The following is a 57,671-nucleotide window of genomic DNA, read 5'->3' as shown; positions in this document are numbered from 1 at the left end:
CTGCGGGATGTCAAACATCTTGCTCATGGCCTTCCTAAACCATTCTTGTTGCACAACTAGGTATTGGTTCCTATATATATTCGGTCGATATATAAATTTCGTCAACATCGCTAACGCAGCCATTTTGGGTGCAAAAAACAAGTCCTGCAACTTCCAGCGATAACTAAACAAAGCATTGTGGCAATACACGGCTCTGTGTTCTGCGATTACATTCGGCGTCGTGTCATGTAGGGAGAACCAAAGGTAAACCGGACCAATGGTTTTGGATATCTGTTTCAACGAAACATATTCATACCATAATCTATTTATCCACCGCTTTTTAGGCCACTGTGTTTCTATATATTCGAGATATGGAAAATCTGCCAGTTCTTTTTTATAGACTATAGCAATTACTCTATATTCCTCTCTTCGATCGGCTACCCACCGTGACAGAGCAGAGAGACAGTCCCTTAATATAGTCAATGGACCAGCCTCTACAATGTTTACCGCGGAAACCACTATCGTCTTCATATAGCCAAGAGATTAAACAACTCCAACCATTGCTGCATTACTTTCTCTTGCGAAAATTTTTCTGACATTTTCTTTGCATTCAATCCCATTTCAGTTCGCAAGTTCTCGCTTTCGATCAGCTCTGTAATTCGTATCACCATCGTCTCACGATCGCCTTCTTCCACCAAAAAACCATTACGATCATTCTGAATAAGATCGCTCGGACCGCATTTACAAGCATAAGCCACCATGGGAAGGCCGCAAGCCTGCGCCTCCAATAATGTCATCGGCAGGCCTTCATATCGGGAGGTCATCACTAAAAAACCGCTTTGACAATATTCCTTTTCGATATCCTTCACAGGCGGACATAAGCGCACCACATTTTCTAGTCCGAGCTGACGAATCTGTGACAAAAGTTGATCTTCCATTGGCCCATGTCCGAAAATATCCAGTTTCCAGTCGGGCTGCTTTTTATATACTTCCCTCCATATTGTAATGAGCTCATCGAAACCTTTCTGATAATCATAGCGTCCGACGGCGATAGCACGTTTCATTGTTACATCTACTTGGCAGCGAGGCACAAAGCTGTTTGCATTAGGAATAACCGTTATGTTGGGGAGGTCACCCCAGTAGCCTCGGTCTTCTTCAGTCAATACTACGAAGCGATCATATTGTTTTGCTAACCGTAGATCTTGCCTACTATGCATAAAATCTACAACTCTCCATATACCCTTCCGACTGTATTGCAAACGCTTAAAACGAGAAAAATGAATTTCCAGCACTTTCTTACTCCCATCTTGAATACGATGAAGAAGTGAAACGTCATGGTCGAACATCGACACCACGACATCTGCTTTCAAATCTTTTAACAGCTCGGTCAATCGCTTTTTATGCAGTCTTTGTTTTATGGAATAGGAGATTATTTTCTTCCATACACCTTGGTCGTTGCTTTCGGTATAGTCAATACCCAAATCGTACAACGAAATAGCAGTATTCAGTGAAAAATAAGGTTTTCGTTGTTGTTGATCAGTGGTAATAATAGAAACTTCGTAACCTTGCGCAACCAGATAATTTGCCTTGTTTGCTAATACCCGCTCCATACCGCCGGAGTTAAACGTGCCTAGTATGCAGTAGACTATCTTCATACCACACTCCCTTCATCTTTATCCAAAAAATAAAAGAGGGAATATATCAAAAAAAGGTCGGTCGATACTTTTAACCAAATAATAAAGCCTAGCGCCAATAACAATATAAAGAAAAGTTTATGGCATGGAAATTTTCTAATGCCCATCCAAGCATTGTAAACAAAAAATAAAGAGAACGTGATTAATCCTAGTAAACCTGAATAAAAAATGAACCGACAATACCCGATATCCGTTCCGACGACATACCAATTATCGAAAGTAGCTTTGCCTATCAACCAAGTTCTATAATCATGAACGTCAGGCCATATCCACATTACGGTGTTCAACCGCTCTGTCGAACTAGTGGTCCATTTTCCTTTTTCCACCCAGTTAAAGAATCCTTCGAAACCAAAGCGCAGTAACCCTCGTATATTTTCATCTGTTCTATAAAAATACATTGCTACAACGACAAGAATGAAAGTAACTCCCAGTATTGTAGCCCAAGATTTGACATTCTTAAACGAAACCTCCTGATTTAACACATCAAAACTTAACAATAAATACAGCAGAGCAAAGAGTACACCAACCGTGGTTGTTCGTGAAATCATATTGCCTATTACGGCTATTGCTACGAACGCAATCCAATATAAAGCAATAATTGATATGCTCTCGTATTTCTCTTTAGACCTATGTAGAACAGTCACCAAACCAATAAGTACTATTGAAAAACGAGTTCCTGCCACATCCAAAGCTGCTCCGATTCCATACAACCGGTCTACTTTATTCAAAAATTCCACATCTGCTACGGTATCTTGAGAAATATAGGTATCAATAAAATTTTTTAACGATACGATATTGTCGATAGCCAACGCCAAAGAACACTGTACTATAGAAACAGCTATTAGATAATTTATTAAAAGATCAAAATTAAGATAACCATGTACCTTTCTCAAAATAGAACACACCGTATAAGCCCCGAGAAGCCATGTCGCAAAAGAAATCAAGTAATTTGCATATGTGTAATCATTCGTCTTGTTGACATCAACTGAGATATACCCAATAAGACTAAATACCAATGCCAACAAAATGGCCGGAATCAATTCTACAGATAACCAAATTCCACGTTGATAAATACTGTTAAATGCTAAAATCGGAACGCCTAATCCGGCTAATATAATCTTGGTATTCAATCCTTTGGGAAGAAATGTAAATTCAAAAGGAAAGAAATAACAACTTACAATTATCATCAGAAAAAAATAAGATACCCAAGCATTAATACCCGAGACAGTCCTATCTTCATAACGTGGCCTACTATCGATAGATAACTCCATATACAAATCTGACTATCAAAAAATTATACAATTTCACAAACCAATCCTGTCTATAATACGCGGCATATTGAATAAGTTTGATACGAAAAGAAAAATCCGGGTTTATGGAGATATAATCATTTGCTTCAGGGAACCAATCTCGCCACAAAACATACGAGTTATTGTCCATTGAGATCAAAAGACGGAGTTTGATATTTAGTTTAAAGAAATTCACTTCTTGCCAATATTCTTGATTCCCAAAACAAGTCTTTAAATAAGCGACAAGGTTGTCAGTATTAAAACGCACATCATCCAGTTGTTTTTGGGACATTTGTTTGGTGAAAGCATTCGGATTTGTTTGTGTATAATGGTAATATGCACGTGGTATATAAGCAATCTTTTGTGTGTGACAAAAAAGTTTTATCATTGTCATATCCTCTCCCATACAATGCTCTGACGGAAAGAAAATATTATTATCCATGTACAAATGCCTTTTTACAAGCTTATTCCAAACATTAAACTTCATACTTCCACTTAACATACTTCGTATACAAGCATCAGAACCGTTACATTCTGGTTGCTTCATGTAACGTTCATTTCGATTAAAAGAGAGAAAGAAATCTGTGTATACAATATCTGCCTCATTTGTTTCCAATTCTGTCACCATATCGGCAATCATCATCGGGTCCAACCAATCATCACTGTCACAATGGAATATATAATGGCCTTTTGCTATAGCAAGCCCGGAGTTTCTCGCTGCCGGTAAGCCTTTATTTTTCTCGTGACCTATATATTTCAATTGATCTTTTCTTGCCGGAAACGCTACGGCAAGATTTCTAATAATATGCATACTGTCGTCAGGCGACGCATCATCCACAATTATATATTCTATATATGGATATGTCTGTTCCAATAATGAGCGGACGCATTTCTCCACATGTTTTTCTACATTGTAAACGGGTACGATAATAGAAACTAATTTATTCATTTCTATTTTTTTATACCACGAGTTTTAAAATAACGGACGAGTAGTTTCACACGTTGCCAAAGTGATAATCGGTCATATTCTTCCAGCTTATCATAGAAAAAGTTAAAATAGAATTTCGAATCATAATAAATCGATTTTCTATGATATTCCCACCAGATATCAAAATTAGGACACCAACTCTTCCAAGGCTTAGGTCCATTATAATGTATTATACCTTGTTGTTGCATATCATGTAATTCTTCTAAATTATATACTGATTGCTTAGTTTTATGTATAGCGAGTTTGAACAGCTCAATTGTTCCGCAAAATATAGGAGACAATATTTTAACCTTTCCTTTACAAACTAAATTTATAACATCCATATCTTGATGCACATGGTTATTTTTTGCTTCTTCTTTAAATCTAAAAACTACTTTATCCTCTCTAAGTAAAGCTGAATTAAGTATCAAATTACCCGAGAGAATATAGTTTCTTGGATCAAGCCCGAGACCAACCCGCCGTTCGGTCACCTTTTTATTGAAAAGTCCCGGAGACAGAACTCCGGCCATATAGTAATCTGACATATCTGTTTTTTCGTATATATCAGAGAGATCATGTCTAAAAATAACATCCACGTCATGGTACATGATCTTATCGTATTCTGGAATAAGATCAGGAATCAATAGCCGATAATAAGCAGGTATTGTAATTCCTCTGATTTCAAAAGCATCACGAAATTGATTGCCCACACTTCTGTAGGTAATTTTTGTGTTCTTGTATCGCTCATAAAGACGTTCTAAAAATCCTGATGCAGGATAGATAGCCTGATCATCGTGTAGAATAAAAATATCATAGAACGTATTAGAATCGGCATTTTCCAATAACGAAGTTATACTTACCCCGGCAGGTATGAGCAAATTATCATCAAAGCAAAAAACAACCGGTATCTTTTTCATAATAGACTATTCAACCTTTTTTTCTTATTCAGTTCTTGGTAAACTTCCTCTACACTCTTTCGTTCTTCCAAATTGAGATATGCTACATTATGATGCGACCCTCTCTGATTTTTAGGCGGCAACTGCATATAGTCGCCGTACACCTGTGTTAATAATTGATCATATCCTACTGGTAAACGAACCTCAATTCCTTCAAAAGACATCATTACAACACCATCAAACCACGATTTAGGCCAAAAAGCTTTAATACCAAACTGGCTTCCATAGCTTCCTACATATTCTGCTTTGCTATATTCGTGACGGGTCATGATATAGTGGAGCTGCTCGTTGACTTTTTTATACTTCCTCTTTTTGCCAAAAGCACAGGAAATTTCATTTATAGCCGTTCGCAACTGAAATTTAGACAAGCGTTTAAATAACCAAGCAAAGTTTGCTTTGGCGGACTTGGGCAAAATCATCAATTTATTAGCGATACGTCTAAAAAGCAACCAATCTGCAGCACGTTTCTCCCTTTCATTGGATGCCCCATCCAAGGGGAATATGTCTACAAAAGCACCGAGTACACAAGGAACATGTTTAAATTCCAACAACGTTGTATTTTTGTCGCACATTTTGGCGAACGGCAAGTAGTATGAGGGGGGGCGACCTGGTATGATTAACTCGTACTCCTTCTGCTCGAGTTGCGGAAACAACGATAGAAACTTCTCATAATCCGGTCTGGGCATCAGTACATCAATATCATCGTCCCAAGGGATCAATCCTTGGTGACGCACGACGCCAATAGCTGTACCTCCATGACAGAAGTATTGTAGATCATGCTCTTCACAAATTTTAATGAATGCACGAAAAACACCTACAATTTTTTGTTTATACATAAGCCTCCTTCATATACTCCTTTAACTCCATTAAGAGTTGATCGCCGAAGTTCGACGTCGACAGTACATTTGCCGGTTTTGGCCAGTGTTCATCTCGAAAATGTTGATCTTTAAATGTCACCTCCCTTTCATACCGCGGTATAACATGAAAATGAACCTGTTTATCTACCATCATAAGTAACAAATAGTTGACTTTGTCCGGCGAAAAAGTTTTGGCATAAACTTCTTTTATAGCTTTGAACGCCAGACCTAGTTCTTGCGACTCGCTATTTGTCAAATCCCCTATATCATGACATGCTCTATCTAACGATAATACTAAAGAACCAATAGTAACCTGCACTGGACGTAAGCTAATAATCCATGAACCTATCGTTTTTATGGTTAGGTTGACGATATCAAATTTTTGTTTAAAATCTTCCATTATTATCTCGTAATTTTTTGTAATACTTCTCTCAAACGGGTTGATGAGGTTCCTTTTGTATACGGAAAGTAGATAATCTCTACGCCTACTTTGGCAAATTCTTTTTCATACCTATCCCACTTATCCGTTCCTTTCCAATCACTTCCTACAAACATTCTATTAAATCGCAACTCTTTCCAAGCCTCCATTTTATCCATATTAGTTTGGGGAACGACTTGGTCAACATATTTTATTGATTCCACAATACCCTTTCTTTCATCATAAGGAATTACTGCTTTTACATTTTTATATTCCACCAATTCATCAATCGTAACCCCAACGACTAAATAGTCACAATGTTCCTTGGCCTTCTTCAAAATATTCAGATGTCCGATATGAAATAAATCAAAAACGCCGGTGGTATACCCTATTATTTTACTCATTATATTTAAGTTTTACTCGTTTGATATCGTTTTTTAATATTAATCCATAACCTTAGGGGACCCTTTATTTTATAAATAGCAAGAAAACCGACTATTTTATGTCTCATCCCCAGGTAACTCTTATAGAGTAACCTGTTGGATTCTGGAAAAATATTAGCCCATTTCTCAAAATGAATTAAGTCTGTCGTATATAACAACTTACGTTTGCTCCTAAACATAAAATTTTGGAGGTCGCTATCAGGTATCCAACTGACATTTTTCTCCCGGAGAAAACATACGATATCCCGAGTATTATTTATTTCTTCATATACTCTGCGGGGGGTCATATCTCTAGTGATTGCCCCTATATTGAACTGCATATAATGATAAAGTAGTTCTTCTAGATGAATGATGTTATTACAATAAAACAATACCTTGATAAGTACATTCCTATCTTCACCTAGATTATTCTCATCTAAAAAACGGATCTGATTTTCCAAAAATATTTCTCTCCTGATGAGCTTGTTCCAAAGCATGCCCTGCATTTCTCCTTTTATCAGAGACAATAAATAGACCTTGGAATCTTCCGCTACCTGCTGTTGATTTTCGTAACTCGAATCCGTGAAAGTCATCCTGAAATTACACCAAACTAAATCAGCTTGCTTTGATTCAGCACTGTTGTACATCTTTTCAAACATATCCGGCTCAATCCAGTCATCGGCATCTACCCAACCTATATATTTTCCTGTGGCATTGTCCAACCCTGTATTTCTGGTCGTCGCGACCCCTCTGTTTTCTTTGTGTTGTATAATTTTTACATGCCCTTTTCGAGCAGGATAATCCTCTAAAATCCGTTTCAGGATAGATATACTATCATCCAGACTACAATCGTCAACAAATATATACTCGATATCAGCTAAGGTTTGGTCAAACAGACTCTGTACACAAGAAGCTATATATGTCTCGGCACTATAGATAGGTATGATAATGGAAACTTTCTTTTTCATAATTATCTATACTGTTTTTCCCAAAATAATTTTATTGAACAAATAATGTATCACGATCTTTTCATCCTTTCCTAAAGCCAGTAAATAGCCGAAGCAACAAACGGAAAATATAGAAGCTGTTGTCATTATGCCCAGTCTTAACCAGCCCGAATCCATATTCTCATTAATCAAAAAAGGGACAATCAAACAGAAAGGAACTGTTATAATAATTTTGAAAATCACCTTATGGAAATATTCTGAAAGATGAAATTTAACTGCTTTTCTCACTATCAACACCCTAGCCACTTGCGCGACTATACTGAATAATAAATGGATTATTAATGTCGATTCCGCCGGATACCCGTTCTTTAATAAAACATAACTTGCCGGAAGAATCATCAAGAGTATGGTCCCTTCCCACAATTGAAACCGCTTGATGTCTCCGTAAGAATGGATAGCTACGATTAACGAATAACTTAACGAGGATACTAAACTTATTAATAGCGATAATTGGACAAACACAACGGTATGCGGAGGAATCTGTTTTAACCATTTTAACAGGACAAAATGAGTGTCAAAATAAATAGGTATACACACTATAAAAAGTAAGAAGAAAGTGATCTTGGTACTAGAATAAATCAGTCTGTGCATTCTCTCCAGATCATTTGCAGCATAACTCTTTATAATCTGCGGATTCATCGCTCGCTGGAAATTATAGGAGAAATTATTCACAGCATTTTGCACTTGCGTAGCAATCCCTCTGGCGGCATTCACAGCAGGACCAAAAAATAAATTAAGCAATATACTAACCCCTTGTGTGTATCCAACTACTGCTAAGTTTCCGTTCAATACCCATCCCGAAAAAACAATCATCCGTTTAAATAGCCTGCTGTCCCAGATAAGCCTCCTTACTCTAGCCTCTTCAAATAATTTCGTACATATAAAGAAATAAACCAAAAATGTAACAACAGAAACTGCGCAGGTCAAAATCCCATAAAGCTGGAGTTTGTCCATCGGAAACAGAGGCAGTAAAAAGACAATCCCCAATCGCAAAACGACTTCTAAAATGGATATGTAAGCAAAAATATTCATCTTCTCGTGCGCATTAATAATGGCTACATAGGGCACTGTAATAATGCCAATCGCAGAAGCCAATACGGAAGAATGAAAAACCCACAGGGCTGTATCCAGTCTATCCGTGGGAATAACCAATTTATTATATACCAACCATAAACCGATGGTCTCTGTCAAGACAAGAATTACAGCCGCAATAAGTATATGAATCGTAATACTCAGATTGAAAGTCTTCGTCAAAACGAATTTATTCGATTTGCCAAGCTCAAAAGTCAGAAACCGTTGTGTGGCACCTGCCATAGAACTATTGATAAATGCCAACATACCGATTACGCCTCCCACAATGTTATAAATCCCAAAATCATCTATACCCAGTATATTAAGAACGACTCTTGAACAATAGAGACCAACACCCAACGTAAAGAGCATTCTAAAATATAATGCGATCGTATTCTTCGCCATAAAACCTGCTCTCTCTCCCATACCGTATCAAAAGATTGTTTTAAGGATATTTACTTTATCACCATATTTGATAACAAGATCTCCCAAAAACAAGGTAGCTAGCAGTGAAAATAAAAACCCTCCCATTTGTATATGCAGATCTTTGGGAACAAAAGATATATATAGAAAGTAGAAGTACATATGTGTAAAAAACATAACTATACTGATTTTTCTGAAAAATGAGCTGATAGCTTTATTATCTGATGTGATATTACAACCGATAAAAAATATTGCTATGGCAGCCCCGATTACCATAAGATCAGATAGCAATGGAATACTCAACGTGCCTATATATAATGTTATTGCAAGTGCTAAAATTGCCCACCAAAATCTGGACTTCAATGTTCTTTGATAAATAAATAAACCGAGAGCAATAAAAACGAATCCAGAAAAAATCCGAGTGGTACCAAATACCTTCTTTAAAGTATCTAGATAACTAACCCCTAAGAAATTGACATTGACAAAATTCAACACATAAATCAGTATCGTAATAATCAACAAAATTTCATAACGCCATTTAAACCGATTGGAAATCCACAATAATAAACCAAAATAGACCAATGATAACATATACCATAAGGGCCACGAGAAATAATTCTCTCCTTTGAAAAGTATGTTCCTCAAGGTTATTGCAGCGCCTTTTAGGCTTAATTCCCCATCTAAAGACAACCCATAAAGGGTCAAAGGCATATAAATCAATGTCCAGATAAGATAGAGTTTAACTAATTTCTTGATAAAGCCGGTAATCACTGTTTCGTTAAGCTGATAATCATCGCTTAGTTTATGTGCCAAGAGATATCCCGACGTAAAAAAAAAGAATGGAACGGCAATCTTTAAAAATGAATCATACATTTTGAAAATAAATCCTGTACCGTCGGTTCCAGCAGGATGTGTATGAATCGCTACAACACAAATCGCCATCAAGAACTTAAAAAGATCCAGCCCGAAATAAGTAACTGTCCGTGGTTTCTTCACTTGTAATATGTTTATTGATCCCAAAACAGTACTAATTTTTATGTCCAAATTCCTCTTCCAACATATTCCTCAGCCCCTGCTCCATGGTATACGGTGGAACAAACCCCGACGCCATCGCCTTACTCGATGAAAACTGTGTCACTGCACAAAACTTCTTCACCCGAACCGAGCTGATGTTTAGCTTTTTGCGTGTGATAAATGCCAACACATCAAACCCATACCCCCCAAACATACCCAGCCAATAGGGAATCCGAATTGTCGGGATTTTTTTCTTTAAAATCTGGCCGGTATGACGGACCAAGTCGTTGGTGGTGAAGTCCGGCTTATCGACATAATTATACACCTCATAACCATTTTTTTTCTGTTCAATCAAAAACCAGATAAATGCTACGATATTACCGATGTAAGACATGGACTTCTTATTATTCCCCTTTCCTATCATCAAAAACTTGCCACTAGCAATCTGTTTCAATAAATTATATACATTGCCACGGTTTCCTTCGCCGAAAATGACTGTAGGACGTATAATATTGATATTCCAATCAGGATGGTTACGATGCCACACATCTAGTACCTGTTCTGCCTGCCACTTACTCTTCCCATAGTCATTAAAAGCATCTATAGCGGCATCCTCACCGGGATTGTCTTTATCTAATCCATACACGGCCACCGAACTGGTAAAAACCAATCGCTTGATATCGTTAACTTCCATCGCTTTCAACGTATTCCGCATGCCCTCCACATTGATATCATAATATAGCGACACAGGACTTACGTCATCACGATGTTCCGCTGCCAACAGCACCACCACATCACCGCCTTTGGAATGATGCACTAGCGTTTGCCAATCCATCACATTTCCTATGCGTGTCAATTCTGGATATTTCTCGCTGTTATTTTTATCGATATTCAATACTTCTAGACCAGAAACTTCCAACAGCCTATCTATTAAATGCGTACCTACAAAGCCTGAACCACCGATCAGTATAATTTTCATCTATATAATTGTTCTTTAATGGTATTGAAGCTTGTCTGCGTCACGCAGACAGGCTTCATATATTCTTTTACAAATGCCGAGAAGCAAATTGCATTTGCCCTAGCGCATGGTCAGCGTTCTTATGTTTATTGCACATAGGCATCCCCTCCCTGTAGCGCAACCCCTTCCTTAAGCTTCATTTTGCTTTCCGTTCTGTAAACTTGTGTAAGCGATGTCGATTGGGAAGTCACCATTGCCTGCTTTTGTATATATCTTTTCTCCATCCTTTCAAATACTCCATGCATCCCTAACCACAACGCCACATCGCAGAGAATCACAATATTATTACTGATCATTTCCACCATCAGGATATTAAAAGCACTAAAAAACAACACCAAGCCTAATATGGATAGCATGGCTGTTCGATGGGACATGCCCATCCGCAGGAATTTGTGGTGCAAATGGTTACGATCTGGTTTGAAGACAGGCTTTCCTTTTCGCCAACGTATAAACATCACACGTGCCACGTCCATAACAGGAATAATCAGTGTAGAAAATGCAACCACAATCGCACCTTCGGAAAAAGGCTTTACATATGGATTATTCATCGCGAAACTAATGGCCAGAAAAGCCATCGAATACCCTAGCGTCATACTGCCGGTATCACCCATAAAAATTCGACGACGACGACGAGTAGCACCAAATACATTATAGTAGAAAAAAGGGATTAACACACCTACGGTAATAAATGCAAACAACGTATGCCACCACGCACCGTAATACATAAACAAAGCCCCCAATACCATACATCCCATCGCCACGACACCGGAACAAAGTCCATCCAATCCGTCAATAAGGTTAATGGCATTGATAATCAAAACAACAATAAACATCGTCAATGGCATCCCTACCCAGGCGGGAAGCGAAACGAGGAGACCTAAACCATACAGATCATTGATCCATAGCCCGGAAAGAGGAAAAAAACTCGCCGCACAAATTTGTACGACAAATTTCCATTTGTAGCTCACTCCTATCAAATCGTCAACAACGCCCACCATAAACAGCATCCCCAAACCACACAATAGCATCATAAAACTTGGAAGAAATACCCAAGATTGGACGTTCATTTCGATATGCGCTATTTTGACCGCAAAAACCAACGCAACAACAAACAGAAAACATTGTATAGGTACAAAAATAACGCCCCCTAAACGAGGAATAATACATTTATTATGTACCTTACGGTCGTTGACAGGGTCGAAAAGACGCTTTTTGTATGTCACTAACATAATGACGGGAATCATGCCCCTGCTCAACAGCAGGGCAACGACAAAACAACCAACAACAAGTAAGATTTCCATTCTCAAATAACCATCTACACTATCGAAATTTGATTGGGGCGTACCCATTCAAGATGAATACGTCCCGACCTTTATTATTTACCGATAACAATCACCGCACGGCTCAAACGTGGATCGTCATAATACATATTCTCGACACCGCCCTCATGCTCCGTACGCAATTGTGATGGATCGACACCAAATTCTTCTACCAAGACTTTCTTGATCGCTTCTGCGCGGTTACGACTCAACAGTTCATTACGAGCCGGCGTACCGGTTCCTTTATCCGCATAGCCCGTGATGGTATAAACCACGTCTTTGTTAGCTTTTTTTATGGTCTCCGCAAAAAATCCAAGGTTTACACGTGCTTCATTGCGTACTTCCCAAGTGTCAATCGTAAATGTCAGCAGAATTGGCGCAGCCAATATTCTGTCTTTAAACTGAACATCTGTGATCACATCTCCTTTGGCATTTGCCAACTGGCGTTTCAACGCTTCGTTATCTGCAGCTAATTTTGCAACGCGATCACGCAGTTCGTTCAGGAGAGTTTCATCATAGTTGGTTTCAACAACTATCGTCGATGGTTTGTCCCAACCACGCTTGTTGAACTTATAAGCCAAGCCCAACAATGCGCTTGCCTGGCCATCCTGTTTACGATTCCCAACCTCGCCATCAAAACGATCATTGAACATCACTCCTCGAAGGTCCAACGTTAAATCCAATGCATTCGCTAAACGGAACGTATTATAGATACCAATATTAGCGCTTACTTCACCCTGTTTAGGTTCGTCGTTAGTCACCATCCAACCCAAGCCCACATACGGACTGATGTTGTAAAAACGTTCTTTGTAACCTCCGAAAATATTCGTGAGGTTAAAGAGCGCATCTCCATAAATATGAAAAGCGTTAAATTCCTGATGTTCTAACCAGTAGTCATCCCACGGCTTGCCGTCGTAACGCTCGCCAGTAGAATGCACACCGGATGTCATCCATGGTGCGTTTTGGGTCAGTCCTTTGATTTTTCCGAAACTACCTCCGGCACGAACACCCAACCCCGGGCTAAACCACTTACCTAAATAAGCGGAATAATGAGCCGCCAAACGTTCGTTGAACTTAGCTTGCTTGTCGTGATCGCCAAAAAATATCGACGCACCGGCACCAGCACCAAAAATCCAATTGTCACCAAAGCGATTGGTGATGGCTTGATAACGGTCGGTTGAAACCGTTACGGTGGTATCATGCTTTACCGGTACCGATTGTGCTTGTATAGCACCGGTGCCACCTAAAGCGAACAGTGATATTATTATAAAATTCTTCATCTATCGTTAATTTCTGATTGTCTTATTTTAGTGAAGTCCCCCCAAAAGGGGGACTTTTATTAAGTGTTATTACGTTCCTATCTTGCTATGCCTCGGCGCAGACACGGGAGAGCGCTAAAGAGGTTTAATTACAAGCGGCAATTCGTTTTCCGGTCACTTGACCATTGATATAAGTAGGTCCGCTAACTGTTTGCGTTATTGTTACTTTGTTGTTGGTGGTGCCACTGGTCAACCAAGTCACAGTATTAAAAGATGTGCTATTAAATAACTCCATCGGATATTGAGTCAAATCACTATTGCTCTTACGACCCGTTATACTCACGACACCCGACGCTGACACACTAACTCGAAGAACAGGATTGTCTGCTGTACCATTCGTAATATCCCATACATTAGGAATGGTACCATCTCCGTGGTAACCTCCTCCACCGGCAAACCGGACATTACGACCATTAGCCCCTGTACCCTGAAACTGGATCTCCTTTGTTGCTATCTTCCGATTTGCCGTGTTTTGATCGTCAGCTGGATCATTAATGGCCATATTGAACGAATTATCCAAACTTGTAATATTCATGACGACACCTGCATTCGCAGTCGGTGCAAATTCGTATACGCGTCCAATCGTTTCACCATTGTTAGGAGTTGCCCAACTCATGGTATATACTAAGGGGATACCTCCAGAACATTGGTTCTGAGGAATACTATAATTAAACCAAGTAAACAATATTAAAAAACGAATTCTACATCCCGCTTGGGTATTTGAAAGCGTAAAAGTCTCAGGGCTTACATTAAACATACAATTCCCCTTATCCAGCTCCAATACTAGATTGTATTTCACCCCGGGCTCAATCTTTACATTTGGTACAACAAATGATTCGCTCCTGCCCAGACCCGCTATCTCAATATACTCTACCTCTAGGCTAGTAGTGGTTAAGTCACGAGCCAATACAGTTGGTAAACTACTTACCTCTGTTAACCCTGTTGAAATCGCGGGAAAAGAAACTGCTTTATCTTGGGCGGATCCAGTGTAAGTTACCGTCCCATCGGATAGCTTTAACGAGCCTCCAGTATGTGTCGCGTTCTTCAAAGTAAAATTACCCACGCCTGTTATAGAATTCAGACCGATCCCCTGACCATCAAGAACCGTCGTGATTTCGCTCAGTTTGTTTGCCAGAACAACTTCTAAATCATTGGCACCGTAGCCTAGAGCTATAGTCTCTACAAAATGCATAAACTTTTCATTACCGATAGTCACCATAGCACTTGATAGCGTACTATTCGCCGCAAGCGCAGGAAGAGCCGCGGTACCCGCTGAATAGGCCACAAATGTATAGTTCGTTGTTGTACCTGTCGCGTCCAAGGTGAATTCGTCAAACGAAGAGGAGTTTGCGTCTACCGTTTTTTCTAACCGCTTTACTTCATTACCAGTCGCATTGTATACCAGTAAACGATATTGGGTACCTATGGGCAAAGTGCTTTTTACTTCTTGAGCAGCAGCTTTGAGGCCGCCGCCTGCGGACTGTTTCAAAGCAACAGGTGCAGTTTGTTGCTCCGGTACCAATTTTGCAACAATGTTTAATCCATTGCTGAGCGGTATAATCTGGGTCTGTGTTTCTAATTTACCGTCGGTATTTTTTGTAGCTACAGAAGTAGAAGCTTTTGATTTTAAAGCTCCACTGTTTCCTGTAGCCACCGTAAAACCACTACTTAGACTGACGCGCATTTTTATACCGTCATAGATAGGCTCAACTCCTGTCTCATTTTTACAGGAAATAGCCACAAAAAGTGTCAATAACAGACACCATATTGTATTATATCTTATTGAGTTCGTTTTCATTTTTTTCAGTTTGGCCTTTAAAAAGTTTTGTAAATAGATAAGGGAATTAATTAAAGAAATCTAGGTCGATCTCACGTCGATCATCTTCTTCTACCATCCAGCTCTCTTCTACTACATTGTTATTCTCATTGACGGTTATGGATCCCGCTGCAATGTTATTTTCCAATTCCACGAAAGTCAATCCTACTTTAGGTACGATATACGTGAGTTTCTCGGATTTCCCCGGTTCACCGCCGTTCCACGCTTCTCCCGTTTCAAGCGACAGCATACTGTTTTGCTCTTCCATTTGTTTTGTTAATTTAAATTTGACTAGTAGTAATTGATAATTCTCTGTTTATCGATTATTAGTTCGACAAAGTTAGTGCAACTAACAGGGGCAAAAAAGATATTGTACAACCAGAACAGCGAAAATAAGGATGAAGTAATTATACATTTTACCTAAAATGGACAATATCAAAAACACACATAATCAACTAAAAAACAACACAATAGACCCAAAAAATAGCGTATACAATCAAAAATACAATAACGCACTTTATATAGATTTAATTACCTTTATCAACACCTATGTAGTATATTATAAAGCACCTGTGACGTATTCATTTTCTCGTAAATCAAAAGGAATGATCGCACTTTTGGAAAAGTAATTTTGTTTTACACTATAGTTCCCCATACCATACATCAATCTCGGCAAACAAAAAGCTGTGAAAAAAAATATCATGATTAAAAAAATCTATCTTTATATTTTTTGCTCATTTATACTTATCATGATTTCGCGTGGCCAGGATATAGAAACCTATAATGCATTATACACGAAAACATACCTAGAAACTTCCCAAACAGATTTTCCCACGGCATTACATATTGCAGATTCTTTATATACAATATCCAAAACACCGCTACTCGAAGCGCAGAGTTTGATGTTGACAGCTTCCTTGTACCAACAAGTTGGGGAAACTACAAAGGCAATCGAATACGGTCTCAAAGCAGAGAATATCATCAAGAGCACTAATCACCTAGATTGGAAAACACGTATTTACGCGTTTTTAGCGACGCAATACAGAATAGCACAACTATTGACACCAGCCAGAGAATACATAGAGAAGGCAATGAACATCGCTGAAAAGATATCAGACCCACAGTTGGCAAATGCAGCCAAGGGATTGATTATGCAAGAAAAAGCCTATTATAAAATGGAGCAGAAACAGTATAAAGAAGCTATAACCTATATACAACGATCTAAAAAATATCTTGAAGACACAAAACAAATTCAGTTTTTTGCAATCATGGAAAACGAGCAGTTATTAGGGCTCGTCAATTATCTTCTGGGTGATGAAGAAAATGCATTAAAGCATTATGAAATAGCACTGAATTTGACCACGAACATTCCGAAAAACCACATTACAGCATTAATTCATAACGGTTTCGCCAATATCTACCTTAACCGAAACGATCTTTCGAAAGCAGCGAAACATTTAAATATGGCGCAAGGTATAGCCGATCTTTCACACTATCTACATTTGAAAAAGGAGGTGAACGAAACAGCGTATCGCTATTACAGCAGCATCAACGATATAAGTAAAATACGAGCCATCAAGAAAGCACAAGATTCTATTATCACGACCATTTACAGACAATCAGCCGATTTTCTGAATAGTTCCTACACCACATTAGGACGTGAAAAAGATGATATGTTTCAAAAATCAAAAGATAAATTAATTTTTATCTTCATAGGCATTCTGATTGTACTCCCCATGACGCGCTACTTTTTTTTGTCTCCATCAAATCAAAAGTTAAGTTCGCCGCACATACAACAAGCGAAAACCGACGATGTAATAAATAAAGATAATACGCAAGCTATACCGAACGAACGCAACCTCTCCTCTTCCGATAAGGATCCGGAAAGCGAATCCTGTTCATCGCCACTCATGTTGGAGCAAACGCTAAACAAGATTTTGAACCGATTGGAAGAATTTGAAAACAAACAACTCTATATTAAAAGAGATGTGTCACTATCCTATCTGGCGACCTATTGTGACACTAATGCAAAATACCTTTCCGTTGTCATCAATTCGCATAAGAAAAAAGATTTCTTCAACTATATCAACGAGCTCCGGATTAACTACATTATTGAAAAACTAAGGAATAATTCCTATTACCGTAGGTTAAAAGTAGCTGCCCTCGCACGTGAAGCAGGTTTTTCTTCACAAAGTAAATTTGCCCTAAACTTTAAAAAGGTCACTACCGTATCTCCATCAGAATTCATTAAGTCTCTGGCGAACGAATGATGGTTCAAAATTGTGCTATCCACATATAAAGATCTTCTTTCCGAGGTATATTAAACGATTTGCGTAATCGGCTCTTCTTGGTTTGGACCGTACGTATCGCCAAATGGTTATAATTGGCAATTTCTTTAGTGGTAAATCCCAGTTTTAAAAGCGCACAAAATTTAAACTCTTCTTGTGTCATCCCTGTATTTTGCCTATATAAATTTGCATAAAAGTCAGGAAAAACTTGTTGAAACGCTACGATGAATGCTGGGTCATCTGTTTGAGCTAGTTTCACAATATCCTCAACAGACAAGGATATTGTAGCACTCTTCGATTTAACATTCAACTGAAATGGTTGGATATCTGCATGTAGAACTTGACGATATAATTTCTGCAATTCCGTGTTTTTCAACATAATAAAATAACCATTAACGACTAATAGCAAAACTGATTGCATAAGAGTAGCCTGTGGATTTTCGTGAAAACACACTTGGCTCCTCCATAAACTACTGAACATCTCTAAATCAAACAAATGCACGACATAGAACAATACAAAAATCCATAGAAAAACAAATATATTGTAGTGTCTATGTCTTTCGTTAAAGATAAACAATGCGGCAAATAAAATTGAAAAATAATAGGGTGCAATGCCATTATGGAAACCCGCTGTAGAACAAAAATAAAATACGACCAATGTAACCATTATCAAAGCAGAGGTAGCCATTTTAACATTCAAATGCAGTTTCGTAAACCATGACAATAGAAACAATAAACACCCTACAGTAAACAAAACAACGAAATTAATAGGCCGTCCAAATGATAAGTTTCTAATAGCGTCAATAATAAAAATTAAGGATATCAACAAAGCATATTGGTTTATAAGTCGTAAGCTAACAATCCGCAATTTATCCATACCTTCTTCAATATGCCTATTAGAAACAACATGCCAAAACTGTTTAAGTAGATGTTCATTCATAATGTATTTTAAAGACTAGTTTTTCATTGTTACTTCACACGAACCACTGCCGGAAATGGTCTATTGAGCGAATTTAAGGAATATCTCCTAGATGCCTATAGATATTCTTTCAAGGAAAACAACCTGTAGTTAAAATGTGACATTTTAGATAAGATTCCACTCCTATTAGGTTTCCGATCGACAGATAGACATTTAGGTAGTCTTGGTGGAGCGAAGTAAAAAGTCTATCTCACACCCAATAGAGGAATTAAATGGAGTTCTATGATGAAGTATACGGCGAAGTTTGACAATTTCCTTCTTCAAGCTGATGTTTCTTTAGCCAGCGTATCACCGTTTTTTTCGAAAGAATTCCATATTTCGCCATCGCCTCTTCCAATAGCAACTCACCAGACAGAAGAGCATTGATAACACTTTCTTGTGTTTTCGCTGTATAGCGAACGTAAGAACCTTTTGTCTTTGTGTCTAATCTGTTCATGTCTATATGGAATGCTTTTCGTATAATAAAGATCCGGCATTACCGGGGAGGTAATACCGGATACAATCTACCTATGAAAATTATACCAAGTAATTGGTATTATATTTCACAAATATCCTTGGTTTCTTTTATATTAACAGGAATATAGATACGCCATACATACGCGCGACATCTACTACATAGATACAACAGTCCGTTTTACGCTAAAACAATCGCAATTGCGGATTATTTAATTTTTCCAGATCAGCATCATAAAAATTAGAGATCGTTACCCCCAAAAGCCGCACCTTTTTATTCTCCATGTCTGCTTTGCTGAAAAGTTCTATAACCTGTCGGAAAATATCTTCCGCGGTATTCAAGTAAAACATACTTGTTTTGCTTCTCGTTATCTGCGTAAAATCTGCAAATTTTATTTTCAAGGTCACGGTACGTCCTTGTTTTGCCTTACCCTCTAATCTTTTTTCCAATTTTTCGCACAACACGTTCAATTCCTTCAGCATTTCCTGTTCCTCTTTAAGGTCCGTTTCAAACGTATCCTCTATACCAATAGATTTGACGATCCGATTAGGTTTTACAGGTCGGCTATCCTCTCCGCGTACCATGTGATAGAAAAATTTACCAGATTTCCCGAATCTGCGGATCAATTCATCCTCGGTAAATTGCTTCAGCTCTCTTCCCGTATGTATGCCCATACTTTTCATTTTTTCAGCGGTCACCTTGCCTACGCCAAAAAACTTATCAATAGGAAGCTGTTCTAAAAAAGAAATAATTTTGGAAGGCCCGATAAAGGTTAATCCATCTTGTTTTTGATAATCCGAAGCAATTTTTGCAATAAATTTATTAACAGACACACCTGCCGATGCAGTTAGTCCCAACTCATCACGGATTGCCGTCTTAATGGCTTTAGCGATTTCAATTGCGGACCCTATCCCCTGCTTGTCTTCCGTCACATCGAGATAGGCTTCGTCCAGCGAAAGCGGTTCTATCAAATCGGTGTATCGCTTAAAAATTGCCCGTATCTGGTTGCAAACTTCCCGATATACATCAAATCGAGGTCGAGTAAATAGCAGATGCGGGCAACGCTGCAGCGCTTGTCGGGAAGACATCGCCGAGCGCACGCCAAACTTCCGCGCCTCGTAACTCGCCGTAGCCACCACGCCGCGGCCATCCGGAGAACCTCCTACCGCAAGTGCTTTATCTCGTAACTCCGGAAAATCGCGCTGCTCCACCGACGCATAAAATGCGTCCATGTCAACGTGGATTATTTTTCGAGTCTTTTCGCTCACAATTTTCTTCGTTTGTTTGAACCATGATTATCGTTGATAAATTCACAGGCTCAGCTTATAGGTTTGCACGATCCCTTTCTTCTCCTCTGATGTCGCATCAAAAATTTTGAAATATGTAAAAATAATATTCTTGCACTATCCATCTCAATCAAAATTTTTCAGCGACGATTTTTTTTGTATACTTTTTTTGAGGAAAAAAAGTATGAATCAATTTTCCCATTTCTTTCCAAAATTAAAATGAAATTTCGTATCCGCGTATAGCATAAAGTAAAACCAAGAAATATTATCTTTGGCATTTTGCTATACGCATTAAAAATACATTTTTATAACCATACGCATGAAGATTAAAATTGGACTATTGTTAATGACCGCAGGTTGCCTTTTACTCACGCTCCAAAGCCAAGCACAGGAACGAGACGACCGGGCAACCATCTTAAATTTCAAAGGGATACAATACATGAGTAATGACTCTTTGTTCTACACCAATTTCAGATTTCGGATGCAGAATAGACTCGGTTTCAGCAACGTGTTGGATAACGAAGATAACGACAAGTTCGATGCTCGAATCCGCAGACTACGTTTACGCATGGACGGCTATATTTATACTCCTAAGATTTCATACTCTATACAGTTAGCGTTTACACGCGGTGATCAGGATTTTGATGATAGCGGTGTGCCGAATATCGTACGGGACGCGGTGGTCTTCTACAATTTCACCGACGATTTTTACATTTCTTTTGGTCAGAATAAATTGCCCGGTAACCGCCAACGGGTTAACTCCTCCAGTCAAATGCAATTTGCCGACCGATCGTTAGTCAATAGCAACTTTACGGTAGATCGTGATTTCGGTATGTCTTTTAACCTAAGTAAAAAAATCGGTGAGATGCCTGTAAATGCGAAAGCGGCCATCTCGACAGGTGAAGGACGTGCTGCGTTGGGCACAGATAATGGTTTAGCCTATACAGGCCGTGTTGAATTTTTACCCTTTGGGGATTTCACCAATGATGGTGATTATTCTGAAGGGGATATCGAGCGTGAGGAAACACCGAAACTTTCCATTGGGGGGGGGTATAGTTACAATGACCGCACGACTAGAGAAGGTGGACAGCTTGGAAGGTATGTGAAAAATCCGTTTACGCTCAAGACTTCTTTTGCTGATGCCATCTTCAAATATCAAGGATTTGCTTATCAGGCGGAATATATGCGACGTGACGTGGACAATCCGTTCAACATTGTGGACGATCAGTTCAATCAGGTCGATGGCCCCGAAGAAGAACAAACCTATGCAAACAAAGGATGGGGAGTGAATCAACAGGCATCCTATCTTATCAATAAAGGATATGAGGTCGCGACGAGATATACTTACCTAAAACCGCATCAGCAACTGCGTAATTATGAGGACCAGCTAGATGTTATCGAACTAGGATTAACCAAATATGTGAAAGCGCACAGGCTGAAATTCCAAATTAATGCGAATTACACTGTGGCAAACGGAGATTTTGGCAACAATAATAGTAAGAACGCTTGGGGTGGGATTTTTCAGATCGAGCTAGGGATATAGCGATATTACCCGTATCCCGCAGAATATTGTATCTTTATAAGATTGAATGTAGTTGAAATGAAATATTACCTCATTGCTGGAGAGACCTCTGGAGATTTACACGGCGCTAATCTGATTAAAGCTTTAAAAAAAGAAGACACGGAAGCTAGCTTCCGTATTGTGGGTGGAGATCAGATGTGTGAGGCTTCTGGACAAACGCCTTTGATACATACGTCGGAAATGGCATTCATGGGGTTTGTGGAGGTGATCAAAAATCTGGGAAAAATCCGGAAAAACCTGAAGTTGGTGAAAGAGGATATTACCAAGGAAAATCCAGACACCTTAATCTTAATAGATTTCCCGGGATTTAACCTTAAAATAGCGGAATTTGCAAAAAAAATCGGTATCCGTGTCTGTTATTATATCTCCCCAAAAATCTGGGCATGGAATCAAAGTCGGGTACATAAGATCAAAAGGGTCGTTGACCATATGTTCTGCATCCTCCCTTTTGAGGTGGAGTTCTATAAAAAATATAATTATGCGGTAGATTACGTTGGCAATCCCCTGCTGGATGCGATAAGTCAGTACAAGTTCAATGCTGCTTTCAAACAAGACAACGGGCTTAATGAACGTCCTATTATTGCCCTGTTGCCTGGCAGTCGAAGAATGGAAATTGAAAAACTCTTGCCCGTTATGGTTGATTTGTATTATCTTTTCCCCGCACATCAGCTTGTCATCGCAGGAGCTCCCAATTTTGACGAGAATTACTATCAGCAATATATCGGTGATTTACCTATAAAGGTCGTTTTCCAGCAAACCTACGACCTGCTCAAACACGCAGAAGCCGCGGTCGTGACCAGTGGTACCGCTACGCTGGAAACAGGTATTTTAAAAGTACCGCAGGTCGTCGTTTATAAAGCCAATAAACTGACGGTATTTTTAGCTCGTCGCCTCGTAAAGGTAGAATTCATTTCTTTAGTAAATCTAATCAACGGCTTTTTATCCGTTCGGGAGTTTATTCAGGGAGAATGCGATACGCGTACTATCGCCGATGAACTAGGTGAGCTCATCACCAATAAAGAGCACCGCACAAGTGTGTTAGAAAACTATGACCTATTGGCGGAAAAACTCGGCTCACCGGGAGCTTCAGAAAAAACAGCAAAACTTATCGTTCAATATTCATCCGGCGAAACAAACTAAACTATTTACCTTTTTGTTATTCTAATATAACGTACGTAAATAGTAGAAATCATGAAAATAACACACATATTGAGTATAGTCTTCCTATTCTTGGGTTCTTCTTTCCTATCGATAGCCCATGCACAAGAGGAACATATTGCCCGATTAGAGCTGGGCAAGAAGAAAAAGAAAACCTTTAATAGCCGTGATTCTTCTGCAGTCATCTATATTGATACGCTTATTATGAAAGACAAATCCTCGCTACAGTTTTATGGAAAAAAAGATATTAAATTGGTCGTAAAACATGCCGAGATAGGAAAAGGCGCGTTTATCAGCGGTATCGGTGGGCAAAATAATGCTTCCGACTTCGATATTGATATCAACCTTAACAAATTGGGTTCATTATACGTAATTGCCCGTGGTCAAGATGCCATGAATGGAACGAAAACCGATCCCAATGGGGATGGTGGCAATGTCAGTTTTAAATACGATCCAAATGGTATCACACCACAAACAGCCGATAAGAAGCAAGCAAATTACGTATATATTGATGTATCCGCCGGCGGTAGGGCTATCAACCCTGTCTCCGATTTAAATCAGATCTATTCACGTATAGCGACGTCAGCTCCGGGTCTCCGTGGAATGCCTCAAGGACAAGTTTATTCGGGTTCACCAGGTAAAGAAGGAAAAGCTGTTATCTCTTCTTTTTCCCAGTGAAAAAGAAGCAAAAACCTCACCGCTTCGAATGTTTTACATTGAGGGGTACTACTAGAATAAGTTTGTACAGTTGTAAAACATTCGGATGCGGCATTTTAATGTTAAGGGAGGGTTCATGCAATTGTACCACCCCTTCTTAAACTACCAATCCCGCCTCAAAAATTTTGAAATCTGTAGAAACATCCTCTTTGCACTATCCATCCCTTCAAAATTTTTCAGCGGGGAGTTTTTTTGTTTCCTTTTTTTGCGGAAAAAAAAGGAAAAGCCAGTCGCGGCTTGAGCGACAAAAAATATAAAAAGAAGAAAAAAGTTGTTAAAAAGACTTTCCTACGACTATCTTTAGCAAATTATCATAATCAAAATACATATTCGCTATGCGTTGCACATCCGCAGCAGTCATGTTGCGGATGATTTCATTATAACGTGTATAATAGGATAAGTCGAGTCCATAAAAATATACTGCTTTAAACTTATCGGCATGTGAAAAAACAGATTCGATAGAACCTAAGATAGAGCCCAACATATAATTCCTCACTAAGGCTATCTCCTCCTCGGAAACCTCTGTCTCGCGTAAGACACGAAACTCTTTTTCTATTTCCAACAGTGTAGCCTGCGTACTATCTACACCAACCTCGGTAGCAATAGTGAAGAATCCCGTATGCAGTAAACTCGCAAAGGCAGATCCAATACTATAGGTAAATCCTTTCTCTTCACGGATGTTCCGCATCAAACGGGAACCAAAATAACCACCAAGAAGTGTATTCACAAACTGTATTGCTGGAAAATCGGGATGTGTACGATTAATGGCAGGCATACCTAACCGTATAGCGGATTGCAGCGCTTCTGCACGCTCTTCCCATACCGTGGCGGGAACAAAAGCCGGAAATTCCGGTGCCACGATACGGCTTGCTCCTCCGTTGTTCTGCCATCGTATCCCAAATAGCTCGCGTATTTCAGCTAATACTTTATCGGTAATATTCCCCGATAAAATCAACGTACAATTTTGCGGTTGTACCTGCTTCTGATATAACGCAATCAAATCATCTCGGTTCAACTTTTCATAAGCTTCTTCCGTCGGAACCTGCCCATATCTACTTTCTCCAAACAGGTTTTTGAAGAAAAGTCGGCGTGCCACATAATCATTCTTTTGCAAGGAAATTTGTAGGGTCTGCTTGTTGTTACGGATGTAGGTTTCCAACTCTACTTCAGGGAAAATAGCATCATTCAATATATCGTGTACAACAGGTAAAACCGCACTTAGATGTTTATTCAAGGAATAAAGTGTTAATGCCGTTTGATCGAAACTATATTCCGGCATAAGATAAGCACCATAAAAATCGATTTCCGCTGCGATTTGTGCACTCGTCCGTGTTTCCGTACCTTCTTTTAACATGTGGCAAGCACAGGTATGTAGAAGAGAATTTTCTGAACCGTCGAATATATTCTGAAAAATAAATTCAGCTTTTACCAACTCTTGTGTGGGTGCATTGAAAACAAAAACGCGTAATCCATTATCAAAAACCACCTCGTCTGGTTGAACAAGAGTAATATCCTTTATGTCATGACGTAATGGTGCTATAACTCTATTCAGCATGTTGTTGTTTTTTAGCATAATAAATAAGGGTGGACGAATTTTCTGGAATAAAAATTTCTTGCGCCATCCGTTGAATAGCAGACGGTGTTATGGCAAGGTATCGATCTACTTCTTGATTATACCAATCTGCATTTCCCAGCACTTCAAAAAAAGCCAAGTTCATGGCTTTATCCAAAATAGAAAGCTCTGCAAATACCATTGTTGATTCAATTTTGTTCTTCACCTTCTGCAATTCCGCATCGTTCATCAGTTCGGTTTTCAATATATCGAGTTGGTTCCACAACAATGTCTCTGCCTCTGCTATGTCTACATGCGGTAACGGTTTCCCTTCCACAACTATAAGATTCGGGTCAATAGAACCACACACATAAGCGTTCACCTCGCTGAACAGGGGCTGGTCTTTCACCAACGCCCTATAGAGTCTCGAAGAACTTCCACGCGAGAGTATATCCGACAACAAATCCATTATCGGATAATCCGGATGCGTACGCCCTGGACCATGAAAAGCAATGTAAATGCTATTTACCGGTACATCCGCATGTACTTCCTCTCGTCTCGGAGCTAATTGCTTGGGTTCTGCAGGCAATTTCCGTACGGGCTTAGGTCGCATGGGGATATCGGCAAACCATTTTTCGGCTAATGCTTTTACTTGATTAAATGTTACGTCTCCAGCGACCACCATAATGGCATTGCTCGGTACATAATGCTTAAAGAAAAATGCTTTCACATCTGCCATAGTTGCCTCCTCAATATGGCGAAGTTCCTTACCGATTGTTGCCCAGCGATAGGGATGTTCTTTGTAAGCAAGTGGCCGTAAACGCAGCCAGACATCGCCATATGGTTGATTAAGGTAACGTTGTTTAAATTCTTCACTTACTACATTTCGCTGCACGTCCAGACTTTGCTCGCTAAAAGCCAGACTCAACATCCGATCACTTTCTAACCAAAATGCTGTTTCCAGATTAGCAGACGGAAGCGTAATATAATAATTGGTAATGTCATTGCTTGTAAAAGCATTATTTTCTCCACCAACTTCCTGCAGAGGTGTATCATAGTTTGGAATGTTGACAGAACCGCCAAACATCAGATGCTCGAAAAGATGGGCGAAGCCGGTTTTATCCGGAGATTCGTCTCGTGCTCCCACATCATATACTATATTCACACAGGCCATCGCTGTGGTATGGTCTTCGTGTACCAATACACACAAGCCATTATCAAGTGTAAAACGCTGATAATTAATCATAAAAAACTATTATAGGTTAGACTGTCCAATCTATACCCTTTTTTAATAAAGACAATGTTCTTTCCTCTTCCGAGCCAGCTTCCGGTTTAAAATCATACGCCCAATTGGCCTGTGCCGGTAAACTCATCAATATGGACTCTATACGCCCATTCGTTTCTAATCCGAAACGGGTTCCGGCGTCATACACCAAGTTAAATTCTACATAACGGCCTCTACGTAACAATTGCCATTCTTTCTCCTGTGGGGAGAATTTACGATGTCTGTTACGGTTCACCAATTCCGTGTAAGTCGGTACGAAAGTTCGGCCCAGATCACAGGAGAATTTAAAAAGCTGTTCATCGGTCAGCCCTGTTTTTTCAGGTGTTAGCTTATCGTAGAAGACACCGCCTATCCCCCGTGTTTCTTGCCGATGTTTAATATAAAAGTAATTATCGGCCCAGGTCTTAAATTCCGGATAAAAAGTCGCTTGATGCTTGTCACATACATTTTTCAGCATGTGATGGAAAAAACGAGCATCCTCTTCTACCACATAATGCGGTGTAAGATCAATCCCCCCTCCAAACCAGCGAATATTTTCACCTAGTTCAAAGTAACGTATATTCATGTGGATTATGGGCACCCATGGGTTATTGGGGTGGATAACAATAGACACACCCGTGGCAAAAAAGTCTTCTTCTTCAACTTGGAAGGATTTCTTGATAGGATCTGGGAGTTTTCCATGGACAGCAGAAAAATTAACACCTCCTTTTTCCAATATATTACCATGCTGTATAATACGCGTGCGACCACCGCCACCTCCCTCCCGTTGCCATAATTCTTCTACAAAAGTGGATTTTCCGTCTAAAGCTTCCAAACCGATGGTAATTTCATCCTGAATGGATTTATAGGTTTCCGCTATCTGTTCTTTTGTTAAACTCATTTACGTTAATTTTTCTACTAGTTTTTTGACTTCCACATTCGCCGGCTGGCGGTGATATAAGATTTCATACACCATATGGCAGATGGGCATATCCAATTGATAGCGCTGGATAATATTTTGAATACATGCAGAAGCATAATAGCCCTCAGCGACCATATTCATTTCCAATTGTGCGGATTGCACCGTGTAGCCCTTTCCTATCATGTGACCGAAAGTACGGTTTCTGCTGAATTGTGAATAGGCTGTTACGAGAAGATCACCAAGATACGCTGATGTCTTAATATCTCGGTCAGTCTCCGGATCTATTGCCAATAGGCAGGTTTCCATTTCCCGGATCGCGTTTGAAATCAGTACGGCAATGAAATTGTCTCCTAGGCCCAGCCCATGACATATCCCTGCAGCCAATGCATATATATTTTTAAGTACAGCTCCGTATTCTACGCCAAAAACATCATCGGAGAGGACAGTATTAATATACCGCCCGCGTATAAGTGTTGCAACACGCTCTACAGTCCGTTCGTCTTTCCCCGCTAAAGTTAAATAAGATAGCTTTTCGGAAGATACCTCTTCCGCATGGCAAGGTCCCCCAATAACGACTATATTTTCTAACGGAACGTGATAAGTTTCGGTTAGGTAATCACCCACAATAAGGTTATCATTTGGAATAATACCTTTGATAGCGGATACAACAATCTTATTTGAAAAATCCTCCGCTTTTACCGCCTTTAATGCCTCTTTTACATAAGCTGACGGCGTGTTTAATACAACAATATCTGATTGTTGAATAACGGATTTTGCATCCGAAAACAAATTATCCGGTTTTACAGAAACCTTTACAGCACTCAAATAACTGGGGTTATGTCCATAAGATCGGATATATGCCAAATCTTCTTCTTTTCTAACCCACCATAAAATATCTTTCTCTTCTGCATTATCGCCAAGCATCTTGATCATGGCCGTTGCCCAACTTCCACTTCCTACGATGCCTATCTTTTGCACAGATTCATCCATAAACTTTTCGTTGTAAAAACTACAAATATACAAAAATCACACCCTATACATCAATAAAAATACAAGATAAGCAAGATACAACGATACAAAAGTAACCCCTTCTTTTCTCGACACCATCTGATCGGATTTAAATACGGGATAACAGACTATAGCAACCAATGCCGCTAACGGCAAATCAAACCAAAGAATATCCGGGGATACCCCAATACTTCCCGGTGTAAAGATACTGGTGATGCCCAAGATGATAAAAATATTGATGACGCTGCTTCCCAGTAAATTTCCAACAGCTACGTCTCGCTCTCCATTAAAGGTGGCAACGATCGTCGTTGCGAGCTCTGGTGCAGACGTACCTATGGCAATAATGGTCAATCCAATGACCGCATCGCTCATACCGAAATGTTTCGCCATCTCGACCGCCCCATCAACTAACTTTTCTGCTCCGTAGATGGTCGCCACGATTCCGCAAAACAACAACATAAAATTCCAAACCCAGACCTTCTTATCTTTCTTCTCATACAGTGGAGGCGTTTCATATTCCTCCTGAAATTCCTTTTGTACATAAAAAGGTTCTTGCCTACTTGTCCGCACGATGATGATTAAATAGACACTTCCCAAAAACAACATAATCAGGCCATCCCAGGTACTAAGCTCACCATCTAATGACAACACCAGTAACAATACGGCTGCAATAATCATCGTAAACATCTCCGTTTTAATACTTCTTAAATTCAATGGTAAAGGGCGAATAGCTGCACTTAGTCCAAGAATAAACAAGATGTTCACCAAATTCGTTCCGGCAATATTACCAATGGCAATATCCCCTGCACCTTCCCCGATAGCAGTTAGACCTACCGCCAGTTCCGGCAAACTGGTTCCGATAGAGACCACAGTAAGCCCAATGACGATCGGACGAATATTTAGTAACGTCGCGATTTTAGATGCACCTTTCAGTAAGATTTCGGCGCCCACGGTGATAATTATTAATCCAAATAAAAAAGTGATAACGGCTGAAAAAGTCATAAATCTCGATTAGATGATAAACAAATATGCTGTTTTTACGTTAATTTCTATACATAAACACTTCAAAATGACCAAAATCACATTTTTCACAACGACTAATCCATATCTTTATTGAACGTTAATTTTTAATCTGATACGATGACGAATACCGATACGACAAAAGAGAATATAACCCTATTTCATGCACAATCCATCGATGAATCTATCGAGACGCTACAGACCAACATTTCATCGGGCTTATCAGAAGACGAAGCTCAACAGCGATTATCCACTTATGGTCCCAATCAATTAAAAACACAACATCGTAAATCGATCTTTCAACTGTTTATGGCACAGCTACAAGATGCATTGATTTATGTATTGTTTGCAGCAGTAGTTATTACCATGTTCATGGGGGAGTATCTTGACGGTATTATTATCCTGATCGTTATTCTTATTAATGCGACATTGGGCGTTATCCAGGAAATAAGAGCTGGAAATGCAATCGAGGCCCTGCGAAAGATGGCGTCACCAAAAGCATTGGTAAAACGGGATAGTCAGGTTAAAGAAATAGTTTCGGCAGACATCGTGCCGGGTGATATCGTTATTTTGGATGCCGGTCGTTATATCCCCGCTGATTTACGCCTCGTTGAAAGCGTAAACCTGCAAATTGACGAATCCGCGTTGACCGGTGAATCGGTAGCGGTAGAAAAAGATGCGTTCGCTGTATTTTCGGAAGACTATATACCACTCGGCGACCGTGACAATACAGCCTATATGTCTACCTTGGTTACCTACGGGCGAGGTATTGGGGTAGTAACGGGTACAGGTGCAGATTCCGAAATTGGAAAAATAGCAGGTATACTTAGCCAAGATGACGAAACCAAGACGCCACTCGAAATTCGTTTGGACCAACTTGGAAAAACACTGGGTAAAGCTGCTGTAGCTATCTGTGTATTCATCTTTATCCTATCCTTCTTTCAAGGAAGAGATCTTACCGAAATGTTTCTGACATCCGTTTCCTTAGCCGTTGCTGCTATTCCAGAGGGATTAGCGGCGATTGTTGCTGTCGTACTCTCCATCGGGGTAACGAAAATGGCCAAGCAGAATGCCATAATCAAAAGGCTTCCTGCCGTCGAAACATTAGGCTCTGTAAACGTCGTTTGTTCAGATAAAACGGGAACACTGACACAAAACAAAATGACCGTTCAAGAGTTCTTCACCTTTACAGACAAAACACAAAAGGTTGATGATACGACCAACCTATCCTCAGAAGCCCATTTGCTTTCTTCGGCCATGGTATTGGCTTCCGATGCTACTTTGGAAAACGGAGACAGCACGGGCGACCCTACCGAAATTGCACTGCTGCAGCTAGCGGACAATTTAAAAATCGACAGAAAAGATTTATGGTCATCACAACCAAGAATAGACGAGCAAGCTTTTGATTCCAAACGCAAAATGATGTCGACCCTCCATCAACAGGAAGATAAATTCATGCTTTATGCAAAAGGTGCAATAGACAGTCTTATTTTGAAATGCAAACATGTTGTAGAAGATGGTGAAATTATCCCCCTTACGGATACGCATAAAACCATCCTTACCCATGCCGCCGATGCCATGTCGGATAAAGCTTTACGTACATTAGCCGTCGCCTACAAACCGCTGGAAAAACAAATTGATCGTCAAGATTTCGAAAAAAACTTAGTGATGATTGGCGTCGTGGGTATGATAGACCCTCCTCGCGAAGAGGTTAGCGATTCGATCGCAACAGCCAAAGAAGCCGGGATCAGTACGATTATGATCACGGGAGATCATAAAAACACGGCCTTGGCAATCGCTAAGAAATTGGGCATCGCTTCTGAACGCTCGGAGGCAACAACCGGAGCGACGATTGATAATATGCCGCAAGAAGAATTGGAGTCACATATTGGCGAATACAAAGTATTTGCTAGAGTCTCTCCTGAACATAAAGTAAATATTGTAAAAGCTTTCCGGGCAAAAGGCAATATTGTTTCGATGACCGGGGACGGTGTAAACGATGCACCTTCGCTTCATGCCGCAGACATTGGCGTGGCTATGGGAATAGAAGGCACAGATGTAGCCAAAAATGCTTCCGACATGATTTTAGCAGACGACAATTTTTCGACCATCATCGTCGCCATCGAACAAGGGCGGAATATTTACAACAACATCAAAAAGTCCGTTGTCTTCTTACTCGCCTGTAACGTTGGTGAAGTCATTACCATGTTGGTAGCAATTGGCGTAGGTTTACCTATACCGCTCATTGCGACACAGCTGCTCTGGATTAACTTATTAACGGATACACTACCTGCGGTAGCTTTAGGTATGGATCCGGGTGACAAAGATGTGATGAAAGAAAAGCCAAGACCATTAAATGACAATTTCTTCTCTCACGGAGCCGGAAGACGCATCATCTTAGCCGGTATCCTTATTGGTCTTCTGACAATCGTTGCTTTTGCTGGTGGCTATCACGCAAAAGGATACTCTCCTTTTGCCGATAATATTCCCGAAAACATTCACGAATATGCGCGCACGTTGGCCTTCCTAACCATCATTGGCTGTCAGTTATTCTATTCATTCTCTTTCCGTCATGCATACAAATCTATCTTCCGGGTGGGATTCTTCTCGAACCGATCCCTGTTCGGCGCCGTAGTCATCGGTCTATTGTTGCAGTTGATCGTGCTCTACGTACCGTTTATGACGGCGGCTTTTAAATTACAGGCCGTGGGAATACAGGAGTGGCTTGCTGTTTTTGGATTGAGCATTATACCATTATTGGCCAATGAAGTAGTGAAAGTTTTCATCAGAAGAAAAATGAAGTAGACACGCAGTGGCTGCGCCTCTACTTCATGCTATTTTCCGACAACAATAGCGGCACCATTGGGTTGCAAAGTCAGTTTAACCTGTTTGTCTTTCACAACCTTGACTTGATCTTGTTTCGGATTCAATTGATGATCATCCGAATACAATACGGCTTGCCCTTCGGAAAGCATCGGTAAAGAAACGGATAGATTTTTAGCTTCTGTTTCCGCATTTATTCCAGCGATATACCAAGTATCGCCGTGTCGACGTGCCAAAACAACGTACTTGCCGGGATATCCGTCAAGGAACACCGTCTCATCCCATGTGGTGGGCACTTCTTTCATGAAATCAATCACAAAATTGGGGTATTCCGATAGGTTATTTGGTGTAACACCAAAGTTTTGTACCGGTGTTTGGAACAAGATTGCCGTTGCCAATTGAAAGGTTTCACTCGTTTTGCGGATAGTCCCACCATTGTTCTCGCGGTTATGGCGTTTGTTCAGCAATACCGGCCCGAAATCCATCGAACCCACTGCATTCCGGATAAACGGGTGCAAGGTTGCGTTATACGCTTCTGTGTCGTTCGCATGCTGGGTAAATATTAAATTTTCCGACGCCAATACCGCTTCACTTCCTACAAAATTGGGATACATCCGTTCCCATCCTCTCGGTAACGTACAACCATGAAAAATAACGACTAAACCGTGATCATTTGCATCCGACAAGATATCCTCATATAGCTGCATCGTTTCCTGCTTATCGCCACCAAAGAAATCTACCTTGATTCCTTTAACGCCTATACGCTGCATCCATGCCATCTCTTTTTTCCGTGCTACCGACGTATTCATGCGGTTTTTAGGTCCTTGTGGCGCGTCATTCCAAAAACCATTGGAATTATACCACAGACAGATCCCGACATTTTTTTCTTTTCCATAAGCGACTAATTCCTCCACTTTGTCGTGACCAATTTTTGTATCCCACCAGTTGTCTACCAACGCAAATTCCCAGCCCATATTGGCAGAGAGATCGATAAATTTCTGCTGATCTTCAAAATTGATACTGTTATCCTGCCACAATAGCCAGCTCCAGGTAGAACGTCCAAATTGATAATCTTGAGTGGGTTCATAAAGTGGTTTTACCACATCAAAAGCAATAGTCGTTTCCACAATAGGTTTTAGGTCTTTCCCAACCGTCAATGTACGCCAAGGTGTGTAACCCGGCAAATTCAACGCAGGCTGCGTACTTCCCAGTCCATTATTTTCTCCTTCTTCCGGAAAAGAAATCTGGTAAAGCCCATCTGCTGTACCTTCGCTCAATTTCGCCCCACAATAAAGGCTACCCACACCGGTTTCCGACACCAACACCCATCCGCGGTCTCCTACGTGAAATAATGCCGGGAAGGTATACCCTACACCATATTTAGATGGTGTACCCATAGGCTCATCCGGTACATATTCCTCTTCATAACTGGGCTTCGTTTTCATCCAACCGATCATCGGTGTGGCCTGTGGTGTCAAAAATGTCGTCGTAACATCCGGAAAATCAAAACCACTTAGCTCCTTATGGATAATCGCATTTGCGGGTTCTCCGCTTTGTGGTATACCATAACGAAACGCTACGTTGTTGTTGCTGACCTGAAAAATGAGTTCGAGTTTTAGCTTATCATTATTCTCGAATGTAAAGCTATGCTCATTTGCCTGATAATGCACCGATTTCTTTTTAATCTTCGGTTCTTCGTAACGTTCGTCTATTTGGCGGGCCTGCTGATCAACCAAGCGTAGTCCGCTAGAAAGATCCCCTAAATGCGTCTGCAGACCTAACGGTGATTTTTCGAGCATTTCCTGCCCATCCAACATAACGGAATAATATAACCGTCCCTGGTCTGCTTCCAATTGTACCGAAAGCTGACCATCCGGACTAAGCATCTTCATTTCCTGCGCTTGTGCAGTGGATAGAAAGAATACGCATAAAGCGCCATACATAAATTTCAAGTTCATATAAGAATAATTTTATTTCTTTCTGAAGTTAGGCCGCCACTCGATAACTCGTATTGTTGTCGGCTCGACATCAAGCAGACCTTCTCCATCTTTTTGATCCGTTTGCTGTACGTACAAAGCTAAATGTTTTTTATTTCGCCATAATTCGGTATCATATGTCGGTTCCCAAGCCCCCACTGAACCGGATGACAGGTCTATTATTTCAAAATTATCTTCGCGGACATCGTTCAGTTTCAACACCGAAGCTTTACTACCGCGTTCCTGATCCCGAAAGAGCAATAGAAGTGATGTTTTATCTCCTTTCCCTGTAACTAACAGCTGAGGCCTTGAAATCGGTATTTCTTTGGTTCCGTGTCCGCTTAAAGAGAAAGCGGTTTTCCGAAAATCCAATGACTTTACCTGCCATTTGCCGTTCGCCAAATAGATGATTTTATATTGTGGAACTTGGGTATCCGCGGATCGCCAATAAGTCGCAATAAACGGATTTCCATCTTCATCCGCCGTCATCGCCGTTTGGTTAATCAATTCACTTTGTTGGGGGATCCATGCCGCATACTCTGCATTCTCTGCCGTAATGGGCAAACTATACAATGTACCATCCGTCCTTTGCCACGTCAGTCCGCCGTCTTTGGAACAAGCATACGCCATATCGTGATTGCTCGCTACATCGGGTGATTCTCGCCATACCCACGAAACATGAATCGTTCCTTTTTGATCCACATAAGCCTGCCAGTAGGCATTCCGTTGTCCCTCTCCGCTGATCAAATTGGTATGCAGACGTGTCCATTTTTTCTGTGCGAATTCGTATTTGTTGATAATCAAGTTGCCTGCTCCAGAGCCGCCATCCCGATAGAAAAAAAGAAGATCACCATTGGGTAACGCAAAAAACTCAGGATACGTCACCCGACTTTCTTCCGATCCCACCATAATCTCCTCTTCTCCCAACTGCAATCCCTCCGGCTCGATACTCTTCGCGTATCGCAAACGCCCATTGTGGTGATCCCAAGCAACATGCAGATAACCGTCACCATCAACCATCATGCTGATGACATTATGCGCATCCGCCGCATGACCGCTATACGGCGTTTGTTTTACGGTCCAGCTCGTGCTATCCAACTGTCGTTTTCCTAACGTCAGGAAACCCTCCCCGTCATAATAGGATATAAATTGAACATGGTCATTGCTGACTAAGGAGTTTTTTCTAAATACCGCGGTGTTCACTGTATTTTTAGCCCAGCCCAACCCAACGTCCATCACACGGGCGTCTTGAGGCTGCGCCAGAACAGCAATCGGCATAAAAAATATACCGACTACTATCGTGATCCATATTTTTCTGATTATATACATGTGCTTTTACTTGTCTAAATACCGGTACATTTCCGAACCCGCCAATAAAAAAGCGCCGACACCAAAACTCGCCGTCGAATTGGAATCGACTACCTGACCCGGTATCGCTTTTTCACCAATAGGCTGTACATAGCCCACACGTCCATCAGCTTGCAGGGATGTTTCACTCAAAAATTTCCAGCCTGATTGTGCGATGCGGAGATAGTCTTTTTCCGATAAAAAGCCATTATTTATCCCCCAAAGAAAACCATAAGTAAAGAATGCCGTACCACTGGCTTCCGGTCCGGGTGCATGCTGTGGATCCAACATACTGCGTGTCCAATAGCCTTCTTTCTGTTGAGATGTAGCAATCGCCTTTGCCATATCCTGATAACGTTGTACATAATAATCGTAGTGCCGATGATCCGTTGGTAAATCCTGTAACACTTTCGCCAACCCCGCAAATACCCATCCGTCTCCACGCGCCCAAAAGTCTTTTTTTCCATTTTCAGATTTATGCTTCGGATAGACATATTTAGCATCCCGATAATACAAAGACTCTTGTTCATCATACATGATACTATCTGCATATTGCAAATAAACATACATTTTATCGAGATACCGTTCATTACCGGTTAGCTTAGATAACTTCGTCATCACCGGCATAACCATATACAGGCCATCTGCCCACCACCAATAATCGTTATTAGGGGTACTCATCTGGTATTCCATAACCTCTTTAGCCCGAGCAACCTTATGTGGTTGAGGATCCAGATTATACAGATCGATATAGGTCTGGAAACAGATCTGCCAATCACCAAAGAGAACATAGTCATCTTTTTCACCATACGAATATTTCCACTCCGTTTTGTTACCAGACTTTGCTCCTTTCCAGGCATTATGTTCGGCCCAAGCTTCCGAATAAGCCCGATATGTTTCATTTTGGGTCAATTTATAGAGTTCCATATTTCCCGTATGGTATGCAGCGATATCCCAAAAGGACCAAACAGTCGGTTTGTTATTTTCCTGCCAGTAGTTATTGACCAGGTTTAACTTCGACATCACATCCTCCTTGTTCAGCCGCTGACTAAATGAAGCTGAGGAATACAGTAATAAAAAACAAATGATAAGGTTTACACGCATTTCTTCTTTGGTTAAAATTTCTAGATTAAACTTTTGTACACCCGTACGTAACAAAGATATCTATCGTTCATCAAAGCCATGTTCAAATAAAAACTATTTACCTCCTAAATTCAGCTCACGCCGCGCATTCTTCTTTTTTTGAACCGTATTTAAACCTCTTTGACCCCAAAAACCCACTTCATAAATACATTTACCGGCTAGCTTTGCATAAGCAAGCAGGAGTTTCTATAAATAAATGTAAAAAAAACATTTAAAATCACGAAGACATTTTTTATTTTTAAAACCACAAATATAAATGTACAGGCTCAGCTAGCCTCCACGTGTATTATATAAACAGATGCACCGAGGTAAACCTTATTCGATTGTAAATTATATATGTTAGACACCCATGAATAAAAATTTGATTACATTCTGTTTGTTCCTATGCGGCACATTTTTGACACATGCACAGCCTGGCAAGCCCGTAGAGAAAGATTTCGTAGGCTATCTATTCCCCTATTTTACAGGAAATGCCGTAGAAGAAGAACAGGTACATTACGCCATTAGCAACGACGGTTTCAATTATGTAGCGTTAAACGGCAACAAACCCGTATTGAATGCTAAAGACATCAGTTCTACCGGAGGGGTTCGTGACCCTCATATTCTCCGTCGTCATGATAACAAATCTTTTTATATGGTATTGACCGATATGACCTCTTCCAAAGGATGGGATTCCAACCGGGCACTGATTTTATTAAAATCGGAGAACCTAACGGATTGGACATCACATATCATCAATATACAACAAAAGTATCCGAATCAGGAAAATCTAAAACGCGTCTGGGCGCCGCAAACGGTATTCGATGAGAAAGCGCAAAAATATATGGTATACTGGTCCATGCAGCATGGCGATGGCCCAGATATCATTTATTACGCATATGCCAACGCGGATTTTACAGATTTAGAAGAGGCACCTAAACCGCTTTTTATACCGAAAGACAAAAAACCTTGTATTGACGGGGATATTATCTACAAAAATGGCATCTATCACCTTTTCTATAAAACAGAAGGACATGGTAATGGCCTAAAAAAGGCGATGACAGACGACTTGACTTCGGGTGTTTGGATTGAGCAGCCAGGATATAAACAACAAACGACGGAGGCCGTAGAAGGATCGAGTATTTTCAAACTGACGAATAGCGATAAATATATTCTGATGTATGATGTCTATATGAAAGGTACGTATCAATTCTGCGAAAGCTATGATCTGGATGAATTCCACGTCATCGACCAACAGATTAGTATGGATTTTCATCCACGACACGGAAGCGTGATCCCTATTACCCGGAAAGAATACCAGCACCTGTTGGCGACCTACGGTAAACCGGCGAACTTTCAGGCGGTGCAACAAAACAACCCCGTATTGGAGGGTTATCATGCGGATCCCGAAATCCTTTATGCTGAAAAAACGGGTAAATATTACCTCTACCCTACCAGTGATGGATATACGGGATGGTCAGGCGATTATTTTAAAGTTTTTTCGTCCGACAACCTGGTAGACTGGCAAGAAGAAGGAACCATGCTCGATCTCAAAACCCAAGTACCTTGGGGCAACCGCAATGCTTGGGCTCCAGCCATCATCGAGAAGAAAGTCGGTAAAAACAAATACAAATATTATTACTATTTCACCGCAGCACAAAAAGTTGGTGTTGCCGTTGCCGATCACCCTACCGGGCCATTTACCGATTCTGGCAAACCACTTGTGGCGACAAAGCCGGAGGGTGTACGTGGCGGTCAGGAAATTGACCCCGATGTTTTTCAAGATCCGGTAAGTGGGAAGTATTATCTCTATTGGGGGAATGGCTACGGAGCAGTTGCGGAATTGAATGATGATATGGTCTCCCTTAAAGAAAACACCACAAAAGTCATTACACCCGACGAAACATTCCGCGAAGGCTTCTACGTATTTTATCGTAACGGAACGTACTATTTCTTATGGTCAGAAGACGATACGCGCAGCGAAAATTACCGTGTGCGATACGGCACATCCAAATCTCCTACCGGTCCGATCGAAGTTCCGGAAAATAACCTAATTCTGACTAAAAACCCCGAACTGGGTATTTATGGTCCTGGACATAATTCTGTTTTGCAGATTCCGGGCAAAGATGAATGGTACATCGTTTACCACCGTTTCAGTCGTCCGAATGGCATCAAAATGGGCGATGCGGCCGGTTATCACCGCGAGGTGTGTATCGATAAAATGGAATTTAACGAAGATGGCAGCATCAAACCGGTTATTCCGACGTTATAAATATTTTTCATTACGCTTATGAAGTTAAAAAAATTGATCCGTATATGTTTCCTATCCACCGCAATAGGAACAACACTACAGGCACAGACACAAAAACAACTGGACTATTTCTCACTGAATGATGTCCGATTACTTTCCGGACCATTCAAACATGCCGAAGAGCTCGACCTGAATTACCTGTTGGAACTGGACGCTGACCGGCTACTAGCGCCCTTTCTACGCGAATCAAACCTACCTCCTCTCCGGAAAAGCTATACGAATTGGGAAAACACCGGTTTGGACGGACATATAGGTGGTCATTATGTCTCCGCCTTATCCTATATGTATGCATCCACAGGTGACGCTCGTATCAAAGAACGCTTAGACTACATGCTTGCGGGTCTCAAACGCTGTCAAGATGCCAATAGCGATGGCTATATTGGCGGTGTTCCGGAAGGGAAAGAGCTTTGGGATGAGGTTAGACGAGGCGAGATTAAAACCGGCGGATTTAGTCTAAATGGTAGATGGGTTCCCCTGTATAACATCCATAAAACATACGCTGGTCTCCGTGACGCTTATTTAATGACGCGTGATGAGACTGCCAAGGAGATGCTGATCAAGCTGACCGATTGGGCAATCGCGCTGATAGACCAGTTGAGCGATGAGCAGATACAGGATATGCTACGTAGTGAACATGGCGGACTCAATGAAACGTTCGCTGATGTGGCGGCAATTACGCAAAATCCAAAATATCTGACCCTCGCCCGTCAATTTAGTCAACGTGCGGTATTGCAACCGCTATTGGATCAAGAAGATCACCTGACCGGTAAACATGCCAACACGCAAATACCAAAAGTATTGGGTTTCAAACGTATTGCTGATATTGCCCATGATGAGCAATGGGCAGACGCAGCTCGGTATTTTTGGGAAAATGTCATCGAACGGCGTTCGGTGTCTATTGGAGGGAATAGTGTCAGCGAACATTTTAATCCCGTAGACGACTTTTCCAAAATGCTGCAAAGCATCGAAGGTCCGGAGACCTGTAACACCTATAATATGTTGCGCCTGACACGTATGCTGCATCAAACCGATCCAAAAGGCAAATATCTCGATTACTACGAGCGTGCGCTATACAACCACATCCTCTCTACGCAACATCCCGAGACTGGTGGACTGGTTTATTTTACGCAGATGCGCCCCGGACACTACCGGGTGTACTCCCAACCGCATACCAGTATGTGGTGTTGTGTGGGATCTGGCATTGAAAATCATGCAAAGTATGGCGAGATGATCTATGCGCATCAGGATGACAACCTGTTTGTGAACCTATTTATTCCTTCCAAACTGGACTGGCAGGAGAAAAACGTCGAGTTCATCCAAGAAAATAATTTCCCCGAAGAGAACAAGACACAATTTACGGTCTATCCTAAATCTAAAACGAATTTTGCACTACATATACGTAAACCCAGCTGGGTAACGGGTGAACCAACAATCTTACTGAATGGCAAACCGTTTCAAGCCTCTTCTGCCAAAGACGGATGGATCACGATGGACCGTACATGGGCAGCAGGCGATCGGATATCCGTCGAGCTTCCGATGGGAATCTATACCGAGCAACTGCCCGATCGCTCAAATTACTACAGTCTCTTGTATGGACCGCTTGTATTGGCAGCCAAAACGGGGACGGAAGATATGGATGGCCTCTTTGCAGATGATAGCCGAATGGGTCATGTTGCCCATGGCAGACAGATTCCTTTGCGGACTATGCCAATCCTAACGACAGTGCCAGAAAACATTCCGAACTTGGTACAGCCGGTAGAAAATATACCGCTACACTTTACGCTAACAGGATTGTACAGTGGAACGGAACAGCACAGCATGGAGCTCCAGCCATTTTATCAAACACATGACAGCCGGTATATCATTTACTGGCCACAGGCTACCGCTGAGGAGCTTGCCGCCCTGCAAGAGAAAACAGAACGGGAAGAAAAAGAATCCTTACGCCTAGCCGACATCACGATTGATCGGGTCGTGAGTGGGGAACAACAGCCTGAATCGGATCACTTCATCAAGGAAGAAAATACGCAAGCAGGAAGCATCGAGGATGTACGTTGGCGGGAAGCAAAAGGTTGGTTTAGCTATACGATCAAAACAAATCCAAAAGAAAATGTACAACTGTACATCAGATATCTGGAAGAAGAAAATCGGAAAACAACCATCTTCATCCACGATCAGGAAATAGAGAAGCTACAGGCAGACGCGAATGCATTGGGCGAAGTGAAAACAGCTGTTATTCCGATTCCTGAGACATTGAACGAAAGCAGCCCTTTGCAGGTAAAAATTTCGACCGATGATGGTGCAACCAGTCATAAGATATTGGAGATACGCGTGGTTAAAGGGAAATAAAAGTTAGAATAGGTTAGAAAGTTAGAGGAGGTTAGACCTTTCTAACTCTTTAACTTCCTAACTTCTTAGTAACTTAGCCAATTATATAGACATAAATAGTGATCAAAGCATTTGCATATTGTTTTTCTTTTTTTCTTGTCGTTATTAGTGAGATAAGCTCTTCCTTGGCGCAACAGATGGGGATTACACCTGTAAAAATTGCGCAGGAACTCCCCTCATTGACCGTCAATAGAACGTTTCAAGATCACGAAGGTTATATTTGGTTTGCGACAGCCAACGGCCTTAGCCGCTTTGATGCTTTTAATCTCTTGACCTTTAAACTAGCCGATGAAAATGGGAATACCCTAAGGAATCAAAATATACTGGCCATCAACGAGATAGACAGAAATATTTTATTGGGTACCGAAAGCGGCGTGTTTATATTAGACAAGAGAACATACCGCATGACCCGCTTTCCGGACGAACAACTTAAAGACCGTAGGGTTGCCGCGATTATGGTAGACAAACAATCGAGGGTATGGTTTGGAGCCGATAATGGGATTTATGTATATAACAAGGATTTACGCTTACACGACAAATTTGAGCAGGGATCCGATACAAAAAAATTCATCCCTCCGGGTACAGTGAATACCATCTTTCAAGATCGAGATGGCGAAATATGGACGGGTATATGGGCAGCAGGTCTTCACAAACTCGATACGAAGACAAACACATTTAAAGCTTTTCCGGCGATAGGTCAGTCAAACAGTCCTTTTAAAATTGCACAGGACGATCGAGGACAATATTGGGTCAGCACTTGGGGGGATGGTCTTTTTCTTTTTAATCCGGATGATCCGGAAAACATGTACCGGGAAATCATCATCAAAAATAAAAGAAGAGGCGTTGGAAAAGAAGGGTTGGTGTATAACATCGTACAAGACCATATCAAAAAATATATCTGGGTGCTATCTTTTTCGGGTATTTCCACCTATCGCTATACCGACGGTGGTGATATCGAAGAGGTAGACCTGTCCGATCTTTTTCAACATACGTCTAATTTTTTTCAAGATATCTATGCCGATCTTTCGGGTAACCTATGGCTTGCGATTAACGGAGAAGGCGTTTCAACCATCAGCTTCGACAGGCCGGTTATGTGTAGTTTCACCTTACCACAGGTACAACAACGGTATCATATTTCTCCGAACATCAATATGCTATATCGAGACCGCGAGAATCAATTATGGTTTAACCTAGAGCGTATCGGCCTTGGAAAATATACGCCTCAAAAAGACGAATTAGAGACATATAGCAACCTCCGCTTTAAAGATTTAATATCCTTACGTGCGGTTAATTGCGCGTTAGAATTGGCAGACGAACTATGGGTAGGCGCGGCATATGAGACCATAATACACGTTTTTCATAAGCGAGGTAATGATATTTCACTACACCGAAGTGTCAACTTATCCCAGTATGCCGACGATATAGGCATCCCGCGTCAGCTCTTTCCCGATAGCAAGAAAAATCTGTGGGTTGGCACCACCCGTGGCGTGGTATACAAAAAACAGGGAGAGGAACAGTTTTATCGGGTAGCGGATATTGACGGCGACATTGTCGCGATCGCCGAGGACCATCAGGGAAAAATATGGATTGCAACAAAGGATCACGGCATTTATCAAATAGATAGCCAGCTCTCCTGGAAGCCAACGAAACGAATCGGACAACAAACAGCTGGACTACGCAGCGATCAGATCGAAACGATGGATGTGGATAATCGGGGATACTTATGGATAGGCACCAAAGACAACAGGCTACTTTCTTTTCATACGGAGCGTGGAGAGATTGAAGAATATGCCAACACGCAACTGTTTTCATCGAACCAGATTCTACACGTAGTCTGTCTGGATAGTACCGTGTGGGTTTCTACAACGAGAAACGTTTATAAACTATTTCCTACAGATAAACGCATTTTTGAATACAGCGCCAGTGATGGGGTTCCGGTCAACATGTTTACAAAGGGAGCGTACGCCGTTGATAAGAAAGATAAAAAAGTTTACTTTGGGGGGAATAATGGTATTGTCCAATTCTGGGAATCCCCCTTTGCACCTAGCCACCAATCACCTGTTGTCATTTCCGACGTTAAAATCAATAACCAATCTGCCCTCCTCTATTCTCTTCATAACAAATTCGATTTTCAAGGGAAATCACTGGTATTGGATCCAGAAGACCAAAGTTTGGAAATTCTGTTTTCTTCATTAGAATATACACATCCGAACAAACTACGATATGCTTACAAACTGGAGGGTGTAGACAAAGACTGGGTATATGCTCCGCGAGAACGCTTATTCGCAACCTATAACAATTTAGGCAAGGGAGAATATACCTTCCTGATCAAAGCGACAGATCTAGACAATCAGTGGAGTTCGGAAGTCACCCGTTTACACATCCGAAAGAAGCCGGCTTTTTATGAAAGTAATTTGGCCTACCTCTTGTATACTTTATGTGCCTTGGGCATGGCATATGTCGCCATTCGGTTCTATACCAATCGTCTCCAATTGCGAAGCGATCTCCGGATTGCGCAAATCGAAAAAGATAATGCCCATAAACTGGTTCAAACCAAGCTAAGCTATTTTACAAATATCTCCCACGAGCTATTAACACCGCTTACCATTATCTCCTGCCTGATCGATGACGTGCAGATGATTACCAAAAAGAACCTGACACAATTTGATAAAATGCGTTTTAACCTTGATCGGCTAAAACGGCTTTTACAACAGATTTTGGATTTCAAACGGGTGGAGAATCAACAAATGGCACTACGTGTTGGTCGGGAAAATCTGATTACTTTTATCCGTAATATCTGCACCATCTATTTCAGTCCGTTGGCAAAACGGAAAAACATGGCGTTTGAAGTTATTCAAGGCGACTGCCTACCTGAAGGCTATGTAGATGCCGACAAACTCGATAAGATTATCTTCAATTTACTTTCCAATGCATTCAAATACACGGCAGATGGTGGACGCATACAACTCTCCTTTCATACGGAGCGCCTCAACGGCACTATACATTTGAACGTTAGCGTGCAAGACACCGGGATGGGGATTGCTCCGAGCGAACTCGACAAGATATTCATCCCGTTTTACAACAACAGGTTGGCTAGACAACAGGAGACTAACGGAATCGGGCTGGCCTTGACCAAGGAACTGGTGGAGCTGCATCACGGGATCATCGAGGTAGATAGTATCGTGGATAAAGGATCGACATTTACCATCCGAATTCCAGTTGAAAAAGAGATCTATACCGCCGAGGAACTCCGTGAACTGCACGATAGCTTTATCGATTCGGACAATCTAATGACGGAAGCGAACGAGCTACCGCAGACGCTTGCTGAACAAGAAGAAGGTAAAAGTGACGTCCGGATATTATTGGTCGAAGACAATGAAGATCTGCTTCAAACCGTAAGAAGTCTGTTATCAAGAACTTATCAGGTTTATATTGCCCGACAGGGTGAAGATGCCTTGGCCATTTTGAAAGAAGAGGAAATAGATATCGTTGTCAGTGATATCATGATGCCAGTTATGGACGGACTAACGCTTTGTCGTCGGATAAAACAAGATTCGGAAATAAACCATATCCCGGTTATCTTACTGACTGCTAAAAACAGTATCGACGACCGGATTGAATGTTATCAGGCAGGTGCTGACAGTTACATCAGTAAGCCTTTTGACTTGAAAGTATTGGAAGCGCGTATACACAGTTTCTTAATCCACAAGCGCACCAAGCAGGAAGATTTCAAAACGAATCCACAGATTAATATCTCTTCGCTAGATTATACGCCACAGGATGAGCAGTTCTTGGAAAAAATGATTGCGGTGGTGGAAGAACACTTAACCAACGATCAATTTGATGTGGTTGCGCTTAGTCACGAATTAGGTTTATCGAAATCTACCTTGTATCGGAAGACCAAAGCACTGCTGGATTTATCGCCAAGTGAGTTTATCAAAAATATCCGGCTCAAGCACGCCTGCCAAATGATGGACAAAGACAAGTCCATTTCGGTTAGTGAAGTTGCTTTTGCGACAGGATTTTCAGATCCACGCTATTTCTCCACCTGCTTCAAAGCCGAGTTTGGGATGACACCTTCGGAGTATCAGAAACAAATCGCGAAAGAAGGATAGGGAAAAGTGACAAAAACGGCACATTACAGCCAATACACGTGTTGTACATAACGAAACAAACACGTACTTTTGTTAAAAGGAGGAAATCATGAATACGAAATTAACGTTAACACTCGAAAAAGAAGTTATCGAGACAGCTAAAGAATATGCGAAAGACAAAGGACAAAGTCTTTCAGAAATGGTGGAGAACTATTTCAAATTGATAACTGTAGACAGAAGAAACATAAAAACAAAACAACTTTCCCCTAAAGTCCAGAAACTTCGGGGAATAATAAAAACCGATAAAAATATAGACTATAAGCAAATTTTAACCGAAGAGTTAGCTAAAAAATATGGTGTTTAAATTATTCATCGATTCTGATGTCGTCATTGATTTTTTTACGGATCGAGAACCTTATGCAAATCCGGCTAGTGAGCTTTTTGAACTTAACGAAAAAGGAGTTCTCGTCCTATATGTCTCAGCTATTAGCATAAATAACATCTACTATATTGTAAGGCGGTTCTTAGGGCATAAAAAAACTATTGAAGTAGTGGAAACATTAACGGAAATGACGGAAATCGTCGGAACAACCAAGCAAGAAATTTTGCAGGCATTGAAAAATAATTTTTCAGATTATGAAGACTCGATTCAATATTCTTCAGCACTAACTATTGAAGGCTTAGATACCATTATTACCCGTAACATAAAGGATTATAAAAATTCTTCCATTGCCGTTATGACCCCTACTGATTTCTTAAAAATGCTTAAAAAAAACAATCTTTCCAATTCATAATCTGGAAGATCGTCGTTTCAACTATATTCTCGATAATTAATTCCTAACCGCTACCATATATCAACAAAGGAGGCCGTTTATCTCATCACAAATTTCTTGGTCTTATACACTTGATCCCATTTTTGTCCAATAGGACTAAACGACATCAACAACAACAGTTTGACCCCAAATCAAACGATTTTGAATCGATGTTCACACCAACAAAACACGCGTTATACGTAAACTTGTATTGGCGTTAACAATAAATAAACGGAAACGAATGGCATTAAACATTTATCTCATGAAGAAAATGACCGGCGCGTATACATACTTAACCGTCCTACTCATAGCCTTGCTATCTTATAATGATATGATGGCACAGAATACGGCATTCTATCCGGGAAAACTATGGTTTGACAATAACCAACGATTGATCAATGCCCACGGGGGCGGTATTTTATACCACGAGGGGCAGTATTATTGGTTTGGAGAACATAAAGGGGAACGGTCTAATGCGGCATGGGTAGGCGTCACCTGTTATTCGTCATCCGATTTATATAATTGGCAGGATGAAGGAGTTGCCTTGGCTGTTAGTAAAGACGATAAAAGTCCAATTGTCGCGGGGAGTACGATCGAACGCCCCAAAGTCGTTTATAATGCGACAACGAAAAAGTTTGTGATGTATTTCCATCTGGAGCTAAAGGGCAAGGGATATGATGCCGCTCATGTAGGCGTTGCCATAAGCGATAAACCTACCGGCCCGTACCAGCTCATTAAAAATGGTCGTGTAAATGCCGGCAAATGGCCGTCGAACATGACAGCCGCACAACGGACAGCGACAGATAGACCAGAGGATTATCAATGGTGGACAAAAGAATGGACAAAGGCTATTGAAAACGGTCTGTTTGTGCGTCGTGATTTTGAAAGCGGACAGATGTCTCGTGATATGACACTCTTTGTAGACGATGATAACAAAGGTTATCACATTTACTCTTCGGAAGATAACCTTACGTTACATATCGCGGAATTGACGGAAGATTATTTGGACTATACCGGAAAATATATCCGGATTGCTCCGGCCGGGCACAACGAAGCACCGGCAATCTTCAAGGAAGACGGACGGTATTTTATGATTACCTCTGGATGTACGGGCTGGGATCCCAATGCTGCACGTTTATTAACGGCAGACAATATCCTCGGCGAATGGACATTGCACCCTAACCCTTGTGTCGGAAAAGATGCTGAGCTCACCTTTCATTCCCAAAGCACCTATATCCTACCGATAGCCGGCAAGAAAGATGCCTTTCTCTTTATGGCTGATCGATGGAAACCAAACAATCCCATTGACGGGCGTTACGTTTGGCTACCGATCGTATTTGAAGATGGTATGCCGGTGCTGAAATGGTTCGACAAATGGGATTTAAGTGTTTTTGATAAAAAAGGCAACTAAAGCCTCACGCTCGGCCAACCTGCTTCATCCCACGCTATTTCACGTACCAAAAGTTTGGATCGTCCATTATCATCTCGATCATACGCATGGAAGAATATAGATTCATTCGAGAAGCTTCTTGCTCAACAATTTGTAAATCCCATTCTAATTCTCAATTTTTGCCTATGAATAAACGTCAGATCAACATTTTTACAAATCGCTTAGCTAATTAATAATAATATATACATTCGTACATATGATATTGGGAAAGTTTCAGTTGCTATTGGTATTATTTTTATTGGGATGGGGTATTTCCTTTTCCCAGCCCAACCAGTACAAAATACTTTCACTTGAACAGGGTATATCTAACATCAACGCGCTCAGTGTCGTACAGGATGATCAAGGTTTTATATGGGTAGCTACCGAATTAGGGCTTAATCGGTTTTCCGGCAACTCCTTCAAGCATTATTACAAGTCGGAGCAATTAGATGGATCTTCTGTCAACAGCAATGAAATCAACAAGTTGCTATATGATGATGGCCATATATACATCGGTACGAGAGCTAACGGACTCAATATATTTGATATTCAGAAAGGTGTATTTTCTTATTTTACCCATGATCCCGACGATCAGAACGCTATCGCGACAAACGATATCACGGATATGATCAAAGGAATAGACGGCCACATTTGGCTATCTACCTATCACCGAGGTATACAACGTTTTGATATTGCCACCCAAACATTTACACATTTTGGTACGGAGACTATCCCTGACCTGCCGAGTAACAGTATATGGTCCGTGGCACAAGATCAGCAAGGCAAACTTTATAGTGGACATGTAAATCATGGTGTTTCTATATTTGATGCCAAAACAGGAAAATTAGAGAATCTCCATACGCAGAATACAGCTGGCGCTCTCCCCCACAATGAGGTGAAGATACTTTTTTGTGATAGCAGAAATAACATTTGGATAGGTACAAAAAAAGGTCTAGCGGTGTATACCCCTCACAACAAGAAAATTCGGCATGTACCGCTCCATTCTACAATAGGCAGTGCCAACGAGCCATTTGTACATACTATTCGGGAAATCGGCGAGGATATATGGGTGGGAACGGAACCTTCCCGCGTTTATGTTTTAACACCTCGTTACAATAGAGATCAAGAATTCCTATACGTCGACAATGTACGTTCAGTTGATATTAGCAATTCCATTTCTGTTCAGGATATGATAGCCGACGAATTTGGAAATGTCTGGTTAGCCTTATACGGCAGTGGATTGGGTTTCGCCAGCCATTTTACACCCTTTTTCCAAACGCTTCCTGATGTAAAAGCCGTCGTTAGTGGAATAGTTATCGATCGACAAAATACAGGCTGGTTCATTACGGAAGGATCTGGACTGCTTAGATGGGTCGCGGATAAAAATCTTGTAGAGGAGGTTAAAGCACCCGACAACATACGCGATCAGACTTTTCTAACGGCTTATCAAGATCGACAGGACAACATATGGCTAGGATTAGTCGATAAAGGTGTCACTCGGTTTCATACACCTACAAAGCAATGGTACAAGATTGAACTCGATGGAGAATTGAATGAAGTACGCGCCATTCTGGAAGATCGAAACGGAAAGATCTGGCTTGGTACAATAAATGGATTGGTCATTTATGACCCCCTATCCCAAACGTTCGAAAAATTACGTATCAACATACCATCGTTGGGTGACTACGCTCCGCGTTCACTCGTAGAAGACAGTTCTGGGAATATCTGGGTGGGAACTTATGGACAAGGTGTTTATGTGTTTTCTGCCGAAAATCGTACATTGATTGCCCACTTCGATACCCATAGCGGACTTAGAAGCAACAGCATTAATCACCTGTTCCGGGACAGTGAAAACAACATCTGGATTGCGACCAATGAGGGTATGGCGGTGCAATACGCAAAACAAGAGCTCGGCACATTGAACAATATTATTCCGCCTAAACCCAACGCCTGGCTATTTATACAAGCCATTGCCGAAGATCGAAATGGAAATATTTGGTGCTCTACTAAAGCCGGCCTACTGCGGTACGTGCCAAAAGGCAACCGTTTTTTTAGTTATGACCAAGACTTTGGTATCCCTTTAGGTGGGTTTAAAAACAGCAGTGTGGCGACTAATAAACAGCATTATCTCTTCTTCGGCATGCAAAATGGGATATGTTTTTTTGATCCAAAAGAAATACCTATTCAACTCCCCATATCCCCCGTCCATATTCGAAAGTTCACCACCTTCCGTAGCGGAGAATCTCCTTTACAGGAGGAGAAACAAACTTATGGCATCCAACAACTCCGGTTATCTTATCAGGAAAACAGCTTCAGTATAGAATTTAGTGCTGCGGATTATGCCTTACACGGACTGATGGAATTTAGCTACCAGCTGCAAGGCTTTGACAGCGACTGGACGAATATCGGAGGTGAACAGGTTTTGAATTTCAGAAATATTCCATACGGAAACTACGACCTACTTATACGTGCACGATTAAAAAATGAAAACTGGTCGGGTGATGTCACACGTCTATCGATCAATATTACGCCACCCTACTACCTTAGTTTGTACGCAAAGGCACTCTATATCCTAATGGCGAGTGGCATTGCTTTTGCCGTTATCTTTTTTTATCATCGGAAGATCAAAGCCGAAGGGGAATTACGACTAAAAAAACTAGAACATCAACAACAGCAGCAGCTTGCAACAGAACGCCTGCATTTCTTCACCAATATCACACACGAACTGCGGACGCCACTCACGCTTATCTTAGGACCGTTGGACGATCTGCTACGGGAGAACAATCTATCCACAAAACAAAAAAAATTAGTACAGGTGGTTCAAAAGAGTTCGAACCGTCTGTTTAATCTGGTCAATCAATTGTTGGAATTCCGAAAAGTAGAATCACGACACAAACCACTTGTACTCGGTGAAGGCTATTTAGGAGAGGTGGTGCAAGATCTCGTTAATAAATATGTGGAGTTGAACGTCAAAGATACGCTACAGATACGTTGTAAGCTACCCTCTCCAGATTTACGTACGACGTTCGACGCCGAAATTATCCATATTATTTTAGATAATCTGTTGTCTAACGCCTACAAATATACCAACACGGGTGCGATCGATATACAGCTAACGTATGAACAGGATCAGCTCAATACCTGGTCCGTGCTGCGTGTAAAAGATACGGGATGTGGCATTCCTGACGAATATTTGGAACGCATCTATGATCGTTTTTTTCAAATTGATCATCAAGCACAACCGGGGACCGGAATTGGTCTGGCTATGGTCAAGGAACTGGTCGCCGTACATTATGGAAAAATCGATATAAAAAGTAAGGCTGGAGAAGGCACTGAATTTTGTGTCCGCTTGCTAACCAACCACATTGCAATTACACCTCAACAAGAGAAAATGGCTGATGATACTATCCATTTGGAAAATGAAGATTCACAACCGGTTATCTTAATCGTGGAGGACGATGTCGATTTAAGAAATTATATAGTCGCTTCTTTAGAAACACATTATACCGTCCTCTTGGCAGACAACGGCATCCAAGGCTTGGATGCCGCAACCAAACATATCCCAGATCTTATTATCAGCGATGTGATGATGACGGGTCTAGATGGATTTGAAATGGTCGGGAAGCTCAAGGAAAATCGTTCCACCAGCCATATTCCGATTATTCTATTTACAGCAAAAGATCAGGAGATAGACCGACAACGAGGATATGAGCTAGGCGTAGATTCATATTTAATTAAGCCTGTACATCCGGCTTTGTTGCATAAACGCATTGAAAATATTTTATCCAATCGAAAGAATATCCACAACTATGTGTTGCAGAAACTACCTTCAAAGACAGAGAAACCTACGAATGAACTGGATACCGACCTTTGGAAGGAAAATACCTTCGTTCAGGAATTTGTAGAAATCGTAGAACGCTACATGCAGGATGATGTATTAGATGCCGCCAAGCTAGCGGAAAAAATGAATATGAGCCAATCGACACTGTATCGAAAACTCAAAGCATTGACCGGAAAAAACATCAATCAGCTGGTTCGTAAGATACGTATTCAAAAAGCTGCCACCCTGCTTCAATCCGGCCGATACAATATTACTGAAGCTTCCTTTATGGTGGGGATACATAGTACTATTTACTTCCGCCAATGTTTCAAAGAGGAATTTGGCCTACTACCTTCCGAATATCTAAAAAACGCCTCAGAAAGCAAATAAAACCAATATTTTGACGAAAATACTATCGAAATCTGACGGATTTATATATGTCCCATAAGTCGATAATCTGTTATGTTTGAAGTGCGTTTTCAATTATAAATTTGATAATAATCTACACTGGAGAAAATAAGCTTCTTATACATTCCATGTTTCTTTATTAGCTATTGAACCGCAAAATAATTAACAAAACTACATATTATGGTAAATTTTAAACCTATTCTTTTACATGTACTAATATGGATGCTACCATTATTTGTGCATGGACAGCAAACATTTACGGGGAGTGTCGTAAATAATAACAACGATCCCATATCCGGTGCCAGTGTACTTATTAAGGGTACATCAAACGGAACCACCACCGATGCTTCAGGACGATTTAAATTTACGGGACAAGGCGATTCACTGCTTATTTCCTACATAGGATATAAATCGCAAACGGTCTCTATCGCCGGAAGAACAAATTTCAGTATTCGTTTGGACAGTGATGATCAATTTTTAGATGATGTAATCGTAGTGGGCTATGGTACACAATCCCGTCGAAATGTGACCGGTGCGGTAAGCGATATCAAATCAGAGGATATCGTTCGCTCCTCTTCCACCACAATGGCCGGGGCACTTGCGGGGAAAGTACAGGGTATCTCTGTACGGGCAAAAGATGCCCGTCCCGGAAAAGGAGCTGCCATTGAGATTCGGAATATGGGCACTCCTTTATACGTGATCGACGGAATTCCTTATGGTGGAGCTTCTGGTAACGACTGGGTCGGTTCGACAGAAGTTTCAGGAGCAGATGCATTCAACGCCCTTAATCCAGAAGATATCGAAAGCATCTCCATATTGAAAGATGCTTCTGCTGCCGTCTATGGCTTGCGGGCAGCAAATGGCGTTGTATTGGTAACAACAAAAAAAGGTACAAAAGGTGAAACGACCCGCGTAAACGTCAATGGCTATTTTGGCTGGCAAAACCTTACTCGATTTCCTACTCTGGCTAATGCCGCACAGTATGTAAGGGGAAAGATAGAAACCGCACAAAATGAGAGAAGAAATCCTGCGGAGGTCTATAGCCCCGAAGAATACGCGAAATGGCAAGCAGGCACAGAGCCTGGTTATCAGGGATACGATTATTACGATATGGTGGTCCGCAAAAATATTCCACAGCGCTATATCAATGCTAATCTCAATGGTGGATCGGAGAAATCAAATTATTTTCTTTCTATAGGCCGCACTGACCAAGAAGCTATGATCCGAGATTTCCAATATAACCGAACCAATTTACAGGCCAATATGGAAGCAACCGTTTTGAAAGGATTAACGATCGGTTCGCAAATCTCTGGACGACAAGAGAAAAGTGAAGATGTCGGTTTACCGGGAGGTGACGGCTATTTTTCTTCTATCTTAGCTATTTTTAAAAATCGTCCTGTCGTCGGTCCTTACGCAAACGACAACCCGGAATACCCAAATCATACACATGATTTTGCTTATAACCCGGCTATTTTTAGTAGGGATATCGCTGGCTACAAAGACAACTTGTACCGCAATGCCAATATCAACCTCTATGCACAATACAAATTTGATTTCGGTCTGTCGGCCAAGAGTACAGTATCCTATAATTACACGAACAATAAATTTGATGGATTTCAATATACGTATGACGTGTACACTTACGAAAATGACGCGTATCGTCGTAGTCATGGTACAGACTCCCGCTGGCGCTACCAAACAGAGCGCGAAGTCGTTAACCGATATGCGCAATTCCAATTAGATTATAACAAAACGTTCGGCGATCACGCCCTTTCTGCTACCTTCGGATATGAACGGTCTGATTACGATCGCAACTACTTGGAGATGGGATCCAACCCAAGCAATAATTATCTTCCATTGATGCAATTTGATGAAATGAACTCGTTTAACGATCGATGGAATTATGAAGCACGCGCTGGCTATATCGGTCGTGTAAACTATAATTATAAAGGTAAATATCTCGTCGAAGCGTTAGGACGCTATGATGCTTCCTACCTTTATGCGCCTGGGAAATACTGGGGGTTCTTCCCAGGAGTATCTTTAGGTTGGCGCATATCAGACGAAACCTTCTTTGAGTCCCTAAAAAATACCATTGACGATCTCAAGATCAGGGCATCTGTCGGACAGACAGGACTTGAACAGGGTGTGAACATGTTTGGTTTCTTAAGCGGGTATAATTGGAATCAGGGAAGTGCTGTTCTTGATGGCGAGTATGTGAATGGTTTACGTCCTCGCGGATTGCCAGTAACTAATCTTTCTTGGGTAAAAAATACAAACTATAATATCGGTCTTGATCTCGCTATGCTACAGTCGAGACTAACGGTAACAGCCGATCTTTTTAAGATTATCCGAACAGGAGCTCCGGCAGCACGCTATGATGTCCTGTTACCGAGTGAAGTAGGCTACGGATTGCCAAACGAGAACCTGAACAAAAACGGTTACTACGGTGCCGAAGGTATCATTACCTATCAAGATCGCGTAGGCGAATTAAATTATGTGGTGAGCGGAAACTTCACCTTCTCTCGATATCGAAGTATCGAAACTTATAAACCGCGTTTCGATAACTTCTGGAACGAATACCGAAATTCTGCGGAAGACCGTTGGGGAGGCGTTTGGTGGGGATATCAAGTAGTAGGCCGCTTTCAATCCGAAGAAGAAATTCGTAACCACCCGATAGATAACGATGGTCAAAACAATGCTAGCCAGCTTCCAGGCGATTTCATCTATAAAGATGTGAATGGCGATGGGATCATCAATGGCTTAGACGAGCGCCCTATCGGCTATCCGACAGGATGGGCACCAATGATGAGTTTCGGGGGGCGTATCGGATTAGACTACAAAGGTGTCGACCTAAATATCGATTTTTCCGGTGGGTCCATACAATCTTGGAACCAAGATTACGAGTTACGAAATGCTTTCCATGGCGGTGGAAATTCACCCGCTTATCTGTTAGAAGATCGTTGGCATCGTGAAGATCCCTATGATCCAAATAGCGAGTGGATTTCAGGATATTATCCTGCTATCCGCGAAGGCCATTCTGGACCTAACGCTAGAAACAGTGATTTTTGGCTCACCAATGTCCGGTACCTGCGTGTACGTAATTTAGAACTTGGGTACAGCTTGCCTAGTCCGATTTTAACGAAAATAAAAGCTAATAAAATCCGAGTATATGTACGAGGCTCCAATTTATTCTCGTTCGACAATGTAGGAAAATTTCAGATCGACCCTGAAATAGAAGCACCTGCAGCTGTAGTATATCCCCAACAGCGTACTTTCTTAGTCGGTTTTAACTTCACATTCTAACGTATAAGACATGAAAAATATATTTATTACAATATCTTTGATGACCCTGCTTCTCACAGCAGGTTGCAAACATGAGGATTGGTTGCATCGTGATCCAAAAGACATTATTACAGATGAACAATTATGGAACGACCCTGTATTGCTCACTTCTCTATTAGCCAACTATTATGATCGCCTTCCGCAATTACACGGTGTGTTCAATACAGGAGGCATGTCGGAGATCGACGATGCGATGTGGTCCGGTCACCGAGACCAAAACTGGCGAAATGATTTCCAATATGGGGATGATTACGGCCGCTATTGGGACTATGCACTAATCCGGGATATTAACCTTTCCTTGGAGAATATTGAGGAACATTCCGTAAGTATCGAACCGGAACAAAAGGAACTTTTCATAGCAGAACTGCGTTTTATACGAGCCTTCGTTTATTTTGAACTTGTAAAAAGAATGGGAGGCGTTCCCTTAGTTACCGAACAGTTGATTTACGACTTCGGAGGCGACCCTACTTATTTACAAATACCGCGTTCTAAAGAACATGAAATCTATGATTTTGTATTCGATGAATTAGAGGACATTAAGGATAATTTAGCCTTGAACAGTGGTAGCAGGACACGTGCTAACACCGTAACAGCTCTGGCCCTACAAAGTAGAGCTATGCTTTACGCCGGTTCTATTTCGAAATACAATGCGCTAATGGGCTCTCCAATATCCACTCCGGGCGGCGAGGTTGGCATTCCGGCATCGATGGCTAATGATTATTATACAAAATCACTTACTGCTTCAAAAGCAATCTTAAGCAATTCCACCTATAGTCTCTATGATGCCAACAGCGATAAAGGAGCAAATTTTTATGATATGCTCAATACCAAATCGACGACGGAGGTAATCTTCGCCAAAGATTTTAAACAAGGTGTAAAATCCCATTGGTTTACGTATGACAACATCGTAAAAAGTTTCACAGAAGACAACGAGTCGTCATCTACCTTGACACCGTCGTTAAGCTTCGTCGAAAGTTTCGATTATTTAGATGGCAGCAAAGGTTCCTTACGCATTAAAGACGGCTCGGGAGATTATATCCGTTACGAACATCCTGCAGATTTATTCGCAGACAAAGACCCTCGTTTAGCAGGAACCGTCGTATACCCCGGAGCAACGTTCAAAGGCCGTGAAGTAAGTATGCAGGCTGGTGTTGCTGTCTGGGAGAATGGACGCTACCAGTTCCGCACCTCCGCGCGCTTAGGTGATCAGTTTGAATATGACGACGGCGGCACAAAACGACAGGTATTATGGACCGGATTTGACGGTCCGTCTGACAATGCACAAGACGTTAGTAATACGGGATTTTACATCCGTAAGTTTGTGAGTGATGCTGCTGGTGCCAGTGCTAGAGGTATAGCCGCAGAAAATTGGTGGCCCTGGTTCCGTATGGGCGAAATCTACTTGAATGCGGCAGAAGCTGCTTTTGAACTGGGCGAGGCTAACGCTGTAGATTATATGAACACTTTACGGGAACGCGCTGGGTTTGAACCTAATAGCATACAACAACTGACTACGGATATCATCCGCAATGAGCGTCGGGTAGAACTCGCCTTTGAAGATCACCGCTTTTTCGATTTAAAAAGATGGCGGATTGCGCATCAGGTTTGGAACGGCTCAGAAAGTGGTCCAAATGCCGTCGTACGCGGATTGTATAGCTACCTTATCGTACGTCCCGGTCATCCAGATCATGGAAAGTACATTTTCGAGACGATCCGACCCGCACGGTTTCGTAGAGCGCGTCTTTTCCGCATGGCAAACTATTATTCGTCCATTGACCAAGCTGTGTTGAATAATAACCCGAAATTGGTTAGAAATCCATTTCATTAATTCTAGAAAGTCATGAAAATAAAAACATCCATTTTAATACTACTTACAGTAACAACCTGCATATTTACAGGTTGCGAATACGATAATTTTTCGGAACCCACGTCTACGCTAAGCGGTAGAGTCGTCTATAATGGCGAACCTGTCGGTGTCCGTACAAACGGCCCACAGCTTGAAC

42 protein-coding genes (2 of these 42 only partly in view) are annotated in these 57,671 nt (G+C 41.1%); 15 read left to right on the top strand and 27 right to left on the bottom strand.

Annotation, left to right across the window (positions count from 1 at the left end; all coding sequences use genetic code 11):
* The 16 genes from H8B06_RS05320 to H8B06_RS05245 form a co-directional block, all read right to left on the bottom strand.
* Positions 1-510, bottom strand: partial view of a glycosyltransferase gene (locus tag H8B06_RS05320; RefSeq protein WP_190993265.1) — the 5' portion only. The gene continues 615 nt to the left of window position 1, outside the view; only the first 510 of its 1,125 coding nucleotides appear in the window; its start codon is at positions 508-510; its stop codon lies beyond the left edge, outside the window.
* Positions 507-1,634, bottom strand: coding sequence for a glycosyltransferase family 4 protein (locus tag H8B06_RS05315; protein ID WP_190993264.1), 1,128 nt, complete (start codon positions 1,632-1,634; stop codon positions 507-509). The genes H8B06_RS05320 and H8B06_RS05315 overlap by 4 nt, the downstream gene beginning before the upstream one ends.
* Positions 1,631-2,944 carry a hypothetical protein gene (locus tag H8B06_RS05310; RefSeq protein WP_190993263.1) on the bottom strand — a complete coding sequence of 438 codons (1,314 nt, stop codon included), beginning with the start codon at positions 2,942-2,944 and terminating at the stop codon, positions 1,631-1,633. Before H8B06_RS05310 ends, H8B06_RS05315 begins: the two co-directional genes overlap by 4 nt.
* Complete coding sequence (locus tag H8B06_RS05305) at positions 2,925-3,911, bottom strand: glycosyltransferase family 2 protein (RefSeq protein ID WP_190993262.1); 987 nt, start codon at positions 3,909-3,911, stop codon at positions 2,925-2,927. The genes H8B06_RS05310 and H8B06_RS05305 overlap by 20 nt, the downstream gene beginning before the upstream one ends.
* A gap of 2 nt (positions 3,912-3,913) precedes the next feature.
* Positions 3,914-4,846 (bottom strand): glycosyltransferase family 8 protein, encoded by a 933-nt coding sequence (locus H8B06_RS05300; RefSeq protein ID WP_190993261.1) that lies wholly within the window; start codon positions 4,844-4,846, stop codon positions 3,914-3,916.
* Positions 4,843-5,721: a LicD family protein gene (locus tag H8B06_RS05295; protein ID WP_190993260.1), complete on the bottom strand. Its 879-nt coding sequence runs from the start codon at positions 5,719-5,721 to the stop codon at positions 4,843-4,845. Before H8B06_RS05295 ends, H8B06_RS05300 begins: the two co-directional genes overlap by 4 nt.
* Positions 5,714-6,142 (bottom strand): HIT family protein, encoded by a 429-nt coding sequence (locus tag H8B06_RS05290; RefSeq protein ID WP_190993259.1) that lies wholly within the window; start codon positions 6,140-6,142, stop codon positions 5,714-5,716. The genes H8B06_RS05295 and H8B06_RS05290 overlap by 8 nt, the downstream gene beginning before the upstream one ends.
* Positions 6,143-6,144: 2 nt before the next feature.
* A complete protein-coding gene (locus H8B06_RS05285; RefSeq protein WP_190993258.1) occupies positions 6,145-6,564 on the bottom strand; it encodes an adenylyltransferase/cytidyltransferase family protein in 420 nt (139 codons plus the stop codon).
* 5 nt (positions 6,565-6,569) lie between these two features.
* The gene (locus H8B06_RS05280) at positions 6,570-7,550 is read right to left on the bottom strand and encodes a glycosyltransferase family 2 protein (RefSeq protein WP_190993257.1); all 981 of its coding nucleotides are present in this window, start codon (positions 7,548-7,550) and stop codon (positions 6,570-6,572) included.
* 6 nt (positions 7,551-7,556) lie between these two features.
* Entirely contained in the window at positions 7,557-9,086 is a 1,530-nt protein-coding gene (locus tag H8B06_RS05275) for an MATE family efflux transporter (RefSeq protein WP_190993256.1), read from the bottom strand.
* A gap of 6 nt (positions 9,087-9,092) precedes the next feature.
* Positions 9,093-10,079, bottom strand: coding sequence for an acyltransferase family protein (locus tag H8B06_RS05270; RefSeq protein WP_190993255.1), 987 nt, complete (start codon positions 10,077-10,079; stop codon positions 9,093-9,095).
* 31 nt (positions 10,080-10,110) lie between these two features.
* On the bottom strand, positions 10,111-11,076 hold the full coding sequence (locus H8B06_RS05265) for an NAD-dependent epimerase/dehydratase family protein (protein WP_190993254.1): 966 nt from the start codon (positions 11,074-11,076) through the stop codon (positions 10,111-10,113).
* 125 nt (positions 11,077-11,201) lie between these two features.
* On the bottom strand, positions 11,202-12,416 hold the full coding sequence (locus tag H8B06_RS05260; RefSeq protein ID WP_190993253.1) for an MraY family glycosyltransferase: 1,215 nt from the start codon (positions 12,414-12,416) through the stop codon (positions 11,202-11,204).
* Positions 12,417-12,490: 74 nt separating this feature from the next.
* On the bottom strand, positions 12,491-13,714 hold the full coding sequence (locus H8B06_RS05255) for an OmpA family protein (RefSeq protein WP_190993252.1): 1,224 nt from the start codon (positions 13,712-13,714) through the stop codon (positions 12,491-12,493).
* Between the two features lie 124 nt (positions 13,715-13,838).
* Entirely contained in the window at positions 13,839-15,551 is a 1,713-nt protein-coding gene (locus tag H8B06_RS05250; RefSeq protein ID WP_190993251.1) for a hypothetical protein, read from the bottom strand.
* A 46-nt stretch (positions 15,552-15,597) separates the two neighbouring features.
* Positions 15,598-15,837, bottom strand: coding sequence for a hypothetical protein (locus H8B06_RS05245; RefSeq protein ID WP_190993250.1), 240 nt, complete (start codon positions 15,835-15,837; stop codon positions 15,598-15,600).
* A gap of 433 nt (positions 15,838-16,270) precedes the next feature.
* Here H8B06_RS05245 and H8B06_RS05240 point away from each other — a divergent pair, with 433 nt between their 5' ends.
* The gene (locus tag H8B06_RS05240; protein ID WP_190993249.1) at positions 16,271-17,839 is read left to right on the top strand and encodes an AraC family transcriptional regulator; all 1,569 of its coding nucleotides are present in this window, start codon (positions 16,271-16,273) and stop codon (positions 17,837-17,839) included.
* A 4-nt stretch (positions 17,840-17,843) separates the two neighbouring features.
* On the opposite strand, the gene H8B06_RS05235 is transcribed toward H8B06_RS05240, so the two are convergent.
* The 3 genes from H8B06_RS05235 to dinB all read right to left on the bottom strand — a co-directional run bounded on the left by H8B06_RS05235 (position 17,844) and on the right by dinB (position 20,522).
* Positions 17,844-18,797 carry a helix-turn-helix transcriptional regulator gene (locus H8B06_RS05235; protein WP_190993248.1) on the bottom strand — a complete coding sequence of 318 codons (954 nt, stop codon included), beginning with the start codon at positions 18,795-18,797 and terminating at the stop codon, positions 17,844-17,846.
* Positions 18,798-19,056: 259 nt separating this feature from the next.
* Positions 19,057-19,272 (bottom strand): hypothetical protein, encoded by a 216-nt coding sequence (locus tag H8B06_RS05230; RefSeq protein ID WP_190993247.1) that lies wholly within the window; start codon positions 19,270-19,272, stop codon positions 19,057-19,059.
* A gap of 203 nt (positions 19,273-19,475) precedes the next feature.
* The gene (gene dinB, locus H8B06_RS05225) at positions 19,476-20,522 is read right to left on the bottom strand and encodes a DNA polymerase IV (RefSeq protein WP_190993246.1); all 1,047 of its coding nucleotides are present in this window, start codon (positions 20,520-20,522) and stop codon (positions 19,476-19,478) included.
* A gap of 373 nt (positions 20,523-20,895) precedes the next feature.
* Here dinB and H8B06_RS05220 point away from each other — a divergent pair, with 373 nt between their 5' ends.
* The 3 genes from H8B06_RS05220 to H8B06_RS05210 are packed head-to-tail and all read left to right on the top strand — an operon-like array spanning position 20,896 to position 23,994.
* Complete coding sequence (locus H8B06_RS05220) at positions 20,896-22,119, top strand: porin (RefSeq protein ID WP_190993245.1); 1,224 nt, start codon at positions 20,896-20,898, stop codon at positions 22,117-22,119.
* 57 nt (positions 22,120-22,176) lie between these two features.
* Positions 22,177-23,298, top strand: coding sequence for a lipid-A-disaccharide synthase (gene lpxB / locus H8B06_RS05215; RefSeq protein ID WP_190993244.1), 1,122 nt, complete (start codon positions 22,177-22,179; stop codon positions 23,296-23,298).
* Between the two features lie 51 nt (positions 23,299-23,349).
* Entirely contained in the window at positions 23,350-23,994 is a 645-nt protein-coding gene (locus tag H8B06_RS05210; RefSeq protein ID WP_190993243.1) for a hypothetical protein, read from the top strand.
* Between the two features lie 313 nt (positions 23,995-24,307).
* On the opposite strand, the gene H8B06_RS05205 is transcribed toward H8B06_RS05210, so the two are convergent.
* Genes H8B06_RS05205 through H8B06_RS05185 form a run of 5 tightly spaced genes read right to left on the bottom strand, consistent with a single transcriptional unit; the run spans position 24,308 to position 29,781 of the window.
* Positions 24,308-25,588, bottom strand: a complete 1,281-nt coding sequence (locus H8B06_RS05205; protein WP_190993242.1) for a M16 family metallopeptidase — start codon at positions 25,586-25,588, stop codon at positions 24,308-24,310.
* Positions 25,578-26,831 (bottom strand): M16 family metallopeptidase, encoded by a 1,254-nt coding sequence (locus H8B06_RS05200; RefSeq protein WP_190993241.1) that lies wholly within the window; start codon positions 26,829-26,831, stop codon positions 25,578-25,580. Before H8B06_RS05200 ends, H8B06_RS05205 begins: the two co-directional genes overlap by 11 nt.
* Before the next feature lie 16 nt (positions 26,832-26,847).
* The gene (hemF, locus tag H8B06_RS05195) at positions 26,848-27,750 is read right to left on the bottom strand and encodes an oxygen-dependent coproporphyrinogen oxidase (RefSeq protein ID WP_190993240.1); all 903 of its coding nucleotides are present in this window, start codon (positions 27,748-27,750) and stop codon (positions 26,848-26,850) included.
* Positions 27,751-28,761, bottom strand: coding sequence for an NAD(P)H-dependent glycerol-3-phosphate dehydrogenase (locus H8B06_RS05190; RefSeq protein WP_190993239.1), 1,011 nt, complete (start codon positions 28,759-28,761; stop codon positions 27,751-27,753). It lies immediately after the preceding gene.
* 36 nt (positions 28,762-28,797) lie between these two features.
* Positions 28,798-29,781: a calcium/sodium antiporter gene (locus H8B06_RS05185; RefSeq protein ID WP_190993238.1), complete on the bottom strand. Its 984-nt coding sequence runs from the start codon at positions 29,779-29,781 to the stop codon at positions 28,798-28,800.
* Positions 29,782-29,919: 138 nt separating this feature from the next.
* On the opposite strand from H8B06_RS05185, the gene H8B06_RS05180 reads away from it, so the two are divergent.
* Positions 29,920-32,604, top strand: coding sequence for a cation-translocating P-type ATPase (locus H8B06_RS05180; protein WP_223857489.1), 2,685 nt, complete (start codon positions 29,920-29,922; stop codon positions 32,602-32,604).
* Between the two features lie 29 nt (positions 32,605-32,633).
* On the opposite strand, the gene H8B06_RS05175 is transcribed toward H8B06_RS05180, so the two are convergent.
* Genes H8B06_RS05175 through H8B06_RS05165 form a run of 3 tightly spaced genes read right to left on the bottom strand, consistent with a single transcriptional unit; the run spans position 32,634 to position 36,968 of the window.
* Positions 32,634-34,580 (bottom strand): glycoside hydrolase family 97 protein, encoded by a 1,947-nt coding sequence (locus tag H8B06_RS05175; RefSeq protein ID WP_223857488.1) that lies wholly within the window; start codon positions 34,578-34,580, stop codon positions 32,634-32,636.
* Positions 34,581-34,592: 12 nt separating this feature from the next.
* The gene (locus H8B06_RS05170; RefSeq protein ID WP_190993237.1) at positions 34,593-35,927 is read right to left on the bottom strand and encodes a BNR repeat-containing protein; all 1,335 of its coding nucleotides are present in this window, start codon (positions 35,925-35,927) and stop codon (positions 34,593-34,595) included.
* A 6-nt stretch (positions 35,928-35,933) separates the two neighbouring features.
* Complete coding sequence (locus H8B06_RS05165; protein ID WP_223857487.1) at positions 35,934-36,968, bottom strand: glycoside hydrolase family 88/105 protein; 1,035 nt, start codon at positions 36,966-36,968, stop codon at positions 35,934-35,936.
* A 469-nt stretch (positions 36,969-37,437) separates the two neighbouring features.
* Between H8B06_RS05165 and H8B06_RS05160 the strand changes: the two genes are divergently transcribed.
* The 10 genes from H8B06_RS05160 to H8B06_RS05115 all read left to right on the top strand — a co-directional run.
* Positions 37,438-39,339, top strand: a complete 1,902-nt coding sequence (locus H8B06_RS05160) for a family 43 glycosylhydrolase (RefSeq protein WP_190993235.1) — start codon at positions 37,438-37,440, stop codon at positions 39,337-39,339.
* Between the two features lie 18 nt (positions 39,340-39,357).
* Complete coding sequence (locus H8B06_RS05155) at positions 39,358-41,724, top strand: glycoside hydrolase family 127 protein (RefSeq protein ID WP_190993234.1); 2,367 nt, start codon at positions 39,358-39,360, stop codon at positions 41,722-41,724.
* 98 nt (positions 41,725-41,822) lie between these two features.
* Entirely contained in the window at positions 41,823-45,878 is a 4,056-nt protein-coding gene (locus tag H8B06_RS20895) for a hybrid sensor histidine kinase/response regulator transcription factor (protein ID WP_190993233.1), read from the top strand.
* An 88-nt stretch (positions 45,879-45,966) separates the two neighbouring features.
* The gene (locus H8B06_RS05145; RefSeq protein WP_190993232.1) at positions 45,967-46,221 is read left to right on the top strand and encodes a DUF6364 family protein; all 255 of its coding nucleotides are present in this window, start codon (positions 45,967-45,969) and stop codon (positions 46,219-46,221) included.
* Positions 46,211-46,651 (top strand): type II toxin-antitoxin system VapC family toxin, encoded by a 441-nt coding sequence (locus tag H8B06_RS05140; protein WP_190993231.1) that lies wholly within the window; start codon positions 46,211-46,213, stop codon positions 46,649-46,651. Before H8B06_RS05145 ends, H8B06_RS05140 begins: the two co-directional genes overlap by 11 nt.
* Before the next feature lie 259 nt (positions 46,652-46,910).
* Entirely contained in the window at positions 46,911-48,080 is a 1,170-nt protein-coding gene (locus H8B06_RS05135; protein WP_223857486.1) for a glycoside hydrolase family 43 protein, read from the top strand.
* A 235-nt stretch (positions 48,081-48,315) separates the two neighbouring features.
* The gene (locus tag H8B06_RS05130) at positions 48,316-52,308 is read left to right on the top strand and encodes a hybrid sensor histidine kinase/response regulator transcription factor (RefSeq protein WP_190993230.1); all 3,993 of its coding nucleotides are present in this window, start codon (positions 48,316-48,318) and stop codon (positions 52,306-52,308) included.
* 198 nt (positions 52,309-52,506) lie between these two features.
* The gene (locus H8B06_RS05125; protein ID WP_190993229.1) at positions 52,507-55,629 is read left to right on the top strand and encodes a SusC/RagA family TonB-linked outer membrane protein; all 3,123 of its coding nucleotides are present in this window, start codon (positions 52,507-52,509) and stop codon (positions 55,627-55,629) included.
* A 10-nt stretch (positions 55,630-55,639) separates the two neighbouring features.
* On the top strand, positions 55,640-57,496 hold the full coding sequence (locus tag H8B06_RS05120) for a RagB/SusD family nutrient uptake outer membrane protein (protein WP_190993228.1): 1,857 nt from the start codon (positions 55,640-55,642) through the stop codon (positions 57,494-57,496).
* 12 nt (positions 57,497-57,508) lie between these two features.
* Positions 57,509-57,671: the 5' end (the start) of a DUF3823 domain-containing protein gene (locus tag H8B06_RS05115; protein WP_190993227.1), read on the top strand. The gene runs 515 nt beyond the window's last position; 163 of the gene's 678 nt are visible here — the first part of the coding sequence; it begins with the start codon at positions 57,509-57,511; its stop codon lies beyond the right edge, outside the window.

This window comes from Sphingobacterium micropteri, assembly GCF_014692515.1.
In the GTDB taxonomy this organism is placed as follows: domain Bacteria; phylum Bacteroidota; class Bacteroidia; order Sphingobacteriales; family Sphingobacteriaceae; genus Sphingobacterium; species Sphingobacterium micropteri.
This window is presented reverse-complemented; position numbering and strand designations above follow the sequence as displayed.

Bases quoted from the DNA above. Each gene is read 5' to 3' on its own strand.
- H8B06_RS05315 (WP_190993264.1), bottom strand. From the start codon at position 1,634: ATGAAGATAGTCTACTGCATACTAGGCACGTTTAACTCCGGCGGTATG.
- H8B06_RS05310 (WP_190993263.1), bottom strand. From the start codon at position 2,944: ATGGAGTTATCTATCGATAGTAGGCCACGTTATGAAGATAGGACTGTC.
- H8B06_RS05305 (WP_190993262.1), bottom strand. From the start codon at position 3,911: ATGAATAAATTAGTTTCTATTATCGTACCCGTTTACAATGTAGAAAAA.
- H8B06_RS05300 (WP_190993261.1), bottom strand. From the start codon at position 4,846: ATGAAAAAGATACCGGTTGTTTTTTGCTTTGATGATAATTTGCTCATA.
- H8B06_RS05295 (WP_190993260.1), bottom strand. From the start codon at position 5,721: ATGTATAAACAAAAAATTGTAGGTGTTTTTCGTGCATTCATTAAAATT.
- H8B06_RS05290 (WP_190993259.1), bottom strand. From the start codon at position 6,142: ATGGAAGATTTTAAACAAAAATTTGATATCGTCAACCTAACCATAAAA.
- H8B06_RS05285 (WP_190993258.1), bottom strand. From the start codon at position 6,564: ATGAGTAAAATAATAGGGTATACCACCGGCGTTTTTGATTTATTTCAT.
- H8B06_RS05280 (WP_190993257.1), bottom strand. From the start codon at position 7,550: ATGAAAAAGAAAGTTTCCATTATCATACCTATCTATAGTGCCGAGACA.
- H8B06_RS05275 (WP_190993256.1), bottom strand. From the start codon at position 9,086: ATGGGAGAGAGAGCAGGTTTTATGGCGAAGAATACGATCGCATTATAT.
- H8B06_RS05265 (WP_190993254.1), bottom strand. From the start codon at position 11,076: ATGAAAATTATACTGATCGGTGGTTCAGGCTTTGTAGGTACGCATTTA.
- H8B06_RS05260 (WP_190993253.1), bottom strand. From the start codon at position 12,416: ATGGAAATCTTACTTGTTGTTGGTTGTTTTGTCGTTGCCCTGCTGTTG.
- H8B06_RS05255 (WP_190993252.1), bottom strand. From the start codon at position 13,714: ATGAAGAATTTTATAATAATATCACTGTTCGCTTTAGGTGGCACCGGT.
- H8B06_RS05250 (WP_190993251.1), bottom strand. From the start codon at position 15,551: ATGAAAACGAACTCAATAAGATATAATACAATATGGTGTCTGTTATTG.
- H8B06_RS05245 (WP_190993250.1), bottom strand. From the start codon at position 15,837: ATGGAAGAGCAAAACAGTATGCTGTCGCTTGAAACGGGAGAAGCGTGG.
- H8B06_RS05240 (WP_190993249.1), top strand. From the start codon at position 16,271: ATGATTAAAAAAATCTATCTTTATATTTTTTGCTCATTTATACTTATC.
- H8B06_RS05235 (WP_190993248.1), bottom strand. From the start codon at position 18,797: ATGAATGAACATCTACTTAAACAGTTTTGGCATGTTGTTTCTAATAGG.
- H8B06_RS05230 (WP_190993247.1), bottom strand. From the start codon at position 19,272: ATGAACAGATTAGACACAAAGACAAAAGGTTCTTACGTTCGCTATACA.
- dinB (WP_190993246.1), bottom strand. From the start codon at position 20,522: ATGGACGCATTTTATGCGTCGGTGGAGCAGCGCGATTTTCCGGAGTTA.
- H8B06_RS05220 (WP_190993245.1), top strand. From the start codon at position 20,896: ATGAAGATTAAAATTGGACTATTGTTAATGACCGCAGGTTGCCTTTTA.
- lpxB (WP_190993244.1), top strand. From the start codon at position 22,177: ATGAAATATTACCTCATTGCTGGAGAGACCTCTGGAGATTTACACGGC.
- H8B06_RS05210 (WP_190993243.1), top strand. From the start codon at position 23,350: ATGAAAATAACACACATATTGAGTATAGTCTTCCTATTCTTGGGTTCT.
- H8B06_RS05205 (WP_190993242.1), bottom strand. From the start codon at position 25,588: ATGCTGAATAGAGTTATAGCACCATTACGTCATGACATAAAGGATATT.
- H8B06_RS05200 (WP_190993241.1), bottom strand. From the start codon at position 26,831: ATGATTAATTATCAGCGTTTTACACTTGATAATGGCTTGTGTGTATTG.
- hemF (WP_190993240.1), bottom strand. From the start codon at position 27,750: ATGAGTTTAACAAAAGAACAGATAGCGGAAACCTATAAATCCATTCAG.
- H8B06_RS05190 (WP_190993239.1), bottom strand. From the start codon at position 28,761: ATGGATGAATCTGTGCAAAAGATAGGCATCGTAGGAAGTGGAAGTTGG.
- H8B06_RS05185 (WP_190993238.1), bottom strand. From the start codon at position 29,781: ATGACTTTTTCAGCCGTTATCACTTTTTTATTTGGATTAATAATTATC.
- H8B06_RS05180 (WP_223857489.1), top strand. From the start codon at position 29,920: ATGACGAATACCGATACGACAAAAGAGAATATAACCCTATTTCATGCA.
- H8B06_RS05175 (WP_223857488.1), bottom strand. From the start codon at position 34,580: ATGAACTTGAAATTTATGTATGGCGCTTTATGCGTATTCTTTCTATCC.
- H8B06_RS05170 (WP_190993237.1), bottom strand. From the start codon at position 35,927: ATGTATATAATCAGAAAAATATGGATCACGATAGTAGTCGGTATATTT.
- H8B06_RS05165 (WP_223857487.1), bottom strand. From the start codon at position 36,968: ATGTCGAAGTTAAACCTGGTCAATAACTACTGGCAGGAAAATAACAAA.
- H8B06_RS05160 (WP_190993235.1), top strand. From the start codon at position 37,438: ATGAATAAAAATTTGATTACATTCTGTTTGTTCCTATGCGGCACATTT.
- H8B06_RS05155 (WP_190993234.1), top strand. From the start codon at position 39,358: ATGAAGTTAAAAAAATTGATCCGTATATGTTTCCTATCCACCGCAATA.
- H8B06_RS05145 (WP_190993232.1), top strand. From the start codon at position 45,967: ATGAATACGAAATTAACGTTAACACTCGAAAAAGAAGTTATCGAGACA.
- H8B06_RS05140 (WP_190993231.1), top strand. From the start codon at position 46,211: ATGGTGTTTAAATTATTCATCGATTCTGATGTCGTCATTGATTTTTTT.
- H8B06_RS05135 (WP_223857486.1), top strand. From the start codon at position 46,911: ATGGCATTAAACATTTATCTCATGAAGAAAATGACCGGCGCGTATACA.
- H8B06_RS05130 (WP_190993230.1), top strand. From the start codon at position 48,316: ATGATATTGGGAAAGTTTCAGTTGCTATTGGTATTATTTTTATTGGGA.
- H8B06_RS05125 (WP_190993229.1), top strand. From the start codon at position 52,507: ATGGTAAATTTTAAACCTATTCTTTTACATGTACTAATATGGATGCTA.
- H8B06_RS05120 (WP_190993228.1), top strand. From the start codon at position 55,640: ATGAAAAATATATTTATTACAATATCTTTGATGACCCTGCTTCTCACA.